Below are 57,671 nucleotides of genomic sequence, written 5' to 3'. Positions count from 1 at the left end.
GAGCGTGCTGCGCCATCTGTGCCTGTACGTCGAACAGGTTTATCCGAATGCCATGGCGGCCGTGCTCCTGCTCGATGCCGAGACGACGACGCTGCGCGTGGCTGCGGCCCCCACGCTGCCCGCGGCCTATGCGGCCACGCTGGAGAATACCCCCGTCGGCCCCGAGGCCGGCGCGTGCGGCTGTGCCGCCTACCTCGGCGACACGGTCCTCATCGACAACATCGCCGCCGACCCGCGCTGGCAACACGAGCGCACGGCGGCGCTGGCGGCCGGCTTTGCCGCGGCGTGGGCCTTGCCCATTCGATCGTCGCGCGGCGACAAGCTGGGCGTGCTGGCGTTGTTCTATCGACAGCCGTGCCTGCCGGTGGAAGAAGAGCAGCATTTCCTGGACGACGTCACCCACCTGGCCGGCGTCGCCATTCAGAAAGACAGCATCGAGCGGGGCCTTGCCGAAAGCGAGGAGCGCTACCGGCTGGCCATCTCGAACCTGCATGAAGGCGTGGTGATCCAGTCGCTGGACGGGGTGGTGCTGGCCGCCAACGCCAGTGCCGAGCGCATCCTGCGCGTGCGTCCGGGGCAACTCGTCGGCCACAACCGGCTCGATGCGATCCAGCGCGTCATGGACGAAGACGGCAACGACGTCGAGCCGACCATGATGCCGTCGGCGCAGGTCCTGCGCAGCGGCGAGCCGATGCTGGGCCACGTCTACGGCGTGCTGCTCAAAACGGGTGAGCTGGTGTGGCTGCGCCAGAATGTCATCCCGATCCGCCGGCATGGCGATCCGCTGCCCAGCAGCGTGATGCTGTCGTTTGCCGACATTACCGACATCAAGCGCGCGGAACAGCGCCTGCGCCACCTGGCCGCGCACGATGCGCTCACGGGCCTGACCAACCGCAGCTTCTTCATCAGCCACCTCGAAGGCGCCATCGAACGCGCGCGCGACGAGAGCCGCGAACTGGCGCTGTTCTTTCTCGACCTGGACCGCTTCAAGAGCGTGAACGACACCGCCGGCCATGCCTGCGGCGACACGCTGCTGCAGAGCGCCGCTGCCCGGCTGACGGACTGCATCGGCCCCGGCGACGTGATCGCCCGCCTGGGGGGGGACGAGTTCGTCATCCTCATCGACCAGCGTGTCGAAGGCAAACGCATCGCATTGCTGGCCGAACGGCTCCTGCAGGCCATGCGCGAGCCGTTCGACACCGTCAACGGGCGCTATTACCTGGGTGTGTCGATCGGCGTGGCGCTGTATCCGCATGACGGCATCTCGGGCTCCGACCTGCTGCGCTCGGCCGACGCCGCCATGTACCGCGCCAAGCAGAACGGCCGCAACCGCGCGCAGTTCTACACGGCGGAGCTCAATGCGCGCCTGCAGCGCCGCTACCTGCTCGAAAACGCCCTGCGCGACGCGCGCGACAACAACGAGCTGCAGCTCGTCTATCAACCGAAGTACGACCTCGCCAGCCACCGCATCGTGGGCGCGGAGGCCCTGCTGCGCTGGAACAGCGCCAAGCTTGGGGCGATCTCGCCGGTGGAGTTCATTCCGGTGGCGGAGGAGACCGGCCTTATCGTGCCGATCGGCGAATGGGTGCTGCGCCGCGCGTGCGAGCAGGCCGTGATCTGGTACGAGGCGCTCGGCTACGACTTCCGCATGGCGGTCAACCTGTCGGCGCGCCAGTTCCAGGCGGGCGAGGTCGTGCCGATGATCGAGCAGACGCTGGCCGACACCGGCCTGCCGCCCACCGCGCTCGAAGTCGAGATTACGGAAAGCCTGCTGATGGGCGGCGCCGACGAGATCCGAGCGATGTTCGACGCCCTCACGGCGCAGGGCATCCGCATCTCCATCGACGATTTCGGCACGGGGTACTCGTCGCTGTCGTACCTGCAGCGCTTCCCGATCAGCAACGTGAAGATCGACCGGTCGTTCATCACCGGCATTCCGGGCGACCCCGATTCGGTGGCACTGACGGAGGCCATCGTCGCCATGGCGCGGGCGCTGGGCATGACCGTCACGGCCGAAGGCGTGGAAGATGCCGACCAGGTGGAGTTTCTCGCCAAGGCGGGGTGCCAGGAGATCCAGGGCTACTACATCGGCAAGCCCGTCACGGCCGAGGGCTTTGACCGGCTGCTGCGGGCGCACCTGTCGGTGGTGGATGCCGGCGTGCGGGCTGCGCTGGGCTGATCCGGGGCTTCGACCATTCGCGGCCGGCTTTCTGCCGTTTGTCGCAAAACGCTCCCGCGTGCGCGGGCCGGCACCTAAGCTGGCGTCATTCCAACACGGAGACTGCCATGCCCGGATCCATCGCTTCGATCGTGTCGCATACGCCCGCCTGGGTGTTCGTGCTGTTTGCCGGCCTCATCGCCATCGGCCTGCGCCAGACGCAGCCGCGCGTTGTGTCGCGCCGCCGCCTGATCGTCCTGCCGCTGCTGATTGCCGCGTATTCGTTCTACGGCGTGGCGACGGCAAGCCACGGCAGCCCGCTTGCGCTCACGATGTGGGTGGTGGCGGTCTTGATGGCATGTCTGCTCACGTATCTGTCGCCGCCCGACGGCGCGGTGTCTGAGATGCCCGGCACCGTGCGCGTGCCCGGCAGCTGGGTGCCGATGGTGGTGATTGTCGGGCTCTTCGCCACCCGCTATGCCTACAACGTGATGCTCGCGATGCACCCGGAGGTTTCCCACTCAGGCAATTTCATGGCGGCGTTCAGTGCGCTGTTCGGCTTCCTGGGCGGGCTGCTGCTCTCGCGCTCGGTGCTGCTGCACGTGCGTACGCCGCGTCTGGTGGCTGCCTGAGACCTGCGCCGCCGCCGATCGGCTCGCAATCGGCGCTAACATCCGCATGTTGCAAATCGCGATTCCCTACGAGACGACATGCTGGAACTCGACGGCACCATCTGGCTGCGCGCCGGTGACAACAACTGGGGCGGCCACGGCCGCATCGCCTTGCTCGATGCCATCGGGCAGACGGGCTCGATTACCGCGGCGGCCAAGGCGGTGGGCCTGTCGTACAAGGCTGCGTGGGATGCCATCGACACGATGAACAACCTCGCCGGCGAGCCGCTCGTCGTGCGCACCACCGGCGGCAAGGGCGGCGGCGGCAGTGTGCTGACACCGCGCGCGCTGCGGTTGATCGAGAGCTTCCGTGTGCTCGAGACCGAGCACCGCCGCTTTGTCGAACGCCTGGATGCCGCTGCACAGGCCGCCAGCGAAGATGCGACGCTGCTGCGCCGCCTGATGTTGCGCACGAGCGCGCGCAATGCGCTGTTCGGCACGGTGGCGTCCGTCGTGTCGGGCGCGGTCAACGATGTGGTCACGCTGCGCCTGCCGGGCGGCCAGGCGGTCGTGGCCACCATCACGCAGGAAAGCACGCAGACACTGGGGCTCGCGCCGGGCGTACAGGCCGTCGCGCTCATCAAGGCGCCGGCCGTGATGCTGCTGCGCGCGTCCGGCGAGTGGCGCGTCTCCGCCGAGAACCAGCTGCCGTGTGTCGTCACGGAGATCCGCGAGGGCGCGGTGCAGTCGGAAGTGCGGCTGCGCTTGCAGGATGCAGGCGCTGCGTCGGCGCAGACCGTGCTGGTGGCGATGCTCTCGCGCACGGCCGTCGAAACGCTGGCGCTGGCCGAGGGCGTGGAAACCGTGGCGGTGTTCGAGGCGTCGAGCGTGATGCTGGGGCTGGGGTAGGCCGCCATGGCTGCGCCCAGGACCCTGTTGATCGTCTACCACTCGATGACGGGCGGCACGCGCCAGATGGCCGAAGCCGCCCAGGCCGGCGCCGAGGCGGACGGCAGCGTGGCGGTGCGGCTGCTGCACGCGGCGCAGGCCGGCCCCGACGACGTGCTCGGCGCAGACGGCTATCTCTTTGGGACGCCGGAGAATCTCGCATCCATCAGCGGACAGCTCAAGGATTTCTTTGACCGCTGCTATTACCCCGCGCTGGACCGCATCAATGGCCGCCCGTATGCGTGCCTGGTCTGTGCCGGCAGCGACGGGCAGAACGCGGTGCGGCAGATCGAACGCATTGCCACCGGCTGGCGGCTCAAGCGCGTGGCTGAACCGATCGTGGTCTGCACACGCGCGCAGACGCCCGAGGCGATCCTGGCGCCCAAACACCTCGCGGCGGACGAGCTTGAGCGCTGCCGTGCGCTCGGCGAGGTGATGTCGGCGGGGCTGGCGCTGGGCGTGTTCTAGACCGGGCCGCCGGCCACCACCGTCAGATGCGGATACGATGAGACAGGCGGCGCACCCGGCGCGCGCACCGCATCGGCCACGACACGGCCGTCGCGCAGCTCGAACACATGGTCGCCAAAGATCTCCACATCGGCGGGGTCGTGCGTGATCATCAGCATGGGCACGTCCAGCCGGGCCTGCAGCGCGGACAGCTCCGAGCGCATGCGGGTGCGCAGGGCCGGATCCAGCGCCGCGAACGGCTCGTCGAGCAGCAGCATCGAAGGCTCGGCGATGAGCGCACGGGCCAATGCCACGCGCTGACGCTGGCCGCCGGAGATCTGCGACGGGTAATTGGCGGCCACGGCGCTCAGCTCGAAGGCGTCGATCCACTGCAGCACGCGCGGGTCCCGTGTGCGGCGGGGCGGATTGAACCATCCGCGCTGCAGCCCGAACGCGATGTTCTGCGCCACCGTCAGATGGTTGAAGAGCGCGTAATCCTGGAACAGATAGCCGACGCCGCGGTCCCGCGCGCTGACATGCACCCCGTCTGCATGGTCGAACAGCGTGCGGCCGTTGAGCACGATGCGGCCGCGATCGGGCGTCATCAGGCCCGCGATGGCGCGCAACGTCAGGCTCTTCCCGGCGCCGGACGGGCCGTACAGCACCACGCGGCGGCTCACCGAGCGCACGGCCACGTCGAGCGAGAACACGCGCGCCGCGCTGGCCAGTGTCTTCTGTATCGCGAGGTCGAGCATGACGGCGCTCATGCCGGCTGCTCCTGCAGGCCCGGCGCGCGACCCTGCAGCAGGCGGCTCGCCACGACCAGCACCACGATGCACGTCAGCGAGACGATCAGCACCAGCGTGTTGGCGGTGGCGTCGTCACCGGCCTGCACGGCTTCGTAGATGGCGACGGACAGCGTCTGCGTGCGGCCCGGCAGGTTGCCGGCAATCATGAGCGTGGCGCCAAACTCGCCCAATGCGCGGGCAAAGGCCAGCAGCACGCCGGCGGCGATCCCGCGCGCAGCCATCGGCAGCGTGACGCGAAAGAACACGGCCGCGTCGGGCAGGCCCAGCACGCGGGCTGCGTTTTCCAGCTGGTGATCCACGCCTTCGAATGCGGCGCGCGCCGATTTCATGACCAGCGGAAACGCCACCACCGTCGCCGCGATCACCGCCCCCTGCCACGTAAAGACGAGCTGGACGCCAAGGCTGTCGAGCCATCCGCCGATCGTGCCGCGCCGGCCCAGCAGCACCAGCAGGTAATAGCCGAGCACCGTGGGCGGCAGCACCAGCGGCAGCGTCAGGATGGAATCGACGACATCGCGCAGCCGGCTGCGCGTGCGCGCCAGTGCGTAGGCCGCAGCCACGCCGAGGACGAGGTTCAGGGCAGTAGCCCAGCCGGCCACCTTGAGGGAGAGCAGCAGAGGCGTCCAGATGGAGTCAGACATGGGCGCAGCGCGACGAAGGCGGCATCGGCCGGCAGGGGGACCCTGTTGCCTCGTTGGCGCCTCGCGACAGATTGGGTGAATGACACGCAATATAGAGTTGGATATAACGCCAGGTCAATCCTGACACCGTGATGCCCGGCATGCCGCCCAGCGCATGGCGCCACCTCGCACCGCGCGGTGGCAGGGGTGTCGTTCGCTGCATCGCGACATAAGCCCCTTCGATGGTAGGGCACTAAAAAGTTTTGTTGGACAATGTTGCCGCCGCTTTGCAACAATGCGCCAAAACGTAGGCCGGACGTCGCTTTTCACGATCCGCGCCCGGCGGTGCAGACGGGTCACCGCACAGCATGAGTCATCCCCCGGGGGGGAAACAGCCTTGGCCACGACCGGCGAAGATCGGGCGGCCGAGCAGGTGTTTCCAACATGACCGGAGGACGGCAATGGCCGCCGCACATCGCTCAGATGGTTTGCAGGCAGTACGTTTTCCCCGCGCCGAAGAGCTGGCGCCCCTGCTGGACATGCGCACCACGCTCCAGGACGCGGATGGCGCGCAGGCCCGCATCTGCGCCCACCCGGGCGCTTCCGTCCGGATCGACCTCGACGCATTCCCCGCCCACGAGCGCACCGCGCCCCGACCTGGGCACGCCGATCCGCTCACTTCCCGTGTTGCTGCCGACGACGCCGCCAACGGCGACCGCTTCTTCGTGCCGTTGCCGCCTGGCACCGAGGTTGTGCCGGTGGACGAACACGCGCTGACGTTCGACCCGGCACCGGCGCAGCCCGGCCGCCTGCGCTTGGCTGCAGAACTGCAGGCGGCGCGCGGCGTGGCCGAACGCGCGCGCATCGTGTCGGGGCTGATGGGGCTGATGGGCTTTGCCTCGCTCACCTACGCCCTGACCGAGCGGCATGAGAACGCGCCGCCCACGGTGGCCATGCTCAAGAACTACGTGGCGCCGCGCTTCATGCAGCGCTATTGCGAGGAGCGCCTGTTTGCCGTCGATCCGCGCCTCTCGGCGGTGTTCGCGACCGGCATGCCGCTCGTGTGGGACCTGGCCTCGCTGGCGCGCAGCCAGCCGCGCATGGAGCCCGCGCTGCGCACGCTTCTGCAGGCAATGGACGAGCATGGCTTGCGCAGCGGCGTGATGTTCAGCCTCGGCGCGGGCGACGGCACGGGCCACGCGGTGGTCAGTCTCACGTCGTCGCATGCGGGGCGTGACTGGATCAGCGACAGCGTGATCGGGCAATCCATCCTGTTTGGCATGGCGCTGCACCAAGTCTGGCGCGGGCCGATGCAAACGTTCGCGCGCCACACGCGGCAGTGCAGCGAAGAGGCACCGCTGTCGGCCATGCAGCGGCGCATCCTCACGTGCCTGGCCGCGGGCATGAGCGACAAGGAAATCGCCATCAAGCTGCACACCACCGCGCACAACGTGGATTACCACCTGCGCCTGGTCCGCCGCCGCTATGGCGCCACGAATCGCGCGCAGCTGGCCTATATCGCTGGCCGCCTCAACCTGATTTGAACGGCGCCGCTGCCGCGCGAGGTGTTCAACGCGGCAGGGCCACGCAGCGCAGGCACGCGCTGCCATCGGCCCGGTTGCACGCAACGATCATGACCTGCCGCGCATTTTGCCCGGTGCAGGCGCTGCCCGACAGCACGTTCGGCTGCGTAGCGGCCCGTGCGGCGCGAGCGGGCCGGGGTGCCGGGCCATTGCCACCGGCCGGCACCACCGGAATCGGCTCCACGCGGCCTGCGCCGGCCTCCGGCGCGAGGGCCGGTACCTGCCCCGCGTTGGCAACCACTTTCTGCACATAGCCGTGGCGGAAGCCGGTTTCGAAATTGCCGCTGTAGTAGCACGACAGTGCGGCGCGCAGGGCCTGCTGCGGATCGCCGTAGCGCGGCAGCGAGCGCGCAAAGCACTCGGCGAGGATGGTGCCGCCGGCGCGCAGGTTGCGGCACGCGTCGAACGCGGTGTCGAGCGTCTCGCCAAAGCGCGCGAGGTTGTAGCGGTTGACCTGCCCGAGCCCGACGCTGAAGTTGTAGCCCTGCCGCTCGAGCGCACGCGCCGTGGCCAACGCTTCTTCCAGTGTGGCCGGTTGGCGCACCAGCCGGCCCCCCACCACGCCAATCGCATACGGGTTGTAGGCCGATTCCGTGCGCACGAGGGCTTCCAGCGTGAGGCGGTCGACGTGGGGCGCGCACGTCGCGGCCAGCTTGGCGAACGACTGCGCATCGATCCGCGGGCCGGCCATCGCGGGTGGGGCTGCTGCGCCGGCAAATACGATGGCACACACGAGCAACGCGGTTACGCGCATGGTCGCCCCCTCATCGATAAGACAGCACGAGCCCGTGCACCAGCACCGACCACCCGTCGAGCATCACGAACAGCAGCAGCTTGAAAGGCACCGAGATGGTGGTCGGCGCGATCATCTGCATGCCCAGCGCCAGCAGCAGGTTGGCGACGATCAGGTCCACCACCACGAAGACGATGTACAGGACGAAGCCGACCTGGAACGCCTTGATCAGCTCGGTGAGCGTGAAGCTCGGCACCAGCACGGTCAGGTCATCGTTCTTGAGTTCGGCCGCACGCTCCTTGGGCCAGATGCTGGTGGCCGACTTGACGAAGAAGTTGCGCTCCGACTCCAGCGTGTGGGCCTGCAGGAACTTCTTCACCGGCGGCTGTGCGGCATCGAGGATGGCGATCACGTCGTCCACGCTCATCTGGCTGCTGAGGTTGAAGTTGCGACCGCGCAGGTTGTCGACCATCTCCATGCCGACGGGCGCCATGATGAACACCGTCAGGATCAGCGCGATGCCGTTGAGCACGATGTTGGGCGGCACCTGCTGGATGCCCAGCGCCGAGCGCAGCAGGCCGAACACGACGACGAGCTTGGTATAGCTCGTGACCATGAGCGCGGCAAAGGGCGCGATCCCCAGTGCCGCCACCACGGCAATCATCGCGACGGGATTGGGCAGGTTTCCCATGGGCGTGTCGAGTGTTGTGGATGCGTTGTTCTGGTCGGCGGGGCGCTGGCTCAACCCTGCGCCGTCGAAGGTTGCCCGATGAAGCGCGAGACCCGCACGCCCAGGCGGTTGCCGACCGCAATCAGATGGCCTTCGCCCACCGGCGTGCCGTTGGCGAGGATGCGGATGACGGCCTGGTTCAGCGGCTGCGACAGCTCCATCACCGTGCCGGGCCGCAGTGCACGCAGCTCGGCCAGCGACACACGCCGCTCTTCCAGCTCGAACGTGGTGACCAGTTCGATGTCGTCGAGGCTGTCGGTCGGGAGCGGTCGGGCCGCTGGTTCCCCGGCAGAGGCGGCGGCTGGGGTTTCGGTGGTCATCGGTTTCTCCTCCACGTTATCCACGACGATGCGGTTGCCATGCACGTGGCCGAACACGAGCAGGTGCAATCGGCCCCGCACGCGCGCCACGCAGCGCAGCGCGTCGCCGGCGGGCAGCCATTTCTCGATGCGCACGATGTCGCCCAGCGCAATGCCGGCCAGATCGCGGCGCGACAGGAAGGTGGCGCCCAGTTCGAAGCGCAAGCCGACCTGCGTGCCCATGAAGACCGCCACCGGGATGGGCTCCGGCGCCAGGTCGGGCGGGCACAGCGCGGGCAGGATCTGGGGCGAATCGAATACCAGCCCGGCGCGCGCCTGCCATGGCGTGGTGCCGTCCTCGGCCGGCGCGGCATCGCGGCGGGTGATGACGAGCTGCAGCACGTCCGGCCGTTCAAGCCGCACGTCGGGCGGTGCGCGATCGGGCAGCCATGCGAGGGCGCGCCCGCTGTGCTGCTCGACCAGGTGGGCGAGCGCGGCCAGCGCATCGGCCAGTACGGCGCAGCGCAGCGCTTGCGGCACGTGCGCGTCCGCCGCGTCGGCCAGCCACGCGCGCTCTGCGGCGGCGTCCAGCAGCAGCCAGCCCGGCGCGTCGCCCAGCGTGAAGCGGTACGCCTGCGCCATGGTTTGCACCGCGTGGGCTTCGCAGCGCGCTTCGTAGGCGATTCCGCCCACGGCAAACGGCAACGCCGCACGCGCCAGGTAGAGGCGCGAAAGCGCGCGCGCCAGCGCGGCATCGACGGCCGAGAGCATGCGCGCGTCCAGTGTGTTCATGTCATGAGCATGCGGCCGGCCATGTAGGCAAGCTGCACGCGGTTCTGCGCGCCGTACTTCTTCTTGAGCTGGCGCAGGTGATAGTCGACGTTGTGCGGCGACATGTTCAGCTGCTCGGCAATCGCCTTGTCCGACAGGCCGCTGGTGATGAACTCCAGAATCTGCCGCTGCACCTGCGTGAGGGCGCGGGCGTGCGTGTCGTCGTGCAGCGGCTTGGCGTGCTGCATGAGGAATTCGTGCAACCCAAGCCCCACGGCATACGCCTGGCCGACCACGTTGTCGGCAATCCAGCCCTTGGCGTTGTTGCCGGAGCCGAAGCAGATGACGCTGTGCTCGAGGCTGCGCGGGCTCAGCACACCAAAGCTGATGCCGCTGCGCAGGCCGGCGCGCTCGGCATCCTGCAGCAGGCGGTGCAGACGCTCGGCATCGGCCGGTGCGGTGGGCGTGGCGCCCAGGTCGGTGAGGTCCCACACCAGCGGCCATTCGTAGCGCAGTGCGAAGGCCAGGCGCGGGTCGACTTCGTAATAGCGCTCGTCTACGTAGCGCTTGGGCCAGCTGGGCGGGGAATATGCGCGGAAGTACAGCACGCGCGTAATTGATTCACCGATGCGCGTCACGCGGTAGTAGCACAGCCAGTCGAAGCCGATGCTGCGCAGCGCGGCGCGCAGCAGCAACTGACGTTCCTGCGGGCCATGCGCAGTGCGCAGGTCATGCGCGGTTTCCGAGAAGGCCTCGGGATGCGATGGACCGACGCGGATGGCATCCGGGTCCACCACGATGTGTTCTTCGCCAAACAGGATTGGCGCGCGGGCATCGCCGGCACCCACATTGGAAGCAGTCAACCGTCGCCCCTCGCGTGGCACATGGATGCAGTTAATGTAGTGGCACGCATGCGTTGCGATGAACTACAGAAAAACGTAGTCGCCCCCGGAACTTCGTGGGAGTTTGGCTGCACGACTACGAGTTTCAGCGTTGAGCCGGGTTGCCTCCCACTTCTACACTTTCCGCAAGGGAAAGCGGACGCAGCCGCGTCTGCCATCTACGAAGAATCGTGGGCCGACGGCCCGAAGGCGCCCCATGGCAAAGCCTCGGAATCTTGCTGCAGCGTTGGACATTCCGCTCACCGGCATGCGCTGGGCGCGGCTGGTGAACTACGACATTGCAATCGCCGTGTTCGTGGTGGCGGTGGTGGCGCTGTTCGTGCTGCCGCTGCCGACCGTTGTGCTCGACGGGCTGATCTCGCTCAACCTGGCGGCCAGCATCGTGCTGCTGTGCGTGTCGATCTATCTGCCGTCGGCGCTGGCGTTCTCGTCGTTTCCGGCGGTGCTGCTGTTCACGACGCTGTTCCGCCTGTCGCTGAACATCGCCTCGTGCAAGCTGATCCTGCTGCAGGCCAATGCAGGCCACGTGATCGACACCTTCGGCAAGCTGGTGGTGGGCAACAACTTCGTGGTGGGCGGCGTGGTGTTCCTCGTGATTGCGGTGGTGCAGTTCATCGTGATCGCGAAGGGCTCTGAGCGTGTGGCGGAAGTCGGTGCGCGGTTCTCGCTCGACGCGATGCCCGGCAAGCAGATGAGCATCGATGCGGACCTGCGCGCCGGCATCATCACGTCGGATGAGGCCAAGCGCCGCCGCGAGGCGCTGGAGCAGGAGTCGCAGCTGCACGGCGCGATGGATGGCGCGATGAAATTCGTCAAGGGCGACGCCATTGCCGGCATCATCATCGCCGTCATCAACATCCTGGCCGGCATTGCCGTGGGCGCGTTGATGCACGGCATGTCGATCGGCGACGCGCTGCACCGGTACGCGATCCTGACGGTGGGCGATGGCATGGCCTCGCAGATTCCGTCGCTGCTGGTGTCGATTGCCGCCGGCATCGTCACCACCCGGGTGGCCACGCGCGACCGCGATGCACGGCACCTCGGCCAGCAGATCGGTGCGCAGATCACGGCCCACCCGCGCGGCATGCTGATGGCCAGCGGCGTGCTGCTCGCATTCCTGCTGGTGCCCGGCTTTCCCAAGTGGTCGTTCCTGCTGCTGGCCGTGGGCACGGCCGGGGCGGCGTTCCTGCGCATGCGGCAGCGCCGGCAAGCGCCGCCGCTGGATTTATTGGTGCTGGGCACCGATACGCGACAGCTGGACGAGCCCGGAACCGGCTCGCCCATGGAAGGCATTGCGGCGCCCATTGCCGTGCGTCTGGCCGAAGACCTGCGGGGCGAAATCGACCTCGTTGCATTGCAGACGCGCCTGGCGGAGGCCAAATCGCGCGTGCAGCGCAAGCTCGGCGCCGTGTTTCCGCGCGTGCAGCTGAACTGGGATGCCGCTCTGCCGGCCCGCGGCTACGCGCTGCTCGTGCAGGACGTGCCGGCCGCCGAGGGGACGCTGCCCGGGCGCGATGCCATCCCTGCCAGCGCGCTGCCCGGCGAAGCGCGCCTGGCCGCCGAGGTGGAGACGCTCATCGAGCGCAACGCCGCGTCGCTCATCGGCATCCAGGAGACGCAGAACCTCATCCAGATCATGCGTCGCGAGCACGGCGAGCTGGTGGCGGAACTCACGCGCCTGGTGCCGCCGCAGCGCATTACCGAAGTCCTGCGCCGGCTGGTGCAGGAGGGCGTGTCGGTCCGTAACCTGCGCGCCATTTTCGAGAGCCTGATCACGTGGTCGCCCAAGGAGCCCGAAGACGTGATCGGCCTGGTGGAACTCGTGCGCGTGGATCTGCACCGCCAGATCACCGAGCAGTTCTGCGGCACCAGCCGCGTGCTGGACGTGGTGCTGTTCGAGCAGTCGCTGCAGGAGCGCATCGAGCAGGCCGTCGTGCACACCAAGCAGGGCAGCGTGCTGAGCCTCACGCGCGACGTCAAGCAGGCGATCACCGACCAGGTGGTGAAGATCCTCGGCGGCACGCGGCCGCTGGAGAAGGACCGCAACGGCCGCCCGCTGGCGGTGATGGTCTCGCTCAACTGCCGGCGCTATGTGAAGACGATGCTGCAGCCCGTGTTTGGCGATCTGCCGGTGCTGTCGTACCAGGAGATCGACGAGGCCATCGAGCTCAACACGGTCGGCTGGGTCACCAACCCGGCCTGACCACGCAGGGCGAAGGAGACAAGCGGATGAACATGAGCGCCACCCTTCTCGAAGCCACGCGCCAGGGGCTGCTGCTGGTGCTGCTGGTGTCCTTGCCGGTGGTGGCGGTAGCGACGGTGTCGGCGTTGCTGATTGCCATCGCACAGGCCGTGACGCAGATCCAGGACCAGAGCATCGGGCTTTCGGTGCGGCTGATCGCGGTGATGGTCACCATCGTGGTGCTGGCGGGCTGGGGTGGGCGCGAGGTGCTGCGTTTTGCCCGCATGGCAGTGGAGCAGGTGTTTTACGGCGGTGCGGCGCCGTTCTGAGCCCAGAGAGAGCGCGCCGATGAACAACAACATATCCGAGCGAGAACACGCGTGAACAAACGCTATCGATTCCTGAGGTGGAGTGCGTCGGCGGTGTGCCTGTGGCTGCTGACGACCGCCGCTGTGGTGCAGGCGGCCGAGCTGCGCTGGCGCAACCGGTCGTACACGCTGGTGGCCGAGGGCAAGAAGGTGAGCGACTTCATCCGCGAGCTGGCCGCCTCGCAAGGCGTGACGGCCGTGGTGGACCCCAAGGTGGAAGGCACCATCAGCGGCAAGTTCTCTGGCCCGCCGGCCAACACGCTCAATACCGTGTGCGCCACCTACGGGCTGACGTGGTACTACGACGGCTCGCTCATCTATGTGGACCGCGCCGATGATGCGCAAACGCAGGTCTTCCCGATCCCGAAGGGCAGCGGCCCCGAGCTCGCGCAGATCCTGCGCGCCATGCAGATCACGGACCAGCGCTTTCCGCTGGTGGTGAGCGACAGGGAGAACACCGTCTACGCCTCGGGCCCGAAGCGCTACGTGGAGCTCGTGCGCCAGGCCATTGCATCGATTGCAGACCCGTCGCGCGGCATGGACCGCGCGGAAATCCGCGCGTTTCCGCTCAAGTACGCCTGGGCGGGCGACGTGGAGATCAACCGTTCCGGCAAGCCGGTGACGATCCCCGGCATCGCGACCATGCTGCGCCGCCTGCTCGGCGCCCCCAACCCGGGTGCCAGCAGCCCGGGCACGTCGCCCACGCGCGCGATGCGACTGACGGGGCCGACGCGGCAGATGAAGCTCAGCTCCGGTGACAGCATCAATGTCCCGCGCATCGAGATTCCGCTGGCCGGCGCGCAAGGCGACTCCGGTTATGGAGCGCAAGCCCAGGCACCGGCAAGCAGCGGCACACCGGCGGACCTCCCCCGCATCGAAGCGGATGCCGGCATCAACGCTGTGCTCATCCGCGACGTGCCCGAGCACATGGCGCAGTACGAGCGGCTGATCGCCTCGCTCGACACCAAGCCGCGGCTGGTGGAGATCAACCTCACGATCATCGACATCAGCACCGATTCGCTCGACAGCCTCGGCGTGGATTGGCGCCTGCACACCAAGCACGGCGATTTCCAGTACGGCAACGGCAACAACCCGCCGCTGACGTTCAACCTCGGCACCACGGAAGAGGGCCAGACCGGCGCCACCACGCCGGTGGGGCTGGCGCTTACGGCATCGATCGGGGGCAGCCTGCGCAACTACCTGCTGGCGCGCATCAACGCACTCACGCAGACCGGCAATGCGCAGCTGCAGGCCAAGCCGAAGGTGCTGGCGCTCGACAACACCGAGGCCATCCTCGAGAACCTCATCCACTTCTACGTGCCCGTGTCGGGCTTCCAGGATGCATCGCTGTACGGCATCACGACGGGCACGAGCGTGAAGGTCACGCCCCTCATCGTCAACGAGGGCGGGCAGATGAGCGTGATGATGTCGATCGACATCGACGACGGCAATCTCACCAACGACCGCGTCTCGCAGCTGCCGGTGGTGCAGGAGCGCTCCATCGTCACCAAGGCGATGATCGAGGAGGGCAAGAGCCTGCTGATTGCCGGCTTCAACTCCGACAGCGTGAACAACACCAAGTCGGGCATTCCGTTCCTGTCGGACGTGCCCTTCATCGGCAACCTGTTCAAGTACACCAACAAGACCGGCCAGCACATGGAGCGCTTCTACCTGCTGACTCCGCGCATCCTCACCGCCGCCAGCACCAGCCCGAACGACGTGCCGGCGGTGTCGATTCCCGGCGTCGGCATGCCGGTGCCAGGTGCGACCGATTGGAAACCGGGCCCGTCGCCCATCGCTCCGGCGCCTGCCGTGCCGGGCACGCTGCCCACGCCGCCTGTGTCTCGATTGCATGAACCCGACAGCCGTTCCACCCTCGCCGCACGCTGACAAGTCGCCCTGGAAGCTGTGCTTCCTGAGCGGGCCGCTGTACGGCAGATCGATGCCGTTGCGCATGGGCGCCAACGTGGTCGGCGCCGCGCCCACGTGCGACATCATCGTGCCCGACAGCAGCGTCGCGCCGCGCGAGCTGATGTTCGAGGTGGGCGGCATCGCGGTGTCGGCGCGCCGGCTCGACGAGGCGACGCCTACGCTCAACGGCCAGCCGTTCGGGCAGACGCGCCACAGCGTGGTGCCCGGCGATGTGATTGCCATGGGTGACATCCGCGTCGGCATCGAGAAGGTCGGCACGATCCGCATGCCGACGGCGGCCGTGGAAGGCGCGGGCACCACCGCACTGGCCGAACGCGTGCCGTCGTGGCTGCCGCTGGCTGCCGCGGTGTGGCTGTCGCGGTTCTCGACCCGGGCAGGGCGGGGGCGGACGTGGCTCGTTGCCGGCATCGGGCTGTGGCTGGCGGTGCTGCTGGCCGGCGGCGTGGTGGCGTTTGCGGGGCACGACGGGTGGTCGTTGTGGGGCCGGGATCCGGCGGCGCGTGCGTTGCAGGTGCGGCACGCGCTGGGCGATCTGCCCGAGATCGTGGTGATGCCCGCGCCGGATGGCACGTCCCGCGTGTCTGGCTATGTGCAGACCGAGGCCGACCGCCAGGCGCTGCTGAGCCGCGCGCGCGGGTTGTCTGATGTGTCGATCGGCGAGGTCTACGTGGTGAGCGACCTGCTGGCGGCTGCACAGCAGTACTTCAGCGCGGGGGGCACCAGCGGCACGGCGGGCCTGAACGTCGCGTACGACGGGCACGGCCGCATCGTGGTGAGCGGCACGGCCGACCGCGCGCAGGCGTGGCAGCGCATCCGCAACTACGCGCGCGATGCCAGGCCCGCCGTCGAGATCATCGATCGCGTCGCCTGGGATGGCCCGCCGCCGCCGAACATCGTGGCCGAGACGCCGCGTGCCGACGGCCTGCCCGCGATCGTGAGCACGTATGAGGATGAAGACGGCACGCGCTTCGTGCAGACGCGCGACGGCCAGCTGTATTTCGAGGGCGCCCGGCTCAAGGGCGGCCTCCAGGTGAAGAGCATCGCTTCTGATGGTGTGGTGCTCGACCGCGGCGGGCAATCGGTCACCTGGCCGATCCAGCCGCAAACGCCGTAGCGCCGGGGCTGCCCGGTGTGTCGGCGTGAGCAGTGCGTTGGTATGCAGTTCTTGTTGTCTTTGTGACCCCTTTTTTTGACCAAGCAGGAGATGACCATGGCAGCTCCCACCACCGGCGTCGATGGCGCCATCAACAGCATCAACCAGTCCGGCGAAGATCAACTGAAGATCGCCACGGCCGTGCAGGCCGCCGCAGCCAAGGGTGCCGCGGCCAGCGGCATCATCGGTGCCGCCCAGTCGCTGAGCAACACGGCGGCTTCGGCCGCCGGTGCCGTCCGCGACGGTGCACGCGCCAGCTGACGATGCAATGCGGCGGCGGGTACGGCCCGCCGCCGTTCCACCGAATACAGGAGGCCACGATGTCCATCGAAACCAATGCGATTGCGGCCGTGGGCGCCGCCCAGGCAAGCCAGGCCGCGCCCGCGCAAGCGAGCAACGCTGCCGGCGGTGCGCAGGCCGCCCATACCAATCCCGCCGCCTATGCCGCGCAGGGGCCGGGGCAGGTCGAGCAGGGCATCGGTGCACCGACAGCGCAGGCGGCAAGCCCTGCCGATGCGCAGCACTTTGGCAGCATGATGCGCGCCGGCGCGCCCACCGCCGTGCAGCCGGGCGCGCTTCCCGCCCAGCCGATCCCCGTGGTGCCGAACGCTACGCCGTCTCCGGTGGCGGACGTATCGTTCACGTTCACGCGCGGGCCAGGCGCCGACGGCGCGATGGGCCAGTGGCGCGACTACGGCCACGACCTCAACGAGCGCTACACCAGCATCAACGCCAAGCGGCAGGAGATGCTCGATTCGCTCGACAGCATGGACGTGACCATGACGATGGTGAAGCTGGCCGACTTCAGCTACTTCGCCTCCATGACGCTGGCCGAATACCAGATGGACATGAGCTTTGCGCAGGCCGCCAACGGCGTGAGCCACTCGCTGCTGAAGAACCAGGAAGGCTGACATGAAGCGATTGCTCGGGGTGCTGCTCGCGCTGGCGTGCCTCTTCGGCCTGGCCGGGTGCGAGCAAGAGCTGTACACCGGCCTGTCAGAGGTCGAGGCCAACGAGATGGTGGCCGCGCTGTCCTCGGCAGGCATCAGTGCGCAAAAGACGGTGCAGGAAGGCCAGGGCCAGGAGGGCCGCACCTGGACGCTCACCGTCGACCAGGCCGACATGGGCCCATCGCTTGCCGTGCTGCGCGCGCAGGGGCTGCCGCGTCCGCGCCTGGCGTCGCTCGGTCAGGTGTTCCAGAAGCAGGGGCTGGTGGCCACGCCCGCTGAAGAACGCGTGCGCTACATCTATGGCGTGTCGCAGGAGCTCTCGCGCACGCTGCTGGATGTGGATGGCGTCATGCTCGCGCACGTGCACGTCGTCATTCCCGAGAACGATCCGCTGGCGGACAAGGCCAAGCCCGCTTCGGCGGCGGTGTACATCCGCTACCGGCCCGGCGTGAACCTCACCGCCATGGCGCCCATGGTCAAGGACCTGGTTGCCCACAGCATCGAAGGGTTGAGCTACGACAACGTCTCGCTGTTCCTGCAGGGTGCGCAGCCCGTGCCGGTGGACGTGCGCAAGGGCACGGCGCTGCTCGGCACGTTCAGCATGCGCAATCCGCTGGTGTGGCTGCTCGGCCTGCTCATCGTCGCGGCGCTGGCGGTGACGGGGCTGGTTGCGTGGCGGCGCGGTGTGTTCGACGGGCTGGGCAGGCCGGGCACGCGCGAAGCGGAGCGCGCCTCATGACGACCGATGCGCGCCTGGCCGGGCTGGTGGCTACGTTCAACCTGCGGCCCGACCGGTACATCGATCCTTCATGGCTGCCGGCCGACTGGCCACTGCCGTTGCGTGACCCGGCCAGCTACGGGGAGCCAGGCCGCGCGGTACTCGCGCGCGCGCTGCTGCAGGCGCATCACCTCGATGAGGAATGGGATTACGACTTCGCGCCCGTGGACAAGCGCATCGCCCTGTTGCCCGGCAACGCGCTCGAACACATGGCCGTGTGCTGCGGCCTGTGCCTGCACCGCCAGTGGCTGCGCGAGGCGGACGTTCCGCGCAAGACGCGGCAGGCCATCGACCTGGCCTTCGGTGCGCCGCTGATGGCGTTTGCCCTCGAGCGCATGCCGCCCTTCGAGGCGGTGGCAGAAACGCTGCAGACGCAGCGCCAGCACCCGCGCCTGGCGGTCGAGACATTGCGTGCACGCGGGCGCCGTCTGCTGACCGATTTCCTCGCGCCGTTCGGCCCCGCCGTCCTGCGCCGGCTTGCGCTGAAGTTTCCGCGCAACGCAGGCGGTGCGGATCGTCCGCCGTATCTGCTCGGCCGCACGCAGCGCGCGGAGCTGGGAGAGCTGTTGCGACTGAGCTTGATTCCTGAACAGGTGCCGGCATGGGACTGGCTTTTCTGATTACCACCGACAAGCTGCACATCCTGAGCGAGCGCAAGGTGCTCAAGCAGCACGAGTACGCCGCGCTGCTGGATGCCACGAGCATCCTCGCGACCGCGCAGGAAGAGCGTGCCCGCCTGCTGGAAGACGCCCAGGCGCAGCGCGAGCAACAGCTCAAGGCGGGCTACGACGCCGGCTACGAAAAAGGCCAGCGCGAAGCGGCCACGCGCCTGTATGCCGATGCGCTGGCCAATGCGCGCGCGCTGGCCGCCATGAAGCAGTTGATGGCCGAACTGGTGACGCGCACCGTGCGCGAGCTGGCGGCCGACCTGCCCCGCGACGCCATCTATGCCAAAGCCTTCGCGCGCATCGAAGCGCTGGTCGAACACGAGCCCGTGCTGACGGTGCGCATTGCCCCGCAGCAGGTGGCCGATCTCGAACGCGTGCTCGACACCATGACCGACGGCACGCGGCGCGTGCGCGTGGTGCCCGACGCCAGCCTGTCGGAAGATGCGCTGGTGGTGGAAACGGCCTCCGGCGTGGTCGAGGCGGGCATCGATACGCAGCTTGCCGCGCTGCATGCCGCGCTGGTGGGGGAGCAGACATGAACGGACCCGTCGCCTCGCACATCATCGACGCCAGCGAGCTCGAGCGCAGCCTGCGCGACGCGCTTGAGCGCTCGGATGGTGCAGCCGCCGGCGTGCAGATGCGCGGCCGCATCCACCGAGCGGTCGGGCTGATGCTCAATGCCTCCGGCATCCAGGCCCGGCTTGGCGAGGTGTGCGAACTGCGCACGCCGGGCGAGCGCAGCGTCTATGCCGAGGTCGTCGGCTTCGAGCGGCAGTCGACGCTGCTGACGCCGCTTGGCAGCGTGCATGGCCTGTCGGCCGCCACGGAGGTGATCCCGTCGGGCAGCGCGCATCGGTTTGGCGTGGGCGATGCGCTGCTTGGCCGCGTGCTCGACGGCCTCGGCGCGCCGATGGACGACGCGGGCCCGCTGTACACGAGCGGGCGGGTGTCGACGCATGCCGAGCCGCCAAGCCCGCTGGCACGGCGGCGGATCGACGCGCCGCTGTCGACGGGCGTGCGCGCGATCGACGCCATGTTGACAGTCGGCATCGGCCAGCGGCTCGGCATCTTCGCGCCATCGGGCGTCGGCAAGAGCACGCTGCTCGGCATGATCGCGCGTGGCGCGCAGAGCGACGTCAACGTCATCGCGCTGATCGGTGAACGCGGGCGCGAGGTGCGCGAGTTCCTGGAACTGTGCCTGCCCGAGGCCACGCGCCGCAAGACGGTGCTGGTGGTGTCCACGTCGGACCGCCCGGCCATGGAGCGCGTGAAGTGCGCGCTGGTGGCCACCGCCGTGGCCGAGTACTTCCGCGACCGGGGCAAGAACGTCCTGCTGCTAGTGGATTCGCTCACGCGCTTCGCCCGAGCGCAGCGCGAGGTCGGACTGGCCAGCGGTGAGCCGCCCACGCGGCGCAGTTTTCCGCCGTCCACGTTCTCGGTGCTGCCGCAGTTGCTGGAGCGGGCGGGGGCGGGGGCGCAGGGCGTCATCACGGCGTTCTACACCGTGCTCGTGGAAGGCGATGAAGAAAGCGACCCGATCGCCGAAGAAGTGCGCTCCATCGTGGATGGGCACATCGTGCTGTCGCGCAAGCAGGCGCTGGCGGGGCGGTATCCGGCCATCGACGTGCTGGCGAGCATCAGCCGCGTGATGCCGCAGGTGACGACGCCCGGGCATCGCGCAGCCGCGCAGCGTGTGCGCGAACTGCTCGCCAAGTACCAGGAGATCGAATTGCTCGTGCAGATCGGCGAATACCGCGAGGGCAGCGATGCCCTGGGCGACACCGCTTTGCGCGCGCATGCCGCGCTGACGCGCTTCTTCGAGCAGGATGCCGATACGCGCGTGCCGCTGGAGCGCACGGTGGCTGACCTGCAGGCCGTGGTGGGGGCGCTATGAGCGACGTGCTGCAGCAACTTGCCCGCGTGCGCGAGGCACGCAAGCTTGCCGCGCTGGCCCGGGCGCAGAAGCAGGCGGCGCTGGTCGCACAGGCCGCCGCGCAGGAAGCGGCGGCCCGGCAAGGGCTGCAGCGGGTGGTCAGCGCGCGGTCGGCGCACGATGCCGCCATCGAGCGGGCCGTGCGTGACGATGCGCGCAGCGCCGTCTTGCTGCTGTGCGAGGCCAACGCGGCACGGCTGGCGCTCGACCGCGCCATCCTCGACGCGCATCGCCAGTCGGCGCACGCGGGCGCGGCGCTGGCGGCCGAGCAGGCAGCCCAGATGCAGGCGCAACAGCGCGTCGCGCGCGCCAACGCCAGGTGCGAAGCGGTGGCGCGTGCCGAAGAGCGCGTGGCGGCCGCGCAGCGCCGTGCGCAGGCGTGGCAGGAGGAAGACGCCGCGCTGGAAGCACAGCTCGCGCGCTCCACCGTCATCACGGGCTGACCCGATGCAAGGGTTCGATCCGCATTCCATGGAAGGGCTGTTCCGCCAGGCACTGCTGGTGCTGCCGCGCCTGCTGCCCATCATGTTCATCGTGCCGGTGTTCAGCGGCCGGGTGGTGACGGGCATGGTGCGCAGCGGGTTCATCGCCATCCTCGCGGTGTTCGTGGCGCCGTCCATGGCGGGAGCGGCCATGAACGTGCAGGGCGGCGGGCTGTGGATGGCGCTGGCGCTCAAGGAGGCACTGATCGGCGTGTTGCTCGGCATGGCGTTCGGCGCGCTGCTGTGGGCCATCGAGAACATCGGCCACCTGATCGACTTCCAGACGGGCTCGGGCAACGCCTCGTTCTTCGATCCCGTGGCCGGCCACGAAAGCGGCCCGACGGCGAGCTTCCTCGGCTTCATGGCCATCACGCTGTTTGTCACCGGCGGCGGGCTGCACGTGATGCTCGGCGCGTTCTTCGAGTCGTACAAGCTCTGGCCCATCGAGCGCATGCTGCCCAGCGCGTCGGTGGCGCTCGAACAGTTTGCCGTGCGCGAGGCCGACAGCGTGCTCGGCTGGACGCTCAGGCTCGCCGCGCCCGTGATCATCGTGCTGGTGGTGGCGGAACTCGGCATCGGGCTCATCAACCGGTCGGTGCCGCAGCTGAACGTGTTCCTGTTTGCGCAACCGGTGAAGAGCCTGCTGGCGGTGCTGATGATGGTGCTGTTCCTCGGCTTCGTGTTCGAGTCGCTGCGCACCTTCCTGGCCGGCAACGGCGAGATGGTCTGGCTGCTGCGCGCCTTGCTGCGCCAGCCCGCGTCATGAGCGAGAAGCAGCACAAGCCCACGCAGCGCCGGCTGGAACATGCACGGCGCGAAGGGGAGGTGGTGCGCAGCGCCGATGTGGTCGGTGCGCTCGTCTTCATTGGCGTGCTGATGTTGCTGTGGCAGGGCGGGCCATGGCTGCTCGAACGCCTGCGCGGCCTGCTGGTGCAGAACGTGGCCGCAGCCGCCCGCGCGCACGATCCGTCTGCGGCGGTGGTGCAGGCGCTGGTGTCGGCGGGGGGGCAATGGCTGGTGGTCAGCGTGGCGGTGTTCGGCGTGGTGGCCGTGCTGGCGGCGCTGGGCGCATTCGCGCAGGTGGGCGGCATGGTGGCGCCCAAGCGCCTGGCGCCCATGCTGTCGCGGCTGAACCCCGGTGAGGGGATTCAGCGCATGTTCTCCGTGCGCAACCTGGTCGGCCTGGCGATCATGCTGCTGAAGGTGGGCTGCCTGGCGCTGATGCTGTTCGTGGTGCTCCGCGGGTCGTTGTCGCTGCCGCTGCAGGCCGGTTACGGGCGGCCGGCGGCCATCCTGGCCGTGGTGGCGCACCTGGTGCTGGTGCTGTTCGGATGGGCGGCCGTGGTGTACGTGCTGATGGCTGCGGTGGACTACTGGCACGTGCGCTTCGAGTTCTTCAAGAAGAACCGCATGTCGACCGAAGAACTGCGCCGCGAACACCGCGAGCTGCAGGGCGACCCGCATATCGTCGGGCGCCGTCGGCAGCTGGCGCTGGAGGTGCAATACAGCGCGCTGGAAGACCGCATGCGCATTGCCACCGCCGTGGTATTCAGCGCGCGGCATGCCGTGGCGCTGTACTACCCGGGCGACGGCACGCTGCCGATGGTGATTGCCAAGGGCAGCGGAGAGGCCGTCCAGCGCATCCGCCAGATGGCCGAGTACCACCTGGTGCCCACGGCCGCAAATGCCGGCCTGGCCGAGCGCCTGCACGACACCGTGCCGATGGATACCACCATCGGCCGCACGCTCTTCCGCGATGTGGCGGCGCTGCTGCGCTGGGCCGACGGCGCGGATGCGATGGGCACGCCTTATGTCTCGTCGCGGTCCTGAGGCGGCACCGCGCCAGGACAGTCGGCGTATGCCGGCCTGCGGGTCCGCTAACCGATCCGCACGATGTCGCCCGGCACGACGAGGTCCGGGTCTTGCGCTGTCGCGCCCGGCGTCTGCGGATCGCCGTCCAGCGCGACCCAGTCGAACTGGTGGTTCAGTGCATGCAGCTTGTCGAGCGCGGCTGCCGTGCGCGCGTCCGACGCGGGAGCCTTCGTGCCGAGCAGCCTGGCCGCATCGGCGGCGCTCAGGCGCCAGAGCGTGTCGCCGGGGCCGACGATCGCGTATTGCGGCGACGTAGCGGTGCCCACGGACCGCAGCGCCTGCGTGGCGTCGGCACGCAGCACTTCGCCGCTGACCCCCTGCATGTCCGGAAACGCAAGCGTGGCGACAGGCGGCATGCCCTGATCCTGCTGGTTGTCATTGCCCTTGCCATTGCCCTGCACTTGCGACACCGCGGGCGCGGGCGTCTGGTTTGGTACGAAGAACTCGATGCCGAAGCGCGTGACGGCAGCCACACCCAGCAGCACGCCGCCGGGCACCATCGCACTGCTCGGCAGGCGCTTGCCGACCTTCGGCATCAGGTCGCCCGCCAGCCGCAGCGCGCCGGCGCCGAATGCGAGATCCAGCGCGGCCTTGGTGGCGCCCATGGCGGGGCTGTTGGTGTGCATGAGCGCATCGTTCATCGCCAGCGGCACCGAGCCGACCGTGTACAGCGACATCGTGAACGCCTGCGCGCGGTTCAGCCATGGGCTGCCCATGGTGGCCTTGTCGTTGAACGTGGCGCCGAGCCGCCCCGCAAAGTTGCGGCTGGACAGCGCCAGGTTGGCCGTCAGGAACAGCGCGTTGCTCCAGAAGGCCGGTGTATTGAGATGCGCGCCGTGCGTGGCAAACCAGTACGCAGTATTGCCGTTGTTGAGCGCGAGCGTGAGCAATTGCAGCGTGTCGTTGGCGCGGCCCGTGATGCTCTTGGGCGACAGCAGCTTGCCGGGCGCGCCCAGCAGCGCTTGCAGGCGCCGCACGTCCGGGTCGCTCTTTTGCGCTGCGGGGTCGTCCTTGCGCGCGAGGGCGGCGGTGAGCGCATCCGGATTCGACTGGAAATGGTCGATCGCTTTCCCGATCGCCGCGCGGTCGGCCTTTGAGATGCCCCAGCGTCCGGCCTGGCCGCGCACGTTGGTCTTGAGCCATGCCAGGGCCGCAGCGGAGTCCTCCGTGCCCAGCTTGCCGAGCTGTTCGTTGATCGCACGTGCCTTGTTGGCGCGCAGCGCGGCAATGCCGCCGCGATAGATGAACGACAGCGGGCTGGTGACGGCCGGGTCGAACGCCGCGGAAGGAATGTGCGCGGACGTGAGCGTGGCTGACGTCGCGGCCGTCGAGAACGCGCCCGTGAGCGAGCCCGCGAAGATCCAGCGGATCCACGGCTTGCGCTTGGGCTCGTCGCTGCCCGCGGTGCCGTCCGGCGCCTTCGGTGGCGTGCCGCTGCCGTCGTCTCCTGCGCCGGCGGGCTTTGCGGCCGACGTGGTCGGCTCGCCCGTCTTGCCGCTCGTGGGCGGCGTGTTCGACGCAGGGTTGCCGGGCTGCAGGCCTTCCGGGCCCTGCGGGCCGGTGACGCTCGCGGCAGGCGGCTCGAGCTTTTGGCCCGCGGCCAGGTTGATCATGCGGACGACGGTCTCGTATGCGTTGCGGTCCTGCCCGCCAACGGTCGCCTGCGCGCGGCCCGTTGCGCCATCGATGGCACCGGCGTCGACCGTGGCTTGCAGCACGTCCATGTGCTGCTGGTGCGTGGTCAGCAGATCGGTGCGGCCGGCCGCTTTCAGGGCGGATGCTGCCAGGCCGTGCGCGCCCCAGTTGGACGTCGATGCCGTCACCAGGTGGGCGGCCGGCACCACCGAGCGCGGGTCGACCACTGTGCCGTCGGGCAGCGTCACGCGCGGCGCCGTGCGGCGCGTGTTGCCCATGCCGGCCTCGTGCCCGCGCGAGCCCACGCCGATCGTCACCACGCCGTCGGCCTTCCAGCCCGCCACGGCCACTTCATCGAGCGGCACGGTCTGGTCGGTGACGTCGACGCCGTTCTGGTCGATGTAGCGGCCCTCGGCATTGCGGCCGTGCACGTTGATCGAGACGATCGCGTCCGGCGATTCGGCGCCGAGCAGGTCATGCGCGAAGTTGCGTGCCGCTTCGCCGGGCGCGGCATCGAACGGGATGATGCTGTAGTCGTTGACGGCCGCGCCGCGCGCCTGCAGGGCGGCATCGAGCGCGGGCACCGCTTCATGCGGCACCACGTAGACGATCTCCTTGCCGGCCGCCCGCATGTCGTGGCCGAAGAGCGCCGCACCGGCCATGCCGTCGGTGTCCACGGCGCCGTGCGCATTGCGCGAGCCGGCCAGGACGAGGATGCGGTTGCTGTTCTGCAGCGCGCCCGCGGCGTTGTCGATGCCGAGCGGGTTCTCGATGCGGGCCATGTCGGGGTCGAACATCGCCATCACGGCATTGCTGATGGGGCTGGGCTCGATGCGCCGGTTCGGCGGAATCACGTCGTCGAGCGTCTTGCCGGGACCGAAGCGGCGCACCCGCTGCACGGGCACGTCGGGCAGTTCCATCAGGTTGCGTGCCGATTCGCTCACGGCCTTGGTCTTGCCCGAGGTCACCACGTAAGGGTCGGTGGCGTACGCGGCGCTGGGCACCTTCCATTCGCGCGCGTCGGTGGCCTTGAGGACGGCCTCCGCCTGGTACTTCATCGGGTCGACGACGGGTATGTCCATGCCACGCTTTTCCAGCGAGCGCACCAGGAAATCCTTCATGGCCGGGTAGTGGGTGCAGCACAGCCAGAGCGACGTTGTGTTCGGGTCCAGCTCGGCCACATAGGCGTCGGAGGCGGATTGCAGCTCGGTCTTCACGGCCGGGTCGTCACTCTTGTGCTTGAGGGCGTTGACGAAATCCGCGAACTTGTGGGCGGCCACGGCCTGCGGGCGGATGGCGCCATCGGTGAGCTCGGCCACCGTGTTCTGGTAGGCGCCGCTCTTGACGGTGCCGGCGGTGGCGATGACGGCAGGGCGGTCGCCGCCGTGCTGCACGATCGCGCGCGAGGTGATATCGATCAGATCGATGACCGGCACGTCGATGTTCTCCAGCGCCTTCGGGAACGCCGTGCAGGCGGTGTTGCACGCCATGGCGACCATCGCCGCCTTCAGGCGCCGCGCGGTCTGCAGGCCATTGCCGACCAGGCGGACCAGTGTGTCCGGCCCCTTGGGTCCGTAGGGGGCGTTGGCGTGGTCCACGACGATGGCCACGCGCAGGTCTTCGCCGGTCTGCGCCTTGATGGTCGCCAGCATGTTCCTGGCCGCGATCAGGCCGCCGTTGCTGGAGTCGAACGCGGCCAACGTGAAGGGCTCGGTGGCCGTTGCCTGATCGAACGTCTTGCCCTTGGGCATGTGGTTCATCGCCTCGGTCAGCAGCACGAGCATGCCCTGGTGTACCTGCGACGGGAAGCCGTCCACGCTGGCTTCGCCCTTGCGGCTCACGCCGTCCACCGCGCCAGCCTCCACCGAGGCCTTGATGGCCGCGTGCAGCTGCTCGGGCTTGGGCATCAGGTCCATGCGGCCCATCTGGCGCAGCATGTTGGCGAGAATGGCCTGCGCGCCGAAGTTGGAGTTCCACGCCGTGACGGGAAAATCCACCGGCACCGTCGACGCGAAATCGACCTGGCTGCCGTCGGCCAGTGCGACGGCCGGGATCTTGCTGCGCAGGCTGCCCATGCCGGCTTCGTTGCCGCCGTCGCCAACGCCCACCGTGATGATGCCGTCGCGTTCGTTGGCGGCCAGCACGATCTCGTCTTTTGGCGCGTTCACGTCGGCCACCGAGACGCCGCGCATGTTCAGGTAGTCGCCGTCGGCATTGCGCGCGGGCAGTTCGATGGCGACCACCGCCTCCGGCTGCACGCGGTCGAGCAGCGCGTTGGCCGCATCGCGCGCGGGCTGGCCACGCCTGGCGTCGAACAGCTCGAGCTTGACGAGGTTGCCGCCTTCGTACGTGTCCAGCACGGCCTGCAGCACCGGCATGCTGGCCGAGTCGGTGGCGATGGTGATGTCGTAGCCGGCGCGCGCCAGCGTCGCGGCTTTTTCTGCGGCGCCGACGGGGCCGTCGGTTTCCGGCAGCAAGCGGCCCGTTTCAGCGTCGCGCCCGACCGTGAAGCCGGTCACCATCAGGATGCGCTTGACGCCGACCAGCGCCGCCGCCGCGTCTTCCGTGCCGCCCTTGACGAAGAAATTGCGGATGCCGCGATCGACGAAGATGGCCTGGATGCGGTCGACCGGCGACATGATGCGATCGGCCGTCCGCCCGAACACCGACGACTTGCCGCGATAGAGCTGCATGCGCTGGCGCCAGCTCATGCGCACCGGGTCCTTGATGTTGGCGGTGTCGCGCGCGAACTCGGCCTTGTCGAGGATGAGCCGGCGCTGCTCGTCGCTCATCTTTGCCAGCGCGGCCGCCAGGCGCCGCACGCCGATGCCGCGCGGGTGGCGGCCGACAGTGCTGCCGCTGGTGCGGTAGTTCTCGGCGTCGAGCAGCAGGTTGGCATGCCGCGCCAATGCGTTCTGCTGGTCCGCATCCAGCGCCTTCTGGGTGTCGGTGAAGCCCGTGAGCGTGACCTCCGGGTTGGCAAGATCATCGAGCGCACCGGGCAGCGGACGCGATGGGCGCGCGGGGCCGGTGCCCGGCGGATCGGCTTCGCTGCCGGTCTTGTCCGTCGTGGAATCGGCCACCGGTCCGGTCTTGCCCTTGGGGGGGGCCGCGGGGTCGGTGCCGGCCTCGGCGGTCTTGCCGTCGTTGCCGGTCGTGCCGCCTTCGGGCTCGGTGTGCTGGCCGCCGGTCTGCGTGACGACCGGCTCGTTGGTCGGATCGCCCTTGGGCCGTCCGGCGCTGGCGGGGTCGTTGGCGGCCATCGTGGTCGGCTCCGCCGGCATCTCCGTGGTCTTGTAGCGGTCGGCGTTGTTCTTGAGTGCATTGAGCAGGCCGGTGCGCTCGGTGCCTTGCGAGAGGCCCATGCGTTGGAGCATGCGCGTCGCACCGATCTGGCCGAGGCCGAGACCGAGGAACATGATCGCCTCGGCCTTCTGCTCGCCCGACATGCGGTCGCCGTACATCAGGAGATCCCTGACCTGCGCGCCGGTCATGACCACGCCGGCCATCCCCGCGACGACGTCCGATGCGGTGCGGGTGAGCCTGAACATCCTCGAGGCGGCCGCCGCTTCCGACACCGCCGAGAGGCCCTTGCCGGCGAGGCTGTATTCGCCCGCCGCAGACGTGACGATCGCCAGCCAGTCGTTGAACGCCTCGGGGTTCGTCGGCGACCACGACCGGCCGTGATCGGCCAGTGTGTTCAGGTGGTCGATCGATTCCCCCACCATCCAGCCCGTGCCGACCGCCACCATCGCACCGCCCACGAACGACAGCGTGCCGCCCGAACCGACCGAGAGGATGACCCCGCCCACCGCCGTGGCCACGCCGGCCACGATGTCGACCACGTGCCGGATCTTCTGGCCCGTGGTGGTGATGTGCGCACTGAAATGGTCGACGTCCGGAACCCCGGTGGGGCCGGCCGTGACGCTGCCCGCCAGGTTCTTCGGCACGTAGATCGTGCCGCCGTCGGACAGCGCGTTGTTGCGCCGGTATTCGTCGAGGTCCTTGTACTCCCAGCCGCGGTCGTCGATGTAGTGCGTCTTGCCGTCGGTGCCCTTCACCTCGAACAGTGCCGTGGGCATGACGCCCGCGCTCTTGTCCACATAGGCGATCGGAATGGCCTTGACGGTCGGGTTGTCGCCGCCGTACTTGTGGATCGCGTCGCTGACCTCGTTGATGATCTTCGTGCTGTTGCCGCTGGTGAACCACGCCGTGCCCGTGGCGCCGCTGCCTTGCGCGCCGGCGTTGTCGGCCTGGATCATCAGCGCGCCGCCGATGTAGTTCTTGAGCTGCGTGTCGGCGTCGGGGCCGGTGAACGTCTGGGTCTTGTCGTTGTAGAGCGGCGTGTCCTTGCCGAAGGTCGCCTTCGACATCTGGCCGAAGATGGTCTTCAAGCCCGCGTTCTGGTCTGCCTGGAACGTGTTGTAGTCCGCTTCGGCCTGCCGCTGCTGGACCTTCTCGTTGCCGCGGTCAAAGGCCCGCTGCAGCATGTCGGCGTTGGGCAGGTCCTTGCCGTGCTGCTGGATCAGCGCGTTCGTGAGCGTGCCGCCGTTGCCTTCGCCCACGGCGTTCTGCACGGGCGTCCACGACGGCATGGTGCCTCCCGAGCCGGAGGTCTGCATGCTGTAGAGGAACGACTTGGCGTCGGCGTTGGTGGTCAGCCAGTTGGCCACCTGCTGCGCGTGGTCGGTGCTCGGCTGGTCGCTGGCAAAGCGCGGCGCATCGGCCACGGCGGCTGCGAGGCTCAGCCCGCCGTAGAAATCCGACCCGTGAGCGATCAAGCCGGACGTATCGCCCGAGTTGCTCTGGAACCAGTGGCCGTTGTCGTTGAAACGGTCCTGAACGGTGGACAGCAGATTGCTCGCCACCTCAGGCGGTGCCACCTTGGCGAGGTCCTTCATCCATTTGCCGACGGCGTCGTACTTGACGGTGCTGTCGGCCATCTTCCTGCCGCTGTCGGGGTCGCTCGGGTCGTATTTGTAGACCTGCGTGAGGTTGGTGATCTGCTTGTCGAAATAATCGCTGTGGGCACCAAAGAAGGGCTCGCCGGCCACCTGGAACAGGTGGTCGCGCGCTTCGGTATCGGCGCTGGAAACCGATACGTCGTTCATGTTGGTGGCAAGGATCTTCAGCGCGCCCTCGGCGTCGCCGTTCTTCATGTGCTGCGCGACCTGATCCTTGGTGTAGGCCACGCGCACGTCGTAGCTGGCCGCGCCGATCTGCTCGAAGACCTGTTCGGCGTTCTTCTCCTTGGCGTACGGCCGGGCAAGCTGCACGCAGGCAAACTGCACGGGGTCGTTCGTGGCAAGCGCCTTGTCCTGTGCCGACAGCGTCGGGTCGTTCGGGTCGATGTGCTGGATCTGGTAGCGGATCGCGTCGCCCGTGGCGATGTTCCTGGCAAACGCAATGCTGCCGTCGTCCCAGTCGGGGTGCGCCTTGGCAAGTGCGTCGACGGCGTTGTTGGCCGCCTTCAGGTTGTCGCCCGAGCCGAATGTCTCGTAGCCGGCAAGCTCGTTGCCGATGGCCGTCCTGAACGTCTGTATGGCCTTCTCCAGATCAGCCTGCGCGGCGCTGACGGAGTCGCCCTTGTCTTCCGCGGCGATGCGGCTGGTGACCTTGACGCTCTGCGCCTGGTGCAGCTTGTCCTGGGCATCGAGCACGCCGTCGCGTGCTTCGGACGTCGCGCGCTGGCTCGGGTCTTGCTTCTCCACCGCTTCCTTGGCGTCGTCGACGATCTTGTCGAGCCATTTGGCGTCTGGGTCCCGCTTCTTGATGGCGGCAGCGGCATCTTCCACGGCCTGCTTTTCGTTGCCGGGCGCCGCCTGGTCCGCCTGCAGGCGCAGTTCGTTCTGCACCGAGGTGATGACATCGGACAGCGGCCGGTCGAGCTTTGCCTTTGCGGCGTCCGAATCGTCGCCGTTCTTGATGTAGTTGTTGACCGCGCCGTTGGCGTTCTGGATGGCCGTGTCGGTCTTGGTCCTGGCGCTGGCGGCGGCCTGCTGCTGTTCTGGTGTGGGCTGGGGCTTCGGGGGCGGCGGCCGGTAGTAGACGATGCGGCCGTTGATCTCGTCGATGGCGGGCATGGTGTTCTCCAGCGGCGCCCCATGCGGGGTGTGCCTGATTGAAAGCAACCCGGTGATAGGGGCATTCTGGACGCCGGTCGGCAACGCAGCTATTGGCAAAACACGTAGTGCGGCGGCGGCGTGTGATGCAGTGCGTTGTAGAAACTACGAGACGCCGTGGCCGCCGGCACGGGGCTTGGTAAAAATGACGGCGGCGGGGTGGGCCAGCCCCGTACGCGCAAGGCGGTAGAAGGGCCGCACACAACAGCATGAGGGGCAGGGCATGAACCTACGGTTTCTGGAAACCTTCGTCTGGGTCGCGCGATTGCGCAGCTTCCGTCTCACGGCCGACAAGCTGTTCACCACGCAGGCGTCCATCTCGGCGCGCATTGCCGCGCTGGAAGAGGAACTGGGCGTGCGCCTGTTCGACCGCGACACGCGGGGCGTGCAGCTCACGCCCGATGGCCACAAGGTGCTCGAATATGCCGACCGCATGGTCAGCACGCTGCATCAGCTGCAGGCCGCCGTGGCGCAGCGTCCCGGCTTTGAGGGCCGCGTACGGGTGGGGGCCATGGACAGCGTCATCCACACGTGGCTCTCGCCGCTGATCGCGCGCACGGCCGAGATGTTTCCCGCGCTCGAAATTGAACTGGTGGCCGACAGCGCGATGCACCTGGTCGAGCAGTTGCAGAAGGGCGCGCTCGACATCGCCTTCCAGACCGACCTGCTGCGCGCCGAGAGCGTGCGCAACGTGCAGCTGGCGCAGTACCCGATCCACTGGGTGGTGGCCACCAGCTCGCGGCTGGCGCATCCGTACGCGAGCCTTGCCGAACTGGCGCACGAGCGGCTCATCACCTTCGTGCGCAATTCGCGGCCGCACCAGGACATGCTGAACCTGCTGCACCTGAACGGCGTGGAATCGCTGCGCGTGAACTGCGTCAACTCGGTGGCCGCCATGACGCGGCTGGTGGGCGACGGCTTTGGCGTGGGGGCGCTGCCGACCGTGCTGGTGCGCGACCGCATCGAAAGCGGTGCGCTGACGGTGCTCGAAGTGGACCCGGCCCTGCCGGCGCTGCCCGTCATCGCGTCGTGGCGCGTGGGTGCGGGGCTGGAGGTGCACGAGGCCATCGTCGGCCTGGCGCGCACGATGGCGCGGGAGTTCTGCCTCTCGGTGGGGCCGCGTTACGCGATTGCCGAAGACCTCGAGCGCAGCACCGAGGCCGCCTGAACGTGGCGCGGCGCCCGCGTCAGAAGATCGACCGGCCGGACAGCGTGGTCAGCCATTCCAGCGCCTGCAGGCCGGCCAGCGAGTTGCCGCTGACATCGAGCCCCGGCGACCACACGCACACGCCGAACTCCTCCGGCAGCACGGCCACGATGCCGCCGCCCACGCCGCTCTTGGCGGGCAGGCCGACGCGGTAGACGAAGTCGCCGGCGGCATCATAGGTGCCGCAGGTCAGCATCAGCGCGGACAGGCGCTTGGCGGGGCTGGCATCGACGATGCGCTCGCCGCTCCAGGGCACCACGCCGGCGTTTGCCAGGAACAGCACGGCGCGCGCCAGGTCGGTGCAGTTCATCTCGATGGCGCACTGGCGGCAGTAGGCATCGATCACGGTCTCCACCGGCATGTGCAGGTTGCCGAAGCTCTTCATGAAGTGCGCCATGGCGCGGTTGCGGTCGGCATGGGCCAGCTCCGATTCGGCCACGCGCGGCGCGTAATCGATGCCCGGGTTGCCGACCAGCCGCCGCATGAACTGCACCAGCGCGGTCTCGGCCTGCACGAAGCGCCGGCACAGCACGTCGGTCACGACGAGCGCGCCGGCGTTGATGAACGGATTGCGCGGAATGCCGTTTTCATATTCGAGCTGCACGAGCGAGTTGAAGGCATTGCCGGAAGGCTCGCGGCCCACGCGCTGCCACAGCGATTCGCCCTCCAGCTGGAAGGCCAGCGTGCAGGCAAACAGCTTCGAGATGCTCTGGATCGAGAACGGCACATCGGCCTTGCCCACGCGATGAACCTCGCCCTGCAGCGTGACGATGGCCATGCCGAAATCCGACGCGCTGGCCTTGGCCAGCTCGGGGATGTAGTCGGCGACGCGGCCCCGGCCGAGCCACGGCTGGATGTCGCGGTGGATGGTGTCCAGGATCGCTTGGTAATCCGCTTGGTGACGCATCGGAGGCTGGGGGCAACGGTTGGGGCGAAGGATTCTACACGCGCAGGTGTGGCGTGGGTCCTGGCCGCGGCAATCAGCTTTTTCTATCGCCTGCCATCCGAAACTTTCGTTGGACCCGGTTTCATCGCGCTTTCACAATTTGCCGCACGAACAATCTTGTGGACGAGCTTTGTATGAACATGGCAGTGGAGTCAGCCCAGGCAAAAAGAATGCCGGAACAACCGGCGCCGATTTCCGCACCTGCCCGCACGGCGGCCAGCGTGTCTTACGCGAACCCGTACTCGGCGCGGCTGGCGGCCCGCTCCGGCGTGCTGCGCGGTCATACCAGCGGTCTGTGCGATGGTCATGTGCAGGCCAATATCGTGATGCTGCGCGACACCTGGGCCAACGAGTTCCTGCGTTTCTGCCAGCTGAACCCGAAGCCGTGTCCGCTGCTGGACGTGACGGAGCCCGGTGTGCCCGTGTTCCGCCACCTGGGCCAGGACGTGGACGTGCGCCGCGATGTGCCGCGCTACCGCGTGTACCGCCATGGCGAGCTCGCCGACGAACCGCTCGACGTGGAAGCGCTGTGGACGGACGACATGGTCGCCTTCGCCATCGGCTGTTCGTTCTCGTTCGAGCACGCGCTGATGGAGGCCGGCGTGCCGCTGCGCCATATCGCCATGGCGCGCAACGTGGCGATGTACCGCACGTCGATCGACACGGCCGGGACGTCGCGCCTTGCGGGCAAGCTCGTTGTGTCGATGCGGCCGATGTCGGTGCCCGATGCCATCCGTGCCATCGAGATCACCTCGCGCATGCCGCGTGCGCACGGCGCACCGGTGCACTTTGGGGATCCGGCCGCCATCGGCATTGCGGACCTCGCGCAACCCGACTGGGGCGATGCCGTGCCCGTGCAGCCAGGCGAAGTGCCGGTGTTCTGGGCCTGCGGCGTCACGCCCCAGGCCGTGGTGCAGCAGGCACGGCCGGAGCTGTGCATCACCCACGCGCCGGGGCACATGCTGATCACCGACCTGCGCACCGCGGCGCTGGTCTGATCGGGTTCGCTGCCGCATCGCAGGCCTTCAGGACGGAGAGAAGCAGGGGCGGACGGGTCGGGGTTCCCGCTGGCGCACGCAGAGGCGTTGGCCTATCAGAAACAAAAAGAAGCACGAGACAGCAACAGTGAAAAAGGAGGAAGCACCATGACGACCGAAGCATCGGTTGCGCGAGCGCCCACCGAGGCGGACACCGCAGCCCCATCCGCCGCGAATCCGGGCGGCCTGTTCCGCTGGTACCGGGAGATCTCGCCGCAGGAGCGGCGCACGTTCTGGAGCTGCAAGGTCGGCTACGCGCTCGACGCCATGGACACGCAGATCCTGAGCTTCGTCATCCCCACGCTGATCGGCGTGTGGGGGCTCTCCAAGGCCGATGCGGGGTTGATCGGCACGTGCACGCTACTGGCATCGGCGGCGGGCGGCTGGGTGGCGGGCATCCTGTCGGACCGCATCGGCCGCGTGCGCGCGCTGCAGATCACGATCCTGTGGTTTGCCGTCTTCACGTTCCTGTGCGGCCTCGCGCAGAACTACGGGCAGCTGCTGATTGCCCGCACGCTGATGGGCTTCGGCTTTGGCGGCGAGTGGACGGCCGGCGCCGTGCTGATCGGCGAGGCCATCCGCGCGCAGGACCGCGGCAAGGCCGTGGGCATGGTGCAGGCCGGGTGGGCCCTGGGCTGGGGTGCATCGGCGCTGCTGTACGCGTGGCTCTTCAGCGTGATGCCGCCCGAGACAGCATGGCGCGCGCTGTTCCTGGTGGGCATCGTGCCGGCGGTGTTCGTGTTCTTCCTGCGCCGGCTGGTGAAGGAGCCGCAGGTGTATCAGGAGGCGAAGTCTCAGCAGACCGGCGGCGTGGGCTCGAGCTTCCTTGCGATCTTCTCGCCGCGCCTGCTGAGCACGACGTTGCGGGCCGCTGTGCTGACGACCGGCGCGCAAGGTGGCTACTACGCGATCACCACGTGGCTGCCCACCTTCCTGAAGACCGAGCGCCACCTGACGGTGCTGGGCACCGGCGGCTACCTGGCGGTGGTCATCATCGGCTCGTACATCGGCTACCTGACCAGCGCCGTGCTGACGGACCGCCTGGGCCGCAAGCGCAATTTCATCCTGTTTGCCGCCGGGTCGATGGTGGTGGCGCTCGTGTACACGCAGCTGGACGTGACCGACAGCCTGATGCTGGTGCTCGGTCTGCCACTGGGCTTCTTTGCCTCCGGCATCTTTGCGGGCATGGGCGCGTTCCTGACCGAGCTGTTTCCGACCTCGGTGCGCGGCTCGGGCCAGGGCTTCTGCTACAACGTGGGCCGGGCCGTGGGCGCGAGTTTTCCGTTCCTGATCGGGCAGGTGAGCGCGCATTCGTCGCTCGGGCACGCCATCGGCATCTTTGCCGCGGGCGCGTATGGCCTGCTGATCCTGGCGGCGCTCACGCTGCCGGAAACGCGCGGCCGCGAGCTGGAGGCGATTTAATCCTTGTGCTTCCCCCAAGTGCACGGTGCGCGGCGTCCGGAAGGCGCCGCGCTTTTTTCATGCCCGGAACGGAGAGTCCGTGCGGCATCCGGCTTCGACGGGGAGGATGGAGCGCCACCGCCCACGAACAAAGCGCCAAAAAAAAACGCGGCCGAAGCCGCGCGTAATCTCGCTTTCCCGAGAGAGGAGCAACGTCTTACTGCTGGGCCACCGTTGCCGGCTGGGCCTGTTGCGCGGGCAGATCGCCCCAGCCGCCGCCCAGCGCCTTGATGAGGCCGACCGTGGCATTGACGCGGGCACCGGCCAGCTGCACGCCGATGCGCTCGGCCGAGAGCATGTTGCGCTCCGCATCGATCACGTCCAGGTAGTTGACCGACCCCGCGTTGTAGCGCGTGCGCGAGAGCTGTGCCGCGCGCGAGGAGGCGCGCACCGCATCGCTCTGGGCCTTGGACTGATCGGCCAGAAGGCGCAGGTCTGACAGGTTGTCTTCCACCTCGCGGAAGGCGACCAGCACGCTTTCGCGGTAGTTCGCAACGTTCTCTTCATACGCGGCGCGCGCCTGCTTCACGCCAGCGCTGCGGGCGCCGCCGTCAAAGATCGGCAGCGACAGCGCAGTGCCGACCAGCGGGCCGAGAATCCACGTGCGGCTGCCCCATTTGAGCAGGTCACCGATGTCGTGCGACTCATAACCGAAGCCGCCCGTGAGCTGCAGCTGCGGGAAGAACGCCGCGCGTGCCACGCCGATGCGCGCATTGGCGGCGGCCATGGAACGCTCGGCGGCGGCCACGTCCGGGCGGCGCTCCAGCAGGGCGGAGGGCAGGCCGGCCGGCACGCGCACGTCCAGCGCGGTCAGCGGTTGCGCGTCCATGCTGAAGTCGGCGGGGGCCTTGCCGAGCAGCGTGGCGAGCGCGTGCTCCAGCACGGCGCGGCGGCGCTGCACGCCAATGCGGTCGGAGCGCGCGGTGGCCAGCTCGGCGTCGGCGCGCGCAACGTCCAGCTCGCCGATGTCGCCGGTGTTGAAGCGGCGCTGCACCAGCTTGAGCGCCTCTTCGCGGCCGACGACGGTGCGTGCGAGCAGCGCTTCTTCGGCATCGAGCGTGCGCAGGCTGAAGTACGTCTGTGCAACGTCGGCCTGCAGCGACAGGCGCGCGGCACGGTACAGCGCTTCCACGCGTTCGGCATCGGCGCCGGCGGCATCGATGCTGTTGCGTACGCGGCCGAAGAGATCGGCTTCATACGCCACCGTGGCCTGCGCGCGCCAGTACGTTTGCGGCTGCACGGGCGCACCGACCGGCAGGCCCGCCGACGCGGCCGAAGGGCGCTGGCGCGTGGGGCCAAAGCCCGCATCGAGTTCCGGGAACAGCGATGCGCGATTGGCCTGCACGAAGGCGCGCGCCTGCGTGACGCGCGCGGCCGCGGCGGCCAGCGTGGGGCTCGCTTCAGCGGCCTGCGCTTCGAGCTTGTCGAGCGTCGGGTCGTTGAAGATCTTCCACCACGCGCCGTCAGCCGGCATCGACGGTTCAGCGGTCTTCCATTTGCCTTGTTCGCCGGCGGCCAGCGGTGCGTCGGCGGCCAGTTTGGAAGATTCGGCCGCTTCCTTGAAGGCCGTGGGCGTGCCCACGTCCGGCTTCTCGTAGTTCGGTGCCAGCGAGCAGGCCGCGAGGGACAGCGCGGCGGCCAGCGCCAGCGGAGTCCAGCGGCCCGGCCGCGCCGGACCGGTGTGTTGTTTGAGCGCGTTCATAGCGATGTTGTCATTAGTGTTGGCTCGACGGCACCGGCAGCGCGCCATCGAGGTCCAGATCGCGGTCCGGTGCATTCTCGGAGCGCTCGCCGCGGCGCGAGGCCAGCGTACGCAGCACCACGTAGAACACCGGCGTGAGGAACAGGCCGAACAGCGTCACACCGAGCATCCCCGCGAACACGGCCACGCCCATGGCATGACGCATTTCCGCACCGGCGCCGGTCGACACCACCAGGGGCACCACGCCCATGATGAAAGCGATCGACGTCATCAGGATCGGGCGCAGACGCAGGCGGCAAGCCTCGATGGCGGCCTCCACGATGGAGCGTCCCTGCAGCTCGAGCTCGCGCGCAAACTCGACGATCAGGATGGCGTTCTTGCACGCCAGCCCCACCAGCACCACCAGGCCGATCTGCGTGAAGATGTTGTTGTCGCCGCGCGAGATCCACACACCCAGCATGGCGGCGAACAGGCTCATCGGCACGATCAGGATCACGGCCAGCGGCAGCGTCAGGCTTTCGTACTGTGCGGCCAGCACCAGGAACACCAGCAGCACGCAGATCGGGAAGATCCACACCGCCGAGTTGCCCGCCAGGATCTGCTGATACGTCAGGTCCGTCCACTCGAAGCGCACGCCCTTGGGCAGCGTTTCATGCGCGATGCGCTCCACAGCCGCCTGCGCCTGGCCCGACGAGAAGCCGGGGGCCGGGCCGCCGTTGATGTCGGCAGCGGTGTAGCCGTTGTAGCGCACGACCATGTCCGGCCCGAAGCCTTGCGACACGCGCAGCAGCGATGACAGCGGCACCATGTCGCCCGCGCTGTTGCGCGTCTTCAGCTGCAGGATGTCTTCTGCATGGGCGCGGAACGGCGCGTCTGCCTGCACCTTGACCTGGTACGTACGGCCGAAGCGGTTGAAGTCGTTCACGTACAGCGAGCCCAGATACACCTGCATGGTGTCGAACACGTCCGTGACCGGCACGCCCAGCTGCTTGGCCTTCACGCGGTCCAGGTCGGCATTCAGCTGCGGCACGTTGATCTGGTAGCTCGAGAACGACGGGCCCAGCTCAGGCGTCTGGCGTGCCTTCGCCATGAAGGCTTGCGTGGCGGCAAAGAGCTGTTCGTAGCCGACCGAACCCCGGTCTTCGATCTGCATCTTGAAGCCGCCCACCGTGCCGAGGCCCTGCACCGGCGGCGGCGGGAACACGGCGATGAACGCATCCTTGATGGCGCCGTATTGCTTGTTCAGCTGGCCCGCAATCGCACCGCCGGACAGGTCGGCGCTCTTGCGCTGGTCAAACGGCTTGAGCGTGACGAACACGATGCCGGCGCTCGGGCTGTTGGTGAAGCCGTTGATGGACAGGCCCGGGAAGGCCACGGCGCTTTCCACGCCCGGGTGCTTGAGGGCGATGTCGGACATGCGGCGGATCACGTCTTCCGTGCGGTCAAGCGAGGCACCGTCCGGCAGTTGCGCGAAGCTCACGAGGTATTGCTTGTCCTGCATCGGCACGAAGCCGCCGGGCACCTTGTTGAACAGCAGCGCGGTCGCACCGATGAGCGCCAGGTAGATGCCCAGCATCAGCGCCTTGCGGCCGATCACGCGCGATGTGCTGCGGCCATACGACTCCGATGCGGCGCCAAACACCCGATTGAACGGACGGAAGATCCAGCCCAGGCCCTTGTCCATCACGCGCGCCAGCCAATCCTTCGGTGCGTCGTGGCTCTTGAGCAGCAGGGCGGCCAGCGCCGGCGACAGCGTGAGCGAGTTGAAGGCCGAGATGACGGTCGAGATGGAGATCGTCAGCGCGAACTGCTTGTAGAACTGACCGGTCAGGCCCGTCATGAAGGCGAGCGGCACGAACACGGCAATCAGCGTCAGGGCAATGGCGATGATCGGGCCGCTCACTTCGCGCATGGCCTTGTACGTGGCCTCGCGTGGCGATAAGCCTTCGGCGATGTTCCGCTCGACGTTTTCCACCACCACGATGGCATCGTCCACCACGATCCCGATCGCCAGCACCAGCCCAAACAGCGACAGCGCGTTGATCGAGAAGCCGAACATCAGCATCAGGCCGAACGTGCCGATGATCGACACCGGCACCGCAAGCAGCGGAATGATCGACGCACGCCACGTCTGCAGGAACAGGATCACCACGAGCACCACAAGCGCCACCGCTTCCAGCAGCGTGTGCGTGACGGCTTCGATACTGGAGCGGACGAACTGCGTCGGGTCATAGACGATGCGGTAGTCGACGCCTTCGGGAAAGTCTTCCTTCAGCTCGGCCATCGTCTTGCGCACGTCATCCGAAATCTGCAGCGCGTTGGAACCCGGCGCCTGGAAGATCGGAATGGCCACCGCCTGCTTGTTGTCCAGCAGCGAGCGCAGGCCGTATTCCGACGCGGCCAGCTCGATGCGGGCCACGTCACGCAGGTAAGTGACGGCGCCGTTGGGCGAACTCTTGAGGATGATGTCGCCGAACTCCTGCTCGGTCTTCAGGCGGCCCTGTGCGTTGACGGACAATTGCAGGTCCGTACCCGGCACCGACGGCGAGCCGCCGATCACGCCTGCCGCCACCTGCACGTTCTGGTCGCGGATGGCCTTGACGACTTCGTTGGCCGTCAGGCCGCGCTCGGCCACCTTGTTCGGGTCGAGCCACACGCGCATCGAGTAGTCACCCGAGCCGAACAGCTGCACCTGGCCCACGCCGCTGATCCGTGCAAGGCGGTCCTTGACGTTCAGCACCGCGTAGTTGCGCAGGTATGTCATGTCGTAGCGGTCGTTGGGCGACAGCAAGTGCACCACCATCGTCAGGTCGGGGCTGCTCTTGATGGTCGTCACGCCCAGGCGCTGCACCACGTCGGGCAGACGCGGCAGCGCCTGCGACACGCGGTTCTGCACGAGCTGCTGCGCCTTGTCGGGGTCGGTGCCCAGCTTGAAGGTGACCGTTGTGGTCATGTTGCCGTCGCTGTTGGCCTGCGACTGCATGTACAGCATGTTCTCGACGCCGTTGATCTGTTCTTCGAGCGGCGAGGCGACGGTCTCGGCAATCACCTTCGGGTTGGCGCCCGGGAACTGCGCGCGCACCACCACCGAAGGCGGCACGACCTCGGGATACTCCGAGATCGGCAATCGCCAGATCGAGATGATCCCGATCAGCAGGATCAGCGTGGAAAGCACGCCCGCAAAAATCGGGCGGTCCACGAAAAATTTGGAGAAGTTCATGGCTGTCAGCGATGCGTTTCAGTCGCGATCAGGCGCGGTCGGCCGGAAGGCGTTGTGCGTTGGCTGCGGTCTTGGCGCCGGCAGGCTTGGCTTCGGCCTTCGCGGCGGGGGCAGCAGGGGTATCGGCTTTGGCTTCTGCGGGCGTGGCGGGGGCTTCCGGTTGTGCGCCGGGCAGCACCACGCGCTTCGTGACGAGGCTGTCCATGGTCACCACGTTGGGGGCCACGGCGTCGCCCGGCCGCACACGCTGGATGCCGTTGACGACGATGCGCTCGCCCGCCTTCAGGCCCGACTTCACGACGCGCAGGCCGTCGACCGAGGCACCGAGCGTGACCGCGCGGTAGCTCGTCTTGTTGGCGGCATCCACGACCAGCACGAACTTCTTGTCCTGGTCCGTCCCGATGGCCTTGTCGCTGATGAGGATGGCGTCGTGCGGCGCGCCGGTGCTCATGCGCACGCGGGCGTACAGGCCCGGCGTGAGGCGGCCGTCGGCGTTGTCGAGCGTGGCGCGCACGCGGATCGTGCCTGAGCGCACGTCCAGGCGATTGTCGACGGACTGGATGAAGCCCTCGCGCGTATAGCCGTCTTCATTGGCCAGGCCGATGTAGACCGGCGTCTTGGTGCCCTTGGCGGCTTGGGCCGAGTAACGCAGGTAGCTCTGCTCGTCGGCATCGAACGCCACGTACATCGGCGAGACCGACACCAGCGTCGTGAGCACCGGCGCGGCACCGCCGGCGGACACCACGTTGCCCACCGTGATTTCCGCGCGCGACACGCGGCCCGACACGGGCGCCACGATGCGCGTGTACTCGAGGTTGAGCTTGGCCGCTTCCAGTGCGGCAGCGGCGCCTTGCAGGTTGGCCTGCGCCTCGCGGGCGGCGTTTTCCTTCTCTTCGAACTCGCGCCGGGCGATGGCGTTGTCGGCCACGAGCTTCTGCGCGCGTTCGAGTTCCGACGTGGTGTAGGCCACCCGCGACTTGGCGGCCGTCAGCGCCGCTTGCGTGCGGGCCACTTCCGCCGCATACGGGCGCGGGTCGATGGTGAACAGCGGGTCGCCCTTCTTGACGATGCTGCCGTCCTTGAAGTGCACAGCCGTGACGGTGCCGCTCACCAGAGGGCGGACTTCCACGCGTTCAACCGCTTCGATGCGGCCCGAAAATTCATCCCACTCGGCCACGTTCTTGGCGAGGACGGGCGCGACATCCACCGGCGTGGCGGCGGGGGCGGCGGCAGGTTGCTGCGAGGCACCGGCATTGGAAACCAGGCCGTATGTGCCCACGGCGGCAGCGCCGAGCACTGCTGCAACCGAAATGGCGATGGTGCGTTTGGACAGGCTCATGATGACTCTCTCGATTTCGTTGGGATAGGCAAAGAGAACAGACTCAGGAAAAGCGCGTGGGCCGCAGCGTAGAAACACGCGCGCGGCCTCGCACTCCGTTTCTTGTTGTGTGGGGTCAGCCAGGCGTCTCCTCGGTGGGGCCAGGGGGCGTGCGGTCCTTGCGGTCCGCACGTGCGCGGCGCCTGGCGCGACCGGCGGGCTGCCGTGTCATGCCGAGGTGCCAGCGCAGGAAACACGTGATCTCGTCCTGCGCGACCGCGCTCATGGCGATCGAGTCATGGCACGCATCGTTCACACGCACGACCTGCGTGACGACCCCGGCTTCGATGAGGCACGCGGCATAGCGCTCGGCTTCGGTGCGCAGCAGGTCCTGCGGCGCGGTCAGCAGCAGCGCGGGCGGCAGGCCCTGCAGGCGGCGCGATTCCACCGGCGCGGCGTACGGATGCACGCGCTCGGTAGGGCGCGGCAGGTACTGGCGATAGCACTCCGCGCAAACTTCGGCCGAGTTGTCGGCGTCGGCCAGGCGGTCGGGGCGCACGCGCGCCATGGTCGGGTCGAGCATGGGCGCGATCAGCACTTGTGCGCGCAGGTGCGGGCCGCCGCGGTCGCGCGCAATCATGGCCAGCGCGGCCGACAGATTGCCGCCCGCGTCGTGCCCGGCCACCGCCATGCGGCGGCGGTCGATGCCCCAGGCGGCGGCATGCTCGGCCATGCAGCACAGCGCGGCGTAGACGTCTTCCGGCGCGGCCGGGAAGGGCGCGGCCGGCGCCAGCGAGTAGCCCACCGTGACCACGACGGCGGGCAGCGTGGCGGCGAGGTGGCGGGCCGGCGCATCGGCATCGTCGATCGTGCCGCGCACGAAGCCGCCGCCGTGCAGATACAGCACGGCGGCATGGCGCAGTGGCGCGGCCGCCTCGTCCGGGCGCATTTCCGGGCGATACACGCGCAGGCGGATGCGGCCGGCGTAGCCCTGCGTCCAGTAGTCCTCGGCGTGCACGTCGCGCGGGAGGGCGGCGGTGTCGGCGGCCCCGTCGGCGTGACATGCTTGCTCAGGCAGCGGAGATGTTGCGCTGCGCAAATGGTTATTCACTGCAACCTTTGTAACGTCGGAGCGCGAGTACGATTGCGCCGGACGAACAGCAACCGAACCCGCATCCCGATCGGGCGAGTATTCAGAAACAACCAGGCGCGGTGGAGAAGAACCCATGATGTCAGGCGGGGCTTACCTTTGCGGATCACCCTGATATCGATGGGCTGAATGATGGTGATTAGACGAACGCGGATAAATGCCTATAATCGGACATCACTATTAGTCACAGCCGAACAATCAAAATTGACGGTTGTGCTACAAAGTGTCATTGCTTGAGGCCGATCTTGTTGCGCTGCGGAAATGCCTCCGTCCGCCGATCGCGCCACCCGGGTATCCCCTTGAGATTTCACTGCCTTGCGCATTGCCGTTCGGATTCCGGCAGTGCGCACGGCCCGTGGAGTCCGACCTTCAGGAGCCGCAGATGGATCGATTGCAGGCCATGCAGGTCTTCACGCGCGTCGTGGAGGCCAGCAGTTTCACCAAGGCTGCCGACAGCCTTCAGTTACCCCGCGCCACGGTGACGAACCTGGTGCAAAGCCTCGAGGCGCACCTCGGCGTGCGCCTGCTGCACCGGACCACCCGCCGCGTCAACGTCACGGCCGACGGCGCTGCCTACTACGAGCGCTGCGTGCGGCTGCTCGGCGACCTGGAAGAAACCGAGGCCGCGTTCTCGCAAAGCGCGGCGGGTGCGCGCGGCACGCTGCGCATCGATGTTCCTGCGTCGATTGGCAAACGGTTGCTTGTGCCGCGCATCCGCGATTTCCACGAGGCGTACCCCGATCTTCAGCTCGAGATCGGCATGAGCGACCGCACGGTCGACCTCGTGCAGGAAGGCGTGGACTGCGCCGTGCGTGGCGGCGAGCTGCAGGATTCGAGCCTCGTCGCGCGGCGCATCGGCCAGTTGTCGATGGTCAATTGCGCGTCGCCCGAATACCTCGCGCGCTACGGCACGCCGAAGACGCTCGAAGACCTGCAGGACCACATCGCGGTGAATTACTTCTCGGCCCGCAATGGCCGCCGCATGGACTGGGACTTCGTCATCGACGGCCAGAAGCAGATCCACAAGGTGCGCGGCATCGTGTCCGTCAACGATGGCGAATCGGCGGCGGCGTGCGCGCTGCACGGCCTCGGCCTGCTGCAGACCGCGCGCTTCCTCGTGTACGAGCACCTCATGTCAGGCGCGCTGGTGGAGGTGTTGCCCGACTACGTGTCGGAGCCGGTGCCGGTGTCAGTGGTGTATCCGCACAACCGGCATCTGTCGCCCAAGGTGCGCGTGTTCGTGGACTGGGTGGCGACGCTGTTTGCGGATCATCCGTGCCTGCAACTGAAGGAAAACCCGCGGCTGCACATTGCCAGCGCCGCCTGACGGTCGGTGTGCGACCGCTGCTGCGGTGTAGACGGCGTGACGCACCGAGTGTCACGCCGTTTTCATTTCGATCGATGTGGGGTGCGGAGGCCGGATTGACATCCGCGCCCATGAGCCGCGATGAAGCGCGCCGGTGCTTCATCGCGGGGTCGCCCCCCCGATTCGCGGATTTGTCCGCCGGGGAGTATCGTGGCAGGCATGCAGCCCGTCATCTTCACGTTCGATACCAACCTGACGCCGCTCCTGCCGCGAGCGCTACGCGGCCGCCCGATCGTACGCACGTGGGCAGAAGGAGCCACACTGAAGCACGCCATCGAAGCGCTGGGCGTGCCCCATACCGAAGTCGGACGCGTGCTGGTCGATGGTCAGCCCATGGCACTCGAAGCCATCTTGCCGGCCGCCGGTCATGTGGCGGTTTCCGGTGTGGTGCCCGCGCTGCCGTCGCCTCCGCTGCGTTTCCTGTGCGATGCGCACCTCGGCGCGACCGCCCGGCTGCTGCGCATGGCCGGCTTCGACACGGCGTATGACAACAACTACGCCGATGTCGCCATCGAAGCGCTGGCGCAGGCCGAAGACTGGATCGTCCTCTCCCGAGACCGGGAGCTGCTCAAGCGGCGCGGCATCCGCCGGGGCGCGTTCATCCGCGCACGCGAGCCGCGGGCGCAGATGCGCGAAGTCGTCGCGCGCTTCCGGCTGGCCGATGTCGCCCGGCCGTTTTCGCGCTGCCTGGAATGCAATGCACCACTGCGGCAACTCAGCACGGAAGAGGCCGCCGCCAGCGTGCCGCCCCGCGTGCGCGAGCGGCAGCGCCTGTTCAGCACGTGCGATGTCTGCCGCCGCGTCTACTGGCCGGGCTCGCACTGGACGCGCATGAGCGCCGTGCTCGCTGGCATGCTGGCGCCGCACGCCGACGCCGAAGACGATGCGGCCGATGCTGTCGGGCGCATCCTGCGTCGCGGCAGCGGCGGCGCGTGATCAGCGTGCAGGCGCGTTGCGCAGATCGGCAACGAAGCGCTCGCGCCACACGGTGAGGTTGGCCGTGCGCAGGCGGTCCATCATGTGGGCGTAGCGGGCCTTGCGCTCTTCCAGCGGCATCGTCAGCGCGCGGTTCAGCGCTTCGGCCATGCCGCGCGTGTCGTACGGGTTGACGATGAGCGCGGCATCGAGCTCGCGCGCCGCGCCGGCAAAGCGCGACAGCACGAGCACGCCCGGGTCTTCCGGATCCTGCGCGGCCACGTATTCCTTGGCAACGAGGTTCATGCCGTCGCGCAGCGGCGTGACGTAGCCGATCTGCGCGCTGCGGAACAGCGCCATCAGCACGCGCCGCTCATATTGCTTGTTGATGTAGCGGATGGGCGTCCAGTCGAGCTCCGACAGCTTGCCATTGATGCGGCCCGATTCGGCTTCGAGCCGCTGGCGGATCTGCTGGTAGCTCTGCACGTCCTGGCGCGACGTCGGCGCGATCTGGATGAACGTCACGTGCCGGCGGTGATCGGGAAAATCGTCCAGCAACTGCTCGAACGCGCGAAAACGCTCGGGCAGGCCCTTGGAGTAGTCGAGCCGGTCGACGCTCATGATGAGCTTGGGCTGCCCGTGGCCGCCGGCGCGTTCGCCGCGCGTGCCGGCGTGCCGCGTGAACGGGTTGCGCCGCGCCAGCGACGACATCGCCTGCTGCGCAATCTCGTCCGGGTGCACGCCGATCGGGTACACCTCGGCGCGCAGCGTGTGGCCGTAGGCATGCACCGGCCCGTTCTGCTCCTTGTGCTCGATGTAGCCGCGCGCCTCGCGCTCGATGTAGTCGTAGAAGGCCACGCGGTCGGTCTCGGTCTGGAAGCCGACCAGGTCGTACGCGCAGAGCGCCCGCATCAGGTCTTCATGCGGCGGAATCGTCGTGAGGATTTCCGGCGACGGAAACGGAATGTGCAGGAAGAACCCGATGCGGTTCGTGATGCCCAGCGCGCGGCATTCCGCGGCAAACGGAATCAGGTGGTAATCGTGCACCCACAGGACGTCGTCGGGCTGCACGAGCGCCTTGAGCTGATGCGCAAACTGCGTGTTGACGCGCCGATAGCCGTGGTACTCCTCTCGCTGGTAGCGCGAGAGGTCGACCCGGTAGTGGAAGATCGGCCACAGCGTGGCGTTGGCAAAGCCGCGGTAGTACTGGTCGTAGTCCTTGCGGTTCAGGCCGACGGTGGCGTACGTGATGTTGCCCTTGGTGACGATGCTCGGCTCGTTCGACACGGTGGCCGTACCCGACACGACTTCGCCGCTCCAGCCGAACCAGATGCCGCCGGTATCGCGCAGCGCATCGAACACGCCCACCGCCAGGCCCCCCGCGGTGCCCTGGCCTTCCGCGATGGGCGCCACGCGATTGGAAACAACGATGAGCCGGCTCATCGTGCACCTCCGTCGGTGCTGTGAGGGGTCACCAGCGCGGCAAGCCACGCGCGCAGCGCTGCAGGATCGTTCAGCCGCCAGCGCGCCTGGCTTGGGCCCGCTCCCACCTTGACCGACCAGCCGCCCAGCGCGTTGACGGCATCGAAGGCGGTTTCATCGGTGAGGTCGTCGCCGGCAAAGACCGCGGTCCGGCCCATGAAGGGCGGCTCGGTCATCAGCGTGTGCACCACGTCGCCCTTGCTTGCGCCGCGCGGCTTGAGCTCGACGACCATCTTGCCGGCCTGCAGGCGCACGTGCTCGGCATGACGGTGCGCAAGGCGATCGGCCACGGTGAGGACGGCGTTCTCCGCCTCGGGCACATGACGATAGTGCAGGGCGAACGCGATGCCCTTGTTCTCGAGCACCACGCCGGGAAACTGCGCAGCCAGCTGCGCGAAGTCGGCCCGCAGTGCGCGCTCGAGCTCGGCCAGCGCGTCGGCATCGGTGTTCAGGCGGACAAGGCGGCCATCCGCGTAGCGCCGCTCCGCGCCGTGCACGCCTGCAATGACGAGGCCCGGCAGCGACAGGCGCGACTCCACGTCGTGCACGGTGCGCCCGGTGATGACGGCGAGCGCCCCGCCGCTGGCTGCGTGCAGCGCGCGCAATGTTTCGCGCAGCGGTGCCGACACGTGTACGGCATCCGGTTGCGGGGCAATGTCGACGAGGGTGCCGTCAAAGTCGAGCAGGAAGGCCGTTCGCGCAAGATCGAGCGGGGGCAGGGGCGCCGCGTTGGCAGAAGACTGGGGTAAAACGTTCTTGGTCAAACCGGTCCAGGGTGAATGTGCGTGATGCGCCAGTTCACGCAAGAACCGGGCCGACCGCGCGGGGCGTTGTCATTTCGCCCTTCGCGGCCGGCGGCCGGTCGGCCGGTATGTAAAAACGGGCGCGTGATGCAAATTCTTCACATGCCGAGCGTCGTGGGCGTCACAGCGAAGCCGCGAGTCGCGTGCCCTGGTCGATGGCGCGCTTGGCATCGAGTTCGCGCGCCTCATCCGCGCCGCCGATGACGTGCACCTTCGCGCCACCGGCCTGCAGCGGTTCAACGAGTTCGCGCAGCGGTTCCTGGCCCGCGCACAGCACGATGGAATCGACGGGCAGCCATTCGGCGTCTTCGCGCTTCTCGCCGTAGCTCACCAGCAGGCCCTCGTCGCCGATGCGCTCGTAGTTGACGCCACCAACCATGCGCACGCCGAGGTGCTTCAGGCTCGTGCGGTGGATCCAGCCGGTGGTCTTGCCCAGGCCTGCGCCGAGCTTGCCTGCGCGCCGCTGCAGCAGCGTGATCTCGCGCGCCGGTCGAGGCGGCTGCGGGCGGATGCCGTGGACACCGCCGCGCACCTGCGTCGGGTCGCCTACACCCCATTCGGCGCGCCACGCCTGCAGATCCAATGTGGGCGAATGGCCGTCCAGCGCGAGGAACTCCGCCACGTCGAATCCGATGCCGCCCGCGCCGACGATCGCGACGCGCTTGCCCACCGGTTTGCGGTGGCGCAGCACGTCGATGTACGACAGCACGCTCGGATGCTCCTGCCCCGGGATCTTCGGATTGCGCGGCGACACGCCCGTCGCGATGATGATCTCGTCGTACCGGCCTGCCAGGAGTTGCTGCGCATCCACGCGCGTCCCCAGGTGAAGCGAGACGCCCGTGGCCTGCACGCGGCGCGTGAAGTAGCGCAGCATCTCGTGGAATTCCTCTTTGCCCGGAATCGTCTTGGCCATGTTCAACTGGCCGCCGATTTCCGCCGCGGCGTCGTACAAGTCCACGGCATGACCGCGCTCGGCCAGCGTGGTGGCCGCCGACAGCCCGGCCGGCCCTGCACCAACCACCGCAAAGCGCCGCCGTGCGGGCGCGGGGCGAATGACGATCTGCGTTTCATGGCATGCGCGCGGGTTGACGAGGCAGCTGGCCGTCCGCGCCTTGAAGGCGTGGTCCAGGCACGCCTGATTGCACGCGATGCAGGTGTTGATGTCCTGCGCGCGGTTCGATGCGGCCTTGCGTACGAACTCCGGGTCGGCCAGCAGCGGGCGCGCCATCGACACCATGTCGGCGCAGCCATCGGCCAGCACGGCCTCTGCCACCTCGGGCGTGTTGATGCGGTTGGACGTAACGAGCGGAATGCCGACCTCGCCCTTCATCTTCTTTGTCACCCACGCGAAGGCCGCGCGGGGCACGCTCGTCGCAATGGTGGGGATGCGCGCTTCGTGCCAGCCGATGCCGGTGTTGATGATGGTGGCGCCCGCGCGCTCCACGGCCTTGGCAAGCTGCACGACTTCTTCCCACGAGCTGCCGTCGGGGATGAGGTCGATCATCGACAGGCGATAGATCAGGATGAAATCCTTGCCCACCGCCTCGCGCGTGCGCTGGACGATCTCCACGGGCAGGCGCATGCGGTTGGCATAGCTGCCGCCCCAGTCGTCGGTGCGCTTGTTGGTGTGCGTGACGAGGAACTGATTGATGAAGTAGCCCTCGGAGCCCATGATCTCGACGCCGTCGTAGCCGGCTTCGCGGGCCAGCTCGGCGCAGCGCACGAATGCGCGGATCTGCCGCTCGATCCCGCGCGGCGACAGCTCCCGCGGTGTGAACGGGCTGATCGGCGAGCGCAACGCAGACGGGGCCACTGCAAATGGGTGATAGCCGTAGCGGCCCGTATGCAGGATCTGCAGCGCGATCTTGCCGCCTTCTTCATGTACGGCACGCGTGACGGCGCGATGCCGGCGCGCAGCGCCGTGGGTGGCGAGACGCCCGGCAAACGGCTTGGTCCACCCGGCAATGTTGGGCGCGAATCCGCCCGTGACGATCAGGCCGACATCGCCGCGGGCACGTTCGGCAAAGTACGCGGCGAGCCGGTCGAAGTGATTGCCGTCTTCCAGCCCGGTGTGCATCGACCCCATGAGCACGCGGTTCTTGAGCGTGGTGAAGCCCAGGTCGAGGGGCTGCAGCAGGTGGGGGTAGGGGGACGGTGTGGAGGAAGGCATGTCCGGCGCATCACAGGCTGTGGAAACGCGCCGGACGGTAGCACCCAAGCGCCCGTTGGAACAACAGGGCGGGGCTCTAGATGTGGGAGCGGCGCGTCAGGGCTTCTTCTGGTCGCCGTCGGCAGGCTTGCTCAGCAGCGCCTTGAGCAGCTTGTTCTGCGGCACCGGCTTGGCGGCGCCCTGGCCAGGCTTGCCGGTGCGCTGATTGTCGCGCTTCAGGTTGTTGGCGATCTTCAAGCCCTTGAGTTTTTCGAGGTCGGTTTTCTTCACGATGGGGTCCGCAATGGAGTCCGGTTGGCGCGTGTTACGCTCGGCAGGATACGCGAAACGCTCGCACGCGCTCCATTTTTGCCGCATGTCCGCCGCTTTCACCCCGCCCGCCACGCCCGTCCCCGACCTGTTCCAGCCCAGCCTGCAGGACTGGACCGACCAGCCCGCGCAGGCTTTCGAGCATTGGCTCGCCGCGCGCGGCTATCGTGAATCGTCCGCCACGGTGTATCGCGCCATGTGGCGCAAGTGGCTGCGCTGGACCGAATCGCACCAGCGCGCCCTGGCCGACTGGAGCGCCGCCGACATTGCCGCCTTCCTCGATGAATCGGGCCTGACCAAGCTGCATCGCTACCGCTACGCGCGGCTGATCGAGCGCGTGTTCCATCAGATCGACCAGTTGCGCGCCGGCACGCACAACCCCGCCAGTTCAGCCGTGCAGCAGAAGCTGGCGGAGGGCGAGAACGACCCGACGACGTTTCTCTCCGAGGCCGAGCGCACGGCGATCGAAGCGTCGCTCGAGGTGGGCCCGCGCGCGGGCGAGGCGGCGCCCAATGCCAGCGCCTTCAAGCTCGCACGCGACCGTGCGCTGGTGGCCGTCTGCCATGGCGCGGGGCTGAAAGTCGCGCAGGTGCAGGCGCTGCTGTTGCACCACGTCGATGAGGCCTTGGCCACCATCACCATCGAGCGCTTGCGTGGTCCGGCGTATCAGGCGCCATTGCTCGAAGCGGCGCGCCCGGCATTGGCGGCGTGGCTGGCGGTGCGCCGTCAGGCCGAGGTGCCGGGCGAACGGGTGTTCGTCGCCGATGCAAGCGGCCGCGCCATGCATGCCGCGTCGGTCTACCGCCGCGTGGAGGCGTGGCTGGCTGCGCTGCCGGCATTGGTGCACCGCAGCGAACGGCTGTCTCCGCAGACGCTGCGCAACGGGTACGCAGCGGCCTTGTTCGACGCGGGCGCGACCCCCGCTGAAGTGGGGTATGCCCTCGGCCTGCGCGACCAGACCTCGCCCTGGCGCCTGCGCGCCGCCTACGCCGCCTGGCAGGCGGCCGCCCATCCCGACGCGGCGGCGTAGTCGCGCCGTGGTTCAAGTTCGCCGCAATGCGGTAGGGCGCTTTGCTATGATCGCGCTGTTTCGGGCGCCGGCTGCCACGCCGGCGCTGTACAACCCGATGCCGCGCGTGAACGCGGCACGCTACCACGCTCCTCCTCGATACCTCGAACCCAATGACAGAAACCATTCTGCTGACCGGCGCCACCGGTTACATCGCCTCGCACACCTGGGTTGAACTGCTGGATGCCGGTTATCAGGTGATCGGGTTGGACAACCTGTGCAACAGCAGCGCGACCGTGCTGTCCCGCATCGAGCAGATCACCGCCAAGACGCCGAAGTTCGTGCAAGGCGACGTGCGCGACCGCCGCCTGCTCGACGACCTGTTTGCCAGCACGCGCATCTCCGCGGTGATCCACTTTGCCGCGCTCAAGTCGGTGGGCGAGTCGGTGCAGAAGCCGCTGGCCTATTACGACAACAACATGGGCGGCCTGGTGACGCTGTGCGCGGCGATGGCGCATGCGAATGTACGCCAACTCGTGTTCAGCTCGTCGGCGACCGTGTATGGCAATCCGCATACGGTGCCGATCACCGAGTCGTTTCCGCTGTCGGCCACCAACCCCTACGGTCAGACGAAGGTGATGGGCGAGCAGGTGCTGCGCGATCTCGAGATTTCGAACGTGGCCTGGCAGATTGCCTATCTGCGCTACTTCAACCCGGTGGGTGCGCACCACAGCGGACTGATCGGCGAGGACCCGCGCGGTATCCCCAACAACCTGATGCCGTACGTCGCCCAGGTGGCGGTCGGCAAGCGGGAGAAGCTGTCCATCTACGGCGGGGATTGGCCCACGCCCGACGGCACCGGCGTGCGCGACTACATTCACGTGGTCGACCTCGCGCGTGGCCATCTGTCTGCACTCGATACGCTGCGCCGCGACGGCCGCGGCTTTACCGTCAACCTGGGCACCGGCCGCGGATATTCGGTGCTCGAAGTGGTGGAGGCCTACAAGCGTGCCAGCGGCCGGCCGATTCCGTACCAGATCGTCGACCGCCGCCCGGGCGACATTGCGGCCTGCTACGCCGATCCGGCGCTGGCGGCGTCGCTGCTGGGCTGGCGCGCGCAATACGGCATCGAGCGCATGTGCGAAGACTCGTGGCGTTGGCAGAGCATGAACCCGGACGGCTTCCAGAGCCGCGGCTGATCCGGGCGCCCCTTGAACGACACCGTGCAGCAGGAGACGTCCGGCCGTGGATGAGGCTTTCGTCACGCACGTGATCCGCGTGCTCGCGGATGCGCTGTCGCCCGCCTTGCTGTCGCTGCTGGTGGCGTGCGGCGCCGGCAGCCTGCTGCTGCGCGTGCTGGACGGCCTGCCTCGCGCGACTGCCTCGCATGCGCGCCTGCCGCTCGTCATGACAGCGCTGTTTGCCGCGGTGGGGCTCTGGACGGTGCCGCTGCTTGCGCTGCTGATGCACTGGCCGCCGCATGACGAGAACCTCGTCGTGTTGATGACGGTGGCCTCCTTCGGCTGGAGCCTGGCCGTCGCCGCGCTGTGGTGTGTGCTGGGCGGCCGTGCCACTAGCGTGCGCGCCGTCCTGCTGGGCGCATTGCTCAGCCTGAGCGGGCCGGTGGCGGTACTGCTCGTCGCGGGCACGGCGCACTTTGCTGCGATGGCGTGGGCTGACGCCGGCCTGCTGGGCATCGTCATGGTGCTGTCGGCCGTGGCCTGTGCGGCGGCGCTGCAGCTTGCGCTGTCGCCCCGGCCCGGCGCCGCTGGTGCACCGGTGCGCCGCCCTGCCGTGAGCGTATTCGTGTGTGCGCTGTTCGGGGCGGCCTTGACGGTGAACGCCGCCTGCATGGCATCGCTGTCAGGGACGTTTTCGGCGGCCCGGGATGCCGCGCCCGCGTGGCTGCGGGTGGCGCTTGCCGTGGGCGCCGTGGCCTCGGTGCTGGCGGCGCTCCTGCTCGGCTATCGCGACCGCGCCGCCGCCGACGTTGCCGCCGCGTCGGCCGCGCGCGACATGCGCCTGCGCAAGGAAGCCATGCAGGCGCTCAATGACCTGGAGCAGAGCTACCGCCAGCGCGAAGCCGAACTGGCGGCGCGCCATCAACTGCTGCTGGATGGCGTCGAGGTCGGCCTGTGGGAATTCGACCTCGTGACCCGGTCGGCGCAGTTTTCCGCGCGGTTTGCCGACATGCTCGGTTATACGCTCAAGGAAATCGGCCCGAGCACCAGCGAATACCTGCGCCTCGTGCATCCCGACGACCTGCCGATGGTGCTCAACCGCATCCAGGCGCATGTGGACGGCAATACCGCTGCCTACGTCGCGGAGTTCCGCATGCGCCACAAGGACGGCGGCTATCGCCATGTGCGCGCGCACGGCGTAGCGTGGCGCGACGCCGGCGGGCGCGCGGCGCGCATGGCGGGCTCGCATGTCGAGATCACCGTCCAGGCGGCGGCTGAGCCGGGGCCGCGCGCGAGCGAGCCGGCCGTGACACCCGAAGCCTGGCGCCGGCAAGGCTTGTGGGAAACGTGGTCGCCCATCGAGGACGATCACGCGGCAGCGGCGCCTGCGGTCCTCCAGCCGGTGGCTGCATCGGGCGCCGATGCGGCGCTGCCCAGCATCAATCCGCACGCCCTGCGCTGAACGGTGGTCCGGCACGGGCGCGACCTGGCCAGGAGGGTCGCCGCCCTCAAGTTTTCTGCTTCCTTGCCCGATAGCTCATGCAGGGCGCGTGCGATCGCGCCCGGGGGAGCGCCGCACGCATCACGCGGATAAAAAAGAAACGGTGGAGGGAAGGAAGATGAATCGACTCACGCTTCGGCAGAAGCTGTGGCTGCCGCTCGTTCTGAGCTGGCTGTGCCTGCTGGTCATCACGGTCTGGAGCGCGTGGGAAACGCGCACAGTGCGTCTGGAAGAGCGCCAGCGGGATCTCCAGAACGTCAGCGAGGCCGCGTTTGGCGTCATCAAGGACTACGGCCAACTGGCCCAGGAAGGCAAGCTGAGCGCCGACGACGCGCGCACCCAGGCGATGGCGCGCATCAAGGCGATGCGTTACGGCAAGGATGGGTATTTCAGCATCAACCTGACCAATTCCGTGATGCTGATGCACCCGATCAAGCCCGAGATGGTCGGCAAGGACATGTCGGGCTTTACCGATCCGTCGGGCAACCACCTGTTTCAGGAAATCTCCCGCGTGGCCAAGAACGGCGGCGGCTTTGTCGATTATCTGTGGTCCAAGCCCGGCGCCGAGGAGCCGCAGCCGAAGAAGAGCTATGTGCTGTACTACCAGCCGTGGGACTGGTGCCTTGTCACGGGCACGTACATGGACGATATCGACACCGCGTTCCGCGCGTCGCTATTCAAGGCGCTTGGGCTGCTGTTCGGCGTCGGCCTGCTCATGACGTTCGTGGTGGTTACCGTGACGCGCAGCCTCCAGCGCCAGTTGGGCGGAGAGCCGGCCTATGCCGCAAGCATTGCCAGCCGAATTGCCTCCGGCGATCTTGCCGTGCAGGTGCAGACCCGTCCGGACGACCGCGACAGCATGCTGTACGCCATGGCGCAGATGCAGCGCGAGCTGACGGGCACGATCAGCAACATCAAGAACTCCGCCGATTCCATCGCCAGCGCCACCAAGCAGATCGCCGCCGGCAACGCCGATCTTTCGCAGCGTACGGAGCAGCAGGCGTCGTCGCTGGAGGAAACCGCGTCCAGCATGGAAGAGCTCACCTCGATCGTGAAGCAGAACGCCGACAACGCACGTCAGGCGAGTGCCCTGGCCGTCAACGCCTCGGACATCGCCGTCAAGGGCGGCGAGGTGGTCGGGCGCGTGGTCGAAACCATGTCGGGCATCAACGAAAGCAGCAAGAAGATCGCCGACATCATCGGTGTGATCGAAGGCATTGCCTTCCAGACCAACATCCTTGCGCTGAACGCGGCGGTGGAAGCCGCCCGTGCCGGGGAACAGGGGCGCGGCTTTGCGGTGGTGGCCGGCGAGGTGCGCAGCCTGGCTCAGCGTTCGGCAGGCGCGGCCAAGGAGATCAAGGAGTTGATCGGCGACTCGGTCGGGCGCGTGCAGAACGGAGCCGCGCTCGTGCAGGAGGCCGGCGTGGTCATCGAAGAAGTGGTGACCGCCGTCAAGCGCGTGACGGACATCATGGGCGAAATCTCGGCCGCGTCGGACGAGCAGAGCTCGGGTATCGAGCAGGTCAACCAGGCGGTCAACCAGATGGACGAAGTGACACAGCAGAATGCGGCGCTGGTGGAGCAGGCGGCCGCAGCGGCGCTCTCGCTGGAGGAGCAGGCGCAGTTGCTGCGCACGGCCGTGGGGCGCTTCCAGGTCTAGCGCAGCGGGGCCCAGGCCCGCCAGCGCGCGGGAATGAAAAAGGCCGGCAGAGTTTGCCGGCCTTTTCTTTTGTGGTTTCCGGACGCCTCTTTGTGCTGTCTCGGAGGTAAGGCTTCTGCCGGGTCAGGCGATGAGGAAATCCTCCATCTTGCGGCCGGCCGAGAGTTCCTTGACCAGCCAGCCCGGACGCTTGCCGCGGCCGGTCCAGGTGTTGCCATTGTTGTCGCGGTAGCGCACGGGCACCTTGCGGCCGGCCTTCTTCGAGGGCACGCCACCCTTGGCGCCAAAACCGAGGTCTTCGGCGGTCAGGCCGTACTCCGCGATCTTCTGCTTGATTTCAGCGATCACCGCCGCCTGCTCATTTGCCCGAAGTTCATCGGCTTGACGCTGCAGTTCAGAGATCTTCTGAACGATTTCCTTGTAAGTCGGCATTATGGATTCCTCTACGTTGCAATTGAAACATGGGCACGCTCCCCGTAGCCCACGGCATTATAACGACTTCGCAAGGGAGAAATAAATTCTGTTAAGTCCATAGGCCAATGAGGCGCATTTTTCGGGAGGGTATTTTTGCGCAAATCATCGTGGCATGGGCATTTACGTGGCCGTCCGAAATGTAAACCTCAGTGTCGATGTTCCCGTAGGCCGCCAAGCCCTACGCCTTGGGCCTCCACACTGTGAGGACCATCCTTTTTATGCGATGGCTTCATTGCCCGGGCAGGCGTATCAAACGCTGGACCGGTGCTTTCCACATTCGCGCGTGAAAGGCTTCTGAAAGGGAAAATGCGTCCATGCATCAAAATGGCGCATTTTTTGGCCGTCCGATTTCACGCGTACTCGGGGGCGAGTCGCGTCTGGAATTCCTTGGCCGGTAAGGGGCGGGCGAGGAAAAAGCCCTGCACCTGGTCGCATTGCAGTTTCACCAGCGCCTGCATCTGTGCGTCGGTTTCCACGCCTTCGGCGACGACGGTCATGTCGAGAGAATGGGCCATCGCGCAAATGGCACGAATGATGGCCGCCGCCTCGGACGGGTTTTCGTCGAGCGCGCTGACGAAGGCACGGTCGATCTTGATCTGCTGCGCGCGAAAGCGCTGCAAGTAACTGAGGCTGGAATATCCGGTCCCGAAGTCGTCGATGGCCACCTCGAAACCGAGCGACTGGATCTGCCGGATCGCCGCAATGCTCTGGCCGGCATCGCGCATGGCTGCGGTCTCGGTGATCTCGAACATCAGCCGGTGCGCATCGACCTGGTAGCGGTGCAGGATCTGCGACAGCCGCGGCACCAGGTCGGGCTGCTGGAACTGGGTGGGCGACAGGTTCACGGCGATGCGCTGCGGCGCGAGGCCCGACGCGTCCCAATGCATGATCTGGCGGCAGACTTCTTCGATCACCCAGTCGCCGAGTTCGACAATCATGCCGGTGCGTTCGGCCAGCGGAATGAACTCGGCCGGCGACACCGGGCCCAGCTCCGGGTGGTTCCAGCGCAGCAGGGCTTCAGCGCCTGTCATGGCGTGCGTGCGCGCGTCGAACTTGGGCTGGTAGTACACCGAGAGCTGCCCATTGAGCGCCGCGTGGGACAGTGCGCGCTGGATCTGCAGCACACGGTGGGCCGTCGTGTTCAGCCGCGGCTCGTAGAAGCGGTAGGCGTTGCCGGTGCTTTGCTTGCAATCGAACATGGCAGTGTCGGCGTGCTCGAGCAGCGCATCGGCGGTCGCACCGTTGTGCGGGTGGATCACCACGCCGATGCTGGCCGTTGCGCGCACGCGCCGGCCGTCGATTTCCACCGATTCACGCAGGCGGAACAGCAGCTTGTCGCCGATGGTGGCGGCGGCTTCGGGCAGCGCCAGGCCTTCGACCAGGATGCCGAATTCATCGCCGCCGAGCCGTGCGACGATGTCTTCGCCCCGCATGGCCTGGCGCAGGCGCTCTGCGATGATCTGAAGGACGCGGTCGCCGGCGCTGCGGCCGTGCTGTTCGTTGATGTGGCCGAAGTGGTCGAGATCCAGGTAGAACAGCGCGAACGGCCGCCCGCGCCGGGTGGAAGACAGGATCGCGGCGTCCAGCGCGTCACGCAGATACAGCCGGTTGGGCAGGCCCGTGAGTGCATCGTGATGTTGCGGTGTGGGCGACTGGCTCGCCACGCGTGCAAGCGAGGCCGCAAGATGTGCCTGCGCGGAATCGATGCGGGTCTCCAGCATGATGAGCGCCGCATGAAGGCCCAGCGCCAGCAGTACGCCGCCGGCGCTGACCATGATGATCGGCACGGCATGCGCCATCGACTCGTCTGCGGGCCAGGCCGCCGAAGGCCACGCCGCCAGCGACACCATGGCGGAGGTGGCCAGTACGGCCGCCGCCTCCGCGCGCAGCCCCACTGCCCCCCGCCGCCGCGACGGCGGTCCGTGAAACGCCATGCACATCGCCAGGCAAGCGCCCGCTCCCAGCACGATCGTGCTGCCGCCCCAGCCGAACACGCGGCGCGCGAGCGACCCGGTGTCGTAGACCCACGGCCGCGTCAGGTACAGCTCGATGACAAGAAGCCCGGCGGCCAGCG

Annotated in this window: 45 protein-coding genes (2 of these 45 cut by a window edge); 27 read left to right on the top strand and 18 right to left on the bottom strand. The window is 68.0% G+C overall.

The genetic code is table 11. The annotated features are described in order from the left end of the window. The 4 genes from KHN96_RS00485 to KHN96_RS00470 all read left to right on the top strand — a co-directional run. Nucleotides 1–2,179, top strand: partial view of a sensor domain-containing protein gene (locus tag KHN96_RS00485; RefSeq protein WP_115044492.1) — the 3' portion only. 575 nt of this gene lie to the left of the window's left edge; only the last 2,179 of its 2,754 coding nucleotides appear in the window; its start codon lies off the left edge, out of view; the stop codon is at nucleotides 2,177–2,179. 107 nt (nucleotides 2,180–2,286) lie between these two features. Further along, nucleotides 2,287–2,790 (top strand): DUF6622 family protein, encoded by a 504-nt coding sequence (locus KHN96_RS00480; RefSeq protein ID WP_045219928.1) that lies wholly within the window; start codon nucleotides 2,287–2,289, stop codon nucleotides 2,788–2,790. 78 nt (nucleotides 2,791–2,868) lie between these two features. Further along, on the top strand, nucleotides 2,869–3,678 hold the full coding sequence (locus KHN96_RS00475) for a TOBE domain-containing protein (protein WP_062739576.1): 810 nt from the start codon (nucleotides 2,869–2,871) through the stop codon (nucleotides 3,676–3,678). Nucleotides 3,679–3,684: 6 nt separating this feature from the next. Next, nucleotides 3,685–4,185 (top strand): flavodoxin family protein, encoded by a 501-nt coding sequence (locus KHN96_RS00470; RefSeq protein ID WP_062739577.1) that lies wholly within the window; start codon nucleotides 3,685–3,687, stop codon nucleotides 4,183–4,185. Here KHN96_RS00470 and KHN96_RS00465 read toward each other — a convergent pair. Together KHN96_RS00465 and modB are read right to left on the bottom strand one after the other, a co-directional pair. Continuing rightward, a complete protein-coding gene (locus tag KHN96_RS00465) occupies nucleotides 4,182–4,931 on the bottom strand; it encodes an ABC transporter ATP-binding protein (protein WP_062739578.1) in 750 nt (249 codons plus the stop codon). The genes KHN96_RS00470 and KHN96_RS00465 overlap by 4 nt on opposite strands. After that, nucleotides 4,928–5,614 carry a molybdate ABC transporter permease subunit gene (gene modB / locus KHN96_RS00460; protein WP_062739579.1) on the bottom strand — a complete coding sequence of 229 codons (687 nt, stop codon included), beginning with the start codon at nucleotides 5,612–5,614 and terminating at the stop codon, nucleotides 4,928–4,930. Before modB ends, KHN96_RS00465 begins: the two co-directional genes overlap by 4 nt. 518 nt (nucleotides 5,615–6,132) lie before the next feature. Here modB and KHN96_RS00455 point away from each other — a divergent pair. Next, complete coding sequence (locus tag KHN96_RS00455) at nucleotides 6,133–7,137, top strand: helix-turn-helix transcriptional regulator (RefSeq protein WP_193749435.1); 1,005 nt, start codon at nucleotides 6,133–6,135, stop codon at nucleotides 7,135–7,137. 25 nt (nucleotides 7,138–7,162) lie between these two features. On the opposite strand, the gene KHN96_RS00450 is transcribed toward KHN96_RS00455, so the two are convergent. From KHN96_RS00450 to KHN96_RS00435, 4 genes are read right to left on the bottom strand one after another with little or no spacing between them, the layout of a single operon-like run. After that, entirely contained in the window at nucleotides 7,163–7,930 is a 768-nt protein-coding gene (locus KHN96_RS00450) for a lytic transglycosylase domain-containing protein (protein ID WP_045219942.1), read from the bottom strand. 10 nt (nucleotides 7,931–7,940) lie between these two features. Beyond that, on the bottom strand, nucleotides 7,941–8,600 hold the full coding sequence (gene sctR / locus KHN96_RS00445) for a type III secretion system export apparatus subunit SctR (RefSeq protein WP_062739603.1): 660 nt from the start codon (nucleotides 8,598–8,600) through the stop codon (nucleotides 7,941–7,943). A gap of 50 nt (nucleotides 8,601–8,650) precedes the next feature. Continuing rightward, on the bottom strand, nucleotides 8,651–9,730 hold the full coding sequence (locus KHN96_RS00440) for a FliM/FliN family flagellar motor switch protein (protein ID WP_062739582.1): 1,080 nt from the start codon (nucleotides 9,728–9,730) through the stop codon (nucleotides 8,651–8,653). After that, a complete protein-coding gene (locus KHN96_RS00435) occupies nucleotides 9,727–10,572 on the bottom strand; it encodes a helix-turn-helix transcriptional regulator (protein ID WP_147282550.1) in 846 nt (281 codons plus the stop codon). Before KHN96_RS00435 ends, KHN96_RS00440 begins: the two co-directional genes overlap by 4 nt. 286 nt (nucleotides 10,573–10,858) lie before the next feature. On the opposite strand from KHN96_RS00435, the gene KHN96_RS00430 reads away from it, so the two are divergent. From KHN96_RS00430 to KHN96_RS00370, 13 genes are all read left to right on the top strand, one after another. Beyond that, nucleotides 10,859–12,814, top strand: a complete 1,956-nt coding sequence (locus KHN96_RS00430) for an FHIPEP family type III secretion protein (protein WP_062739604.1) — start codon at nucleotides 10,859–10,861, stop codon at nucleotides 12,812–12,814. 32 nt (nucleotides 12,815–12,846) lie between these two features. Further along, on the top strand, nucleotides 12,847–13,122 hold the full coding sequence (gene sctS / locus KHN96_RS00425; protein ID WP_062739605.1) for a type III secretion system export apparatus subunit SctS: 276 nt from the start codon (nucleotides 12,847–12,849) through the stop codon (nucleotides 13,120–13,122). A 51-nt stretch (nucleotides 13,123–13,173) separates the two neighbouring features. Further along, on the top strand, nucleotides 13,174–15,051 hold the full coding sequence (sctC, locus tag KHN96_RS00420; RefSeq protein ID WP_373994667.1) for a type III secretion system outer membrane ring subunit SctC: 1,878 nt from the start codon (nucleotides 13,174–13,176) through the stop codon (nucleotides 15,049–15,051). Beyond that, nucleotides 15,014–16,207 (top strand): FHA domain-containing protein, encoded by a 1,194-nt coding sequence (locus KHN96_RS00415; protein ID WP_082063031.1) that lies wholly within the window; start codon nucleotides 15,014–15,016, stop codon nucleotides 16,205–16,207. The genes sctC and KHN96_RS00415 overlap by 38 nt, the downstream gene beginning before the upstream one ends. A 96-nt stretch (nucleotides 16,208–16,303) precedes the next feature. Beyond that, nucleotides 16,304–16,507, top strand: coding sequence for a hypothetical protein (locus tag KHN96_RS00410; protein WP_045219950.1), 204 nt, complete (start codon nucleotides 16,304–16,306; stop codon nucleotides 16,505–16,507). 59 nt (nucleotides 16,508–16,566) lie between these two features. Beyond that, nucleotides 16,567–17,157 carry a hypothetical protein gene (locus KHN96_RS00405; RefSeq protein WP_052698641.1) on the top strand — a complete coding sequence of 197 codons (591 nt, stop codon included), beginning with the start codon at nucleotides 16,567–16,569 and terminating at the stop codon, nucleotides 17,155–17,157. Nucleotide 17,158: 1 nt separating this feature from the next. Beyond that, nucleotides 17,159–17,935, top strand: a complete 777-nt coding sequence (gene sctJ, locus KHN96_RS00400) for a type III secretion system inner membrane ring lipoprotein SctJ (RefSeq protein WP_062739586.1) — start codon at nucleotides 17,159–17,161, stop codon at nucleotides 17,933–17,935. Beyond that, nucleotides 17,932–18,594, top strand: coding sequence for a SctK family type III secretion system sorting platform protein (locus tag KHN96_RS00395; protein ID WP_052698642.1), 663 nt, complete (start codon nucleotides 17,932–17,934; stop codon nucleotides 18,592–18,594). The genes sctJ and KHN96_RS00395 overlap by 4 nt, the downstream gene beginning before the upstream one ends. Next, the gene (sctL, locus tag KHN96_RS00390; protein WP_045219955.1) at nucleotides 18,576–19,181 is read left to right on the top strand and encodes a type III secretion system stator protein SctL; all 606 of its coding nucleotides are present in this window, start codon (nucleotides 18,576–18,578) and stop codon (nucleotides 19,179–19,181) included. Before KHN96_RS00395 ends, sctL begins: the two co-directional genes overlap by 19 nt. Then, nucleotides 19,178–20,536 (top strand): FliI/YscN family ATPase, encoded by a 1,359-nt coding sequence (locus tag KHN96_RS00385; protein ID WP_045219958.1) that lies wholly within the window; start codon nucleotides 19,178–19,180, stop codon nucleotides 20,534–20,536. The genes sctL and KHN96_RS00385 overlap by 4 nt, the downstream gene beginning before the upstream one ends. Continuing rightward, on the top strand, nucleotides 20,533–21,018 hold the full coding sequence (locus KHN96_RS00380; protein WP_062739587.1) for a hypothetical protein: 486 nt from the start codon (nucleotides 20,533–20,535) through the stop codon (nucleotides 21,016–21,018). Before KHN96_RS00385 ends, KHN96_RS00380 begins: the two co-directional genes overlap by 4 nt. Nucleotides 21,019–21,046: 28 nt before the next feature. Beyond that, nucleotides 21,047–21,823, top strand: coding sequence for a type III secretion system export apparatus subunit SctT (gene sctT, locus KHN96_RS00375; protein ID WP_233902614.1), 777 nt, complete (start codon nucleotides 21,047–21,049; stop codon nucleotides 21,821–21,823). Continuing rightward, complete coding sequence (locus KHN96_RS00370; protein ID WP_062739588.1) at nucleotides 21,820–22,887, top strand: EscU/YscU/HrcU family type III secretion system export apparatus switch protein; 1,068 nt, start codon at nucleotides 21,820–21,822, stop codon at nucleotides 22,885–22,887. Before sctT ends, KHN96_RS00370 begins: the two co-directional genes overlap by 4 nt. A gap of 47 nt (nucleotides 22,888–22,934) precedes the next feature. Here the strand turns inward: KHN96_RS00370 and KHN96_RS00365 are convergent, their stop codons facing one another. Then, nucleotides 22,935–30,647, bottom strand: a complete 7,713-nt coding sequence (locus KHN96_RS00365; RefSeq protein ID WP_062739589.1) for a glutamate cyclase domain-containing protein — start codon at nucleotides 30,645–30,647, stop codon at nucleotides 22,935–22,937. Nucleotides 30,648–30,909: 262 nt separating this feature from the next. Here KHN96_RS00365 and KHN96_RS00360 point away from each other — a divergent pair, with 262 nt between their 5' ends. Further along, a complete protein-coding gene (locus KHN96_RS00360; protein WP_045219967.1) occupies nucleotides 30,910–31,854 on the top strand; it encodes a LysR family transcriptional regulator in 945 nt (314 codons plus the stop codon). Between the two features lie 19 nt (nucleotides 31,855–31,873). On the opposite strand, the gene KHN96_RS00355 is transcribed toward KHN96_RS00360, so the two are convergent. Beyond that, nucleotides 31,874–32,800 (bottom strand): glutaminase, encoded by a 927-nt coding sequence (locus tag KHN96_RS00355; RefSeq protein WP_062739590.1) that lies wholly within the window; start codon nucleotides 32,798–32,800, stop codon nucleotides 31,874–31,876. A gap of 209 nt (nucleotides 32,801–33,009) precedes the next feature. On the opposite strand from KHN96_RS00355, the gene KHN96_RS00350 reads away from it, so the two are divergent. Together KHN96_RS00350 and KHN96_RS00345 are read left to right on the top strand one after the other, a co-directional pair. After that, nucleotides 33,010–33,837 (top strand): putative hydro-lyase, encoded by an 828-nt coding sequence (locus KHN96_RS00350; RefSeq protein ID WP_115044496.1) that lies wholly within the window; start codon nucleotides 33,010–33,012, stop codon nucleotides 33,835–33,837. Between the two features lie 147 nt (nucleotides 33,838–33,984). Continuing rightward, nucleotides 33,985–35,298, top strand: coding sequence for an MFS transporter (locus KHN96_RS00345; RefSeq protein WP_062739591.1), 1,314 nt, complete (start codon nucleotides 33,985–33,987; stop codon nucleotides 35,296–35,298). A 196-nt stretch (nucleotides 35,299–35,494) separates the two neighbouring features. Here the strand turns inward: KHN96_RS00345 and KHN96_RS00340 are convergent, their stop codons facing one another. The 4 genes from KHN96_RS00340 to KHN96_RS00325 form a co-directional block, all read right to left on the bottom strand. Further along, a complete protein-coding gene (locus KHN96_RS00340; protein WP_062739592.1) occupies nucleotides 35,495–37,039 on the bottom strand; it encodes an efflux transporter outer membrane subunit in 1,545 nt (514 codons plus the stop codon). 13 nt (nucleotides 37,040–37,052) lie between these two features. Beyond that, a complete protein-coding gene (locus tag KHN96_RS00335) occupies nucleotides 37,053–40,259 on the bottom strand; it encodes an efflux RND transporter permease subunit (RefSeq protein WP_045219976.1) in 3,207 nt (1,068 codons plus the stop codon). Between the two features lie 28 nt (nucleotides 40,260–40,287). After that, nucleotides 40,288–41,598 carry an efflux RND transporter periplasmic adaptor subunit gene (locus KHN96_RS00330; protein ID WP_062739593.1) on the bottom strand — a complete coding sequence of 437 codons (1,311 nt, stop codon included), beginning with the start codon at nucleotides 41,596–41,598 and terminating at the stop codon, nucleotides 40,288–40,290. Between the two features lie 115 nt (nucleotides 41,599–41,713). Further along, nucleotides 41,714–42,805, bottom strand: a complete 1,092-nt coding sequence (locus KHN96_RS00325) for an alpha/beta hydrolase (protein ID WP_045219980.1) — start codon at nucleotides 42,803–42,805, stop codon at nucleotides 41,714–41,716. A gap of 304 nt (nucleotides 42,806–43,109) precedes the next feature. On the opposite strand from KHN96_RS00325, the gene KHN96_RS00320 reads away from it, so the two are divergent. Together KHN96_RS00320 and KHN96_RS00315 are read left to right on the top strand one after the other, a co-directional pair. Further along, a complete protein-coding gene (locus KHN96_RS00320; protein WP_045219982.1) occupies nucleotides 43,110–44,054 on the top strand; it encodes a LysR family transcriptional regulator in 945 nt (314 codons plus the stop codon). 198 nt (nucleotides 44,055–44,252) lie between these two features. Then, nucleotides 44,253–45,029 (top strand): Mut7-C RNAse domain-containing protein, encoded by a 777-nt coding sequence (locus tag KHN96_RS00315; RefSeq protein ID WP_102078949.1) that lies wholly within the window; start codon nucleotides 44,253–44,255, stop codon nucleotides 45,027–45,029. Here the strand turns inward: KHN96_RS00315 and otsA are convergent, their stop codons facing one another. From otsA to KHN96_RS00295, 4 genes are all read right to left on the bottom strand, one after another. Next, entirely contained in the window at nucleotides 45,030–46,451 is a 1,422-nt protein-coding gene (otsA, locus tag KHN96_RS00310; protein WP_062739595.1) for an alpha,alpha-trehalose-phosphate synthase (UDP-forming), read from the bottom strand. Next, nucleotides 46,448–47,254, bottom strand: coding sequence for a trehalose-phosphatase (otsB, locus tag KHN96_RS00305; protein WP_045219987.1), 807 nt, complete (start codon nucleotides 47,252–47,254; stop codon nucleotides 46,448–46,450). The genes otsA and otsB overlap by 4 nt, the downstream gene beginning before the upstream one ends. A 160-nt stretch (nucleotides 47,255–47,414) precedes the next feature. Beyond that, nucleotides 47,415–49,463 (bottom strand): NADPH-dependent 2,4-dienoyl-CoA reductase, encoded by a 2,049-nt coding sequence (locus KHN96_RS00300; protein ID WP_062739596.1) that lies wholly within the window; start codon nucleotides 49,461–49,463, stop codon nucleotides 47,415–47,417. Nucleotides 49,464–49,559: 96 nt separating this feature from the next. Further along, a complete protein-coding gene (locus KHN96_RS00295) occupies nucleotides 49,560–49,733 on the bottom strand; it encodes a hypothetical protein (protein WP_164491327.1) in 174 nt (57 codons plus the stop codon). Between the two features lie 85 nt (nucleotides 49,734–49,818). Here KHN96_RS00295 and KHN96_RS00290 point away from each other — a divergent pair, with 85 nt between their 5' ends. The 4 genes from KHN96_RS00290 (at nucleotide 49,819) to KHN96_RS00275 (ending at nucleotide 55,123) form a co-directional block, all read left to right on the top strand. Then, nucleotides 49,819–50,802: a tyrosine-type recombinase/integrase gene (locus KHN96_RS00290; protein ID WP_062739598.1), complete on the top strand. Its 984-nt coding sequence runs from the start codon at nucleotides 49,819–49,821 to the stop codon at nucleotides 50,800–50,802. 152 nt (nucleotides 50,803–50,954) lie between these two features. Then, the gene (gene galE / locus KHN96_RS00285) at nucleotides 50,955–51,980 is read left to right on the top strand and encodes a UDP-glucose 4-epimerase GalE (RefSeq protein ID WP_062739599.1); all 1,026 of its coding nucleotides are present in this window, start codon (nucleotides 50,955–50,957) and stop codon (nucleotides 51,978–51,980) included. A 46-nt stretch (nucleotides 51,981–52,026) separates the two neighbouring features. Continuing rightward, a complete protein-coding gene (locus KHN96_RS00280) occupies nucleotides 52,027–53,424 on the top strand; it encodes a PAS domain-containing protein (RefSeq protein WP_082063032.1) in 1,398 nt (465 codons plus the stop codon). Between the two features lie 157 nt (nucleotides 53,425–53,581). Next, nucleotides 53,582–55,123 (top strand): methyl-accepting chemotaxis protein, encoded by a 1,542-nt coding sequence (locus tag KHN96_RS00275; RefSeq protein ID WP_062739600.1) that lies wholly within the window; start codon nucleotides 53,582–53,584, stop codon nucleotides 55,121–55,123. Between the two features lie 123 nt (nucleotides 55,124–55,246). Here the strand turns inward: KHN96_RS00275 and KHN96_RS00270 are convergent, their stop codons facing one another. Beyond that, the gene (locus KHN96_RS00270) at nucleotides 55,247–55,555 is read right to left on the bottom strand and encodes an H-NS histone family protein (protein ID WP_062739601.1); all 309 of its coding nucleotides are present in this window, start codon (nucleotides 55,553–55,555) and stop codon (nucleotides 55,247–55,249) included. A 392-nt stretch (nucleotides 55,556–55,947) separates the two neighbouring features. Further along, on the bottom strand, nucleotides 55,948–57,671 hold the 3' portion of the coding sequence (locus KHN96_RS00265; protein WP_062739602.1) for a putative bifunctional diguanylate cyclase/phosphodiesterase. Its footprint extends 358 nt past the window's final position; the window shows 1,724 of its 2,082 coding nt (coding positions 359–2,082); its start codon lies beyond the right edge, outside the window; its stop codon occupies nucleotides 55,948–55,950.

Origin of the sequence: Ralstonia mannitolilytica (assembly GCF_905397375.1) — a bacterium.
Lineage (GTDB): Bacteria > Pseudomonadota > Gammaproteobacteria > Burkholderiales > Burkholderiaceae > Ralstonia > Ralstonia mannitolilytica.
This window is presented reverse-complemented; position numbering and strand designations above follow the sequence as displayed.

Coding starts and splice junctions, on each gene's coding strand:
- KHN96_RS00480 (WP_045219928.1), top strand. CDS start 2,287: ATGCCCGGATCCATCGCTTCGATCGTGTCGCATACGCCCGCCTGGGTG.
- KHN96_RS00475 (WP_062739576.1), top strand. CDS start 2,869: ATGCTGGAACTCGACGGCACCATCTGGCTGCGCGCCGGTGACAACAAC.
- KHN96_RS00470 (WP_062739577.1), top strand. CDS start 3,685: ATGGCTGCGCCCAGGACCCTGTTGATCGTCTACCACTCGATGACGGGC.
- KHN96_RS00465 (WP_062739578.1), bottom strand. CDS start 4,931: ATGAGCGCCGTCATGCTCGACCTCGCGATACAGAAGACACTGGCCAGC.
- modB (WP_062739579.1), bottom strand. CDS start 5,614: ATGTCTGACTCCATCTGGACGCCTCTGCTGCTCTCCCTCAAGGTGGCC.
- KHN96_RS00455 (WP_193749435.1), top strand. CDS start 6,133: ATGCGCACCACGCTCCAGGACGCGGATGGCGCGCAGGCCCGCATCTGC.
- KHN96_RS00450 (WP_045219942.1), bottom strand. CDS start 7,930: ATGCGCGTAACCGCGTTGCTCGTGTGTGCCATCGTATTTGCCGGCGCA.
- sctR (WP_062739603.1), bottom strand. CDS start 8,600: ATGGGAAACCTGCCCAATCCCGTCGCGATGATTGCCGTGGTGGCGGCA.
- KHN96_RS00440 (WP_062739582.1), bottom strand. CDS start 9,730: ATGAACACACTGGACGCGCGCATGCTCTCGGCCGTCGATGCCGCGCTG.
- KHN96_RS00430 (WP_062739604.1), top strand. CDS start 10,859: ATGCGCTGGGCGCGGCTGGTGAACTACGACATTGCAATCGCCGTGTTC.
- sctS (WP_062739605.1), top strand. CDS start 12,847: ATGAGCGCCACCCTTCTCGAAGCCACGCGCCAGGGGCTGCTGCTGGTG.
- KHN96_RS00415 (WP_082063031.1), top strand. CDS start 15,014: ATGAACCCGACAGCCGTTCCACCCTCGCCGCACGCTGACAAGTCGCCC.
- KHN96_RS00410 (WP_045219950.1), top strand. CDS start 16,304: ATGGCAGCTCCCACCACCGGCGTCGATGGCGCCATCAACAGCATCAAC.
- KHN96_RS00405 (WP_052698641.1), top strand. CDS start 16,567: ATGTCCATCGAAACCAATGCGATTGCGGCCGTGGGCGCCGCCCAGGCA.
- sctJ (WP_062739586.1), top strand. CDS start 17,159: ATGAAGCGATTGCTCGGGGTGCTGCTCGCGCTGGCGTGCCTCTTCGGC.
- KHN96_RS00395 (WP_052698642.1), top strand. CDS start 17,932: ATGACGACCGATGCGCGCCTGGCCGGGCTGGTGGCTACGTTCAACCTG.
- sctL (WP_045219955.1), top strand. CDS start 18,576: ATGGGACTGGCTTTTCTGATTACCACCGACAAGCTGCACATCCTGAGC.
- KHN96_RS00385 (WP_045219958.1), top strand. CDS start 19,178: ATGAACGGACCCGTCGCCTCGCACATCATCGACGCCAGCGAGCTCGAG.
- KHN96_RS00380 (WP_062739587.1), top strand. CDS start 20,533: ATGAGCGACGTGCTGCAGCAACTTGCCCGCGTGCGCGAGGCACGCAAG.
- sctT (WP_233902614.1), top strand. CDS start 21,047: ATGGAAGGGCTGTTCCGCCAGGCACTGCTGGTGCTGCCGCGCCTGCTG.
- KHN96_RS00370 (WP_062739588.1), top strand. CDS start 21,820: ATGAGCGAGAAGCAGCACAAGCCCACGCAGCGCCGGCTGGAACATGCA.
- KHN96_RS00365 (WP_062739589.1), bottom strand. CDS start 30,647: ATGCCCGCCATCGACGAGATCAACGGCCGCATCGTCTACTACCGGCCG.
- KHN96_RS00360 (WP_045219967.1), top strand. CDS start 30,910: ATGAACCTACGGTTTCTGGAAACCTTCGTCTGGGTCGCGCGATTGCGC.
- KHN96_RS00355 (WP_062739590.1), bottom strand. CDS start 32,800: ATGCGTCACCAAGCGGATTACCAAGCGATCCTGGACACCATCCACCGC.
- KHN96_RS00350 (WP_115044496.1), top strand. CDS start 33,010: ATGCCGGAACAACCGGCGCCGATTTCCGCACCTGCCCGCACGGCGGCC.
- KHN96_RS00345 (WP_062739591.1), top strand. CDS start 33,985: ATGACGACCGAAGCATCGGTTGCGCGAGCGCCCACCGAGGCGGACACC.
- KHN96_RS00340 (WP_062739592.1), bottom strand. CDS start 37,039: ATGAACGCGCTCAAACAACACACCGGTCCGGCGCGGCCGGGCCGCTGG.
- KHN96_RS00335 (WP_045219976.1), bottom strand. CDS start 40,259: ATGAACTTCTCCAAATTTTTCGTGGACCGCCCGATTTTTGCGGGCGTG.
- KHN96_RS00330 (WP_062739593.1), bottom strand. CDS start 41,598: ATGAGCCTGTCCAAACGCACCATCGCCATTTCGGTTGCAGCAGTGCTC.
- KHN96_RS00325 (WP_045219980.1), bottom strand. CDS start 42,805: ATGGGTTCTTCTCCACCGCGCCTGGTTGTTTCTGAATACTCGCCCGAT.
- KHN96_RS00320 (WP_045219982.1), top strand. CDS start 43,110: ATGGATCGATTGCAGGCCATGCAGGTCTTCACGCGCGTCGTGGAGGCC.
- KHN96_RS00315 (WP_102078949.1), top strand. CDS start 44,253: ATGCAGCCCGTCATCTTCACGTTCGATACCAACCTGACGCCGCTCCTG.
- otsA (WP_062739595.1), bottom strand. CDS start 46,451: ATGAGCCGGCTCATCGTTGTTTCCAATCGCGTGGCGCCCATCGCGGAA.
- KHN96_RS00300 (WP_062739596.1), bottom strand. CDS start 49,463: ATGCCTTCCTCCACACCGTCCCCCTACCCCCACCTGCTGCAGCCCCTC.
- KHN96_RS00290 (WP_062739598.1), top strand. CDS start 49,819: ATGTCCGCCGCTTTCACCCCGCCCGCCACGCCCGTCCCCGACCTGTTC.
- galE (WP_062739599.1), top strand. CDS start 50,955: ATGACAGAAACCATTCTGCTGACCGGCGCCACCGGTTACATCGCCTCG.
- KHN96_RS00275 (WP_062739600.1), top strand. CDS start 53,582: ATGAATCGACTCACGCTTCGGCAGAAGCTGTGGCTGCCGCTCGTTCTG.
- KHN96_RS00270 (WP_062739601.1), bottom strand. CDS start 55,555: ATGCCGACTTACAAGGAAATCGTTCAGAAGATCTCTGAACTGCAGCGT.